General features: G+C 57.3%; 62 protein-coding genes and 1 pseudogene. 31 read left to right on the top strand and 32 right to left on the bottom strand.

Going from position 1 to position 54,296, the window contains the following annotated elements:
• Positions 1 to 7: 7 nt before the first annotated feature.
• The 4 genes from JQC81_RS01760 to JQC81_RS01745 form a co-directional block, all read right to left on the bottom strand.
• Positions 8 to 544, bottom strand: a complete 537-nt coding sequence (locus JQC81_RS01760; protein ID WP_203269986.1) for a DUF421 domain-containing protein — start codon at positions 542 to 544, stop codon at positions 8 to 10.
• An 88-nt stretch (positions 545 to 632) separates the two neighbouring features.
• A complete protein-coding gene (locus JQC81_RS01755) occupies positions 633 to 1,649 on the bottom strand; it encodes a sensor histidine kinase (protein ID WP_203269985.1) in 1,017 nt (338 codons plus the stop codon).
• Positions 1,650 to 1,837: 188 nt separating this feature from the next.
• The gene (locus JQC81_RS01750; RefSeq protein ID WP_203269984.1) at positions 1,838 to 2,125 is read right to left on the bottom strand and encodes a hypothetical protein; all 288 of its coding nucleotides are present in this window, start codon (positions 2,123 to 2,125) and stop codon (positions 1,838 to 1,840) included.
• A gap of 121 nt (positions 2,126 to 2,246) precedes the next feature.
• A complete protein-coding gene (locus tag JQC81_RS01745; RefSeq protein ID WP_203270085.1) occupies positions 2,247 to 3,005 on the bottom strand; it encodes a Crp/Fnr family transcriptional regulator in 759 nt (252 codons plus the stop codon).
• Between the two features lie 163 nt (positions 3,006 to 3,168).
• Here JQC81_RS01745 and JQC81_RS01740 point away from each other — a divergent pair, with 163 nt between their 5' ends.
• Complete coding sequence (locus tag JQC81_RS01740) at positions 3,169 to 3,405, top strand: hypothetical protein (RefSeq protein WP_203269983.1); 237 nt, start codon at positions 3,169 to 3,171, stop codon at positions 3,403 to 3,405.
• Between the two features lie 32 nt (positions 3,406 to 3,437).
• Here JQC81_RS01740 and JQC81_RS01735 read toward each other — a convergent pair whose 3' ends face one another.
• On the bottom strand, positions 3,438 to 3,653 hold the full coding sequence (locus JQC81_RS01735; protein WP_203269982.1) for a DUF6894 family protein: 216 nt from the start codon (positions 3,651 to 3,653) through the stop codon (positions 3,438 to 3,440).
• 422 nt (positions 3,654 to 4,075) lie between these two features.
• Here JQC81_RS01735 and JQC81_RS01730 point away from each other — a divergent pair, with 422 nt between their 5' ends.
• The 4 genes from JQC81_RS01730 to JQC81_RS01715 all read left to right on the top strand — a co-directional run bounded on the left by JQC81_RS01730 (position 4,076) and on the right by JQC81_RS01715 (position 5,801).
• Positions 4,076 to 4,588, top strand: a complete 513-nt coding sequence (locus JQC81_RS01730; protein WP_246520140.1) for a response regulator — start codon at positions 4,076 to 4,078, stop codon at positions 4,586 to 4,588.
• A 39-nt stretch (positions 4,589 to 4,627) separates the two neighbouring features.
• Positions 4,628 to 4,789, top strand: coding sequence for a hypothetical protein (locus JQC81_RS01725; RefSeq protein ID WP_203269981.1), 162 nt, complete (start codon positions 4,628 to 4,630; stop codon positions 4,787 to 4,789).
• 79 nt (positions 4,790 to 4,868) lie between these two features.
• Positions 4,869 to 5,435, top strand: a complete 567-nt coding sequence (locus JQC81_RS01720) for a sigma-70 family RNA polymerase sigma factor (protein WP_203269980.1) — start codon at positions 4,869 to 4,871, stop codon at positions 5,433 to 5,435.
• Positions 5,436 to 5,507: 72 nt separating this feature from the next.
• Positions 5,508 to 5,801, top strand: a complete 294-nt coding sequence (locus JQC81_RS01715; protein WP_203269979.1) for an EAL domain-containing protein — start codon at positions 5,508 to 5,510, stop codon at positions 5,799 to 5,801.
• Between the two features lie 59 nt (positions 5,802 to 5,860).
• On the opposite strand, the gene JQC81_RS01710 is transcribed toward JQC81_RS01715, so the two are convergent.
• The gene (locus JQC81_RS01710; RefSeq protein ID WP_203269978.1) at positions 5,861 to 6,208 is read right to left on the bottom strand and encodes a hypothetical protein; all 348 of its coding nucleotides are present in this window, start codon (positions 6,206 to 6,208) and stop codon (positions 5,861 to 5,863) included.
• 272 nt (positions 6,209 to 6,480) lie between these two features.
• Here JQC81_RS01710 and JQC81_RS01705 point away from each other — a divergent pair, with 272 nt between their 5' ends.
• Together JQC81_RS01705 and JQC81_RS01700 are read left to right on the top strand one after the other, a co-directional pair.
• Positions 6,481 to 6,891, top strand: a complete 411-nt coding sequence (locus JQC81_RS01705) for a hypothetical protein (protein WP_203269977.1) — start codon at positions 6,481 to 6,483, stop codon at positions 6,889 to 6,891.
• Positions 6,892 to 7,007: 116 nt separating this feature from the next.
• The gene (locus tag JQC81_RS01700; RefSeq protein WP_203269976.1) at positions 7,008 to 7,475 is read left to right on the top strand and encodes a cupin domain-containing protein; all 468 of its coding nucleotides are present in this window, start codon (positions 7,008 to 7,010) and stop codon (positions 7,473 to 7,475) included.
• Between the two features lie 6 nt (positions 7,476 to 7,481).
• Here JQC81_RS01700 and JQC81_RS01695 read toward each other — a convergent pair whose 3' ends face one another.
• Both JQC81_RS01695 and hfq read right to left on the bottom strand, forming a co-directional pair.
• On the bottom strand, positions 7,482 to 7,709 hold the full coding sequence (locus JQC81_RS01695; RefSeq protein ID WP_203269975.1) for a hypothetical protein: 228 nt from the start codon (positions 7,707 to 7,709) through the stop codon (positions 7,482 to 7,484).
• 162 nt (positions 7,710 to 7,871) lie between these two features.
• Entirely contained in the window at positions 7,872 to 8,087 is a 216-nt protein-coding gene (gene hfq, locus JQC81_RS01690; protein WP_203269974.1) for an RNA chaperone Hfq, read from the bottom strand.
• Between the two features lie 569 nt (positions 8,088 to 8,656).
• Here hfq and JQC81_RS01685 point away from each other — a divergent pair.
• The 3 genes from JQC81_RS01685 (at position 8,657) to JQC81_RS01675 (ending at position 12,491) form a co-directional block, all read left to right on the top strand.
• Positions 8,657 to 9,406 (top strand): NYN domain-containing protein, encoded by a 750-nt coding sequence (locus JQC81_RS01685; protein ID WP_203269973.1) that lies wholly within the window; start codon positions 8,657 to 8,659, stop codon positions 9,404 to 9,406.
• 271 nt (positions 9,407 to 9,677) lie between these two features.
• Entirely contained in the window at positions 9,678 to 10,001 is a 324-nt protein-coding gene (gene ihfB / locus JQC81_RS01680; RefSeq protein WP_203270083.1) for an integration host factor subunit beta, read from the top strand.
• A 1,533-nt stretch (positions 10,002 to 11,534) separates the two neighbouring features.
• Positions 11,535 to 12,491: a site-specific integrase gene (locus tag JQC81_RS01675; RefSeq protein WP_203269972.1), complete on the top strand. Its 957-nt coding sequence runs from the start codon at positions 11,535 to 11,537 to the stop codon at positions 12,489 to 12,491.
• A 518-nt stretch (positions 12,492 to 13,009) separates the two neighbouring features.
• Here the strand turns inward: JQC81_RS01675 and JQC81_RS01670 are convergent.
• Both JQC81_RS01670 and JQC81_RS01665 read right to left on the bottom strand, forming a co-directional pair.
• On the bottom strand, positions 13,010 to 13,333 hold the full coding sequence (locus tag JQC81_RS01670; protein ID WP_203269971.1) for a hypothetical protein: 324 nt from the start codon (positions 13,331 to 13,333) through the stop codon (positions 13,010 to 13,012).
• A 285-nt stretch (positions 13,334 to 13,618) separates the two neighbouring features.
• The gene (locus JQC81_RS01665; RefSeq protein ID WP_203269970.1) at positions 13,619 to 14,122 is read right to left on the bottom strand and encodes a hypothetical protein; all 504 of its coding nucleotides are present in this window, start codon (positions 14,120 to 14,122) and stop codon (positions 13,619 to 13,621) included.
• 44 nt (positions 14,123 to 14,166) lie between these two features.
• Between JQC81_RS01665 and JQC81_RS01660 the strand changes: the two genes are divergently transcribed.
• The gene (locus tag JQC81_RS01660) at positions 14,167 to 14,520 is read left to right on the top strand and encodes a hypothetical protein (protein ID WP_203269969.1); all 354 of its coding nucleotides are present in this window, start codon (positions 14,167 to 14,169) and stop codon (positions 14,518 to 14,520) included.
• A 495-nt stretch (positions 14,521 to 15,015) separates the two neighbouring features.
• On the opposite strand, the gene JQC81_RS01655 is transcribed toward JQC81_RS01660, so the two are convergent.
• Both JQC81_RS01655 and JQC81_RS01650 read right to left on the bottom strand, forming a co-directional pair.
• Positions 15,016 to 15,675, bottom strand: a complete 660-nt coding sequence (locus tag JQC81_RS01655; protein WP_203269968.1) for a hypothetical protein — start codon at positions 15,673 to 15,675, stop codon at positions 15,016 to 15,018.
• Entirely contained in the window at positions 15,672 to 17,204 is a 1,533-nt protein-coding gene (locus tag JQC81_RS01650; RefSeq protein ID WP_203269967.1) for an SH3 domain-containing protein, read from the bottom strand. The genes JQC81_RS01655 and JQC81_RS01650 overlap by 4 nt, the downstream gene beginning before the upstream one ends.
• A gap of 1,167 nt (positions 17,205 to 18,371) precedes the next feature.
• Between JQC81_RS01650 and JQC81_RS01645 the strand changes: the two genes are divergently transcribed.
• Positions 18,372 to 18,536, top strand: coding sequence for a hypothetical protein (locus tag JQC81_RS01645; RefSeq protein WP_203269966.1), 165 nt, complete (start codon positions 18,372 to 18,374; stop codon positions 18,534 to 18,536).
• Between the two features lie 1,102 nt (positions 18,537 to 19,638).
• Here JQC81_RS01645 and JQC81_RS01640 read toward each other — a convergent pair.
• The 3 genes from JQC81_RS01640 to JQC81_RS01630 all read right to left on the bottom strand — a co-directional run bounded on the left by JQC81_RS01640 (position 19,639) and on the right by JQC81_RS01630 (position 22,427).
• The gene (locus tag JQC81_RS01640) at positions 19,639 to 20,133 is read right to left on the bottom strand and encodes a hypothetical protein (RefSeq protein WP_203269965.1); all 495 of its coding nucleotides are present in this window, start codon (positions 20,131 to 20,133) and stop codon (positions 19,639 to 19,641) included.
• Complete coding sequence (locus JQC81_RS32870; RefSeq protein WP_246520138.1) at positions 20,126 to 20,884, bottom strand: LuxR C-terminal-related transcriptional regulator; 759 nt, start codon at positions 20,882 to 20,884, stop codon at positions 20,126 to 20,128. Before JQC81_RS32870 ends, JQC81_RS01640 begins: the two co-directional genes overlap by 8 nt.
• 400 nt (positions 20,885 to 21,284) lie before the next feature.
• Entirely contained in the window at positions 21,285 to 22,427 is a 1,143-nt protein-coding gene (locus JQC81_RS01630) for a helix-turn-helix transcriptional regulator (RefSeq protein WP_203269964.1), read from the bottom strand.
• Between the two features lie 1,044 nt (positions 22,428 to 23,471).
• Here JQC81_RS01630 and JQC81_RS01625 point away from each other — a divergent pair.
• Together JQC81_RS01625 and JQC81_RS01620 are read left to right on the top strand one after the other, a co-directional pair.
• Positions 23,472 to 23,669 carry a hypothetical protein gene (locus tag JQC81_RS01625; protein ID WP_203269963.1) on the top strand — a complete coding sequence of 66 codons (198 nt, stop codon included), beginning with the start codon at positions 23,472 to 23,474 and terminating at the stop codon, positions 23,667 to 23,669.
• A gap of 139 nt (positions 23,670 to 23,808) precedes the next feature.
• Entirely contained in the window at positions 23,809 to 24,537 is a 729-nt protein-coding gene (locus tag JQC81_RS01620; RefSeq protein ID WP_203269962.1) for a Crp/Fnr family transcriptional regulator, read from the top strand.
• Between the two features lie 88 nt (positions 24,538 to 24,625).
• Here JQC81_RS01620 and JQC81_RS01615 read toward each other — a convergent pair whose 3' ends face one another.
• The gene (locus JQC81_RS01615) at positions 24,626 to 26,944 is read right to left on the bottom strand and encodes an MHYT domain-containing protein (protein ID WP_203269961.1); all 2,319 of its coding nucleotides are present in this window, start codon (positions 26,942 to 26,944) and stop codon (positions 24,626 to 24,628) included.
• A gap of 265 nt (positions 26,945 to 27,209) precedes the next feature.
• Between JQC81_RS01615 and JQC81_RS01610 the strand changes: the two genes are divergently transcribed.
• On the top strand, positions 27,210 to 27,422 hold the full coding sequence (locus JQC81_RS01610; RefSeq protein WP_203269960.1) for a hypothetical protein: 213 nt from the start codon (positions 27,210 to 27,212) through the stop codon (positions 27,420 to 27,422).
• 616 nt (positions 27,423 to 28,038) lie between these two features.
• On the opposite strand, the gene JQC81_RS01605 is transcribed toward JQC81_RS01610, so the two are convergent.
• Positions 28,039 to 28,305 carry a hypothetical protein gene (locus JQC81_RS01605; protein WP_203269959.1) on the bottom strand — a complete coding sequence of 89 codons (267 nt, stop codon included), beginning with the start codon at positions 28,303 to 28,305 and terminating at the stop codon, positions 28,039 to 28,041.
• 617 nt (positions 28,306 to 28,922) lie between these two features.
• On the opposite strand from JQC81_RS01605, the gene JQC81_RS01600 reads away from it, so the two are divergent.
• The gene (locus tag JQC81_RS01600) at positions 28,923 to 29,207 is read left to right on the top strand and encodes a hypothetical protein (RefSeq protein WP_203269958.1); all 285 of its coding nucleotides are present in this window, start codon (positions 28,923 to 28,925) and stop codon (positions 29,205 to 29,207) included.
• Between the two features lie 606 nt (positions 29,208 to 29,813).
• Here the strand turns inward: JQC81_RS01600 and JQC81_RS01595 are convergent.
• The 3 genes from JQC81_RS01595 to JQC81_RS01585 form a co-directional block, all read right to left on the bottom strand.
• Positions 29,814 to 30,095, bottom strand: coding sequence for a DUF6894 family protein (locus tag JQC81_RS01595; protein WP_203269957.1), 282 nt, complete (start codon positions 30,093 to 30,095; stop codon positions 29,814 to 29,816).
• A gap of 252 nt (positions 30,096 to 30,347) precedes the next feature.
• The gene (locus tag JQC81_RS01590) at positions 30,348 to 30,731 is read right to left on the bottom strand and encodes a hypothetical protein (RefSeq protein WP_203269956.1); all 384 of its coding nucleotides are present in this window, start codon (positions 30,729 to 30,731) and stop codon (positions 30,348 to 30,350) included.
• Between the two features lie 31 nt (positions 30,732 to 30,762).
• A complete protein-coding gene (locus JQC81_RS01585; RefSeq protein ID WP_203269955.1) occupies positions 30,763 to 31,110 on the bottom strand; it encodes a hypothetical protein in 348 nt (115 codons plus the stop codon).
• 487 nt (positions 31,111 to 31,597) lie between these two features.
• On the opposite strand from JQC81_RS01585, the gene JQC81_RS01580 reads away from it, so the two are divergent.
• Positions 31,598 to 31,804 carry a hypothetical protein gene (locus tag JQC81_RS01580; RefSeq protein ID WP_203269954.1) on the top strand — a complete coding sequence of 69 codons (207 nt, stop codon included), beginning with the start codon at positions 31,598 to 31,600 and terminating at the stop codon, positions 31,802 to 31,804.
• 738 nt (positions 31,805 to 32,542) lie between these two features.
• Here JQC81_RS01580 and JQC81_RS01575 read toward each other — a convergent pair.
• Positions 32,543 to 33,199, bottom strand: coding sequence for a DUF4286 family protein (locus tag JQC81_RS01575; protein ID WP_203269953.1), 657 nt, complete (start codon positions 33,197 to 33,199; stop codon positions 32,543 to 32,545).
• 494 nt (positions 33,200 to 33,693) lie between these two features.
• Here JQC81_RS01575 and JQC81_RS01570 point away from each other — a divergent pair, with 494 nt between their 5' ends.
• The 3 genes from JQC81_RS01570 (at position 33,694) to JQC81_RS01560 (ending at position 37,474) form a co-directional block, all read left to right on the top strand.
• A complete protein-coding gene (locus JQC81_RS01570) occupies positions 33,694 to 35,016 on the top strand; it encodes an adenylate/guanylate cyclase domain-containing protein (RefSeq protein WP_203269952.1) in 1,323 nt (440 codons plus the stop codon).
• Positions 35,017 to 36,138: 1,122 nt separating this feature from the next.
• A complete protein-coding gene (locus JQC81_RS01565; RefSeq protein WP_203269951.1) occupies positions 36,139 to 36,579 on the top strand; it encodes a c-type cytochrome in 441 nt (146 codons plus the stop codon).
• A 52-nt stretch (positions 36,580 to 36,631) separates the two neighbouring features.
• Positions 36,632 to 37,474: a DUF1194 domain-containing protein gene (locus JQC81_RS01560; protein WP_203269950.1), complete on the top strand. Its 843-nt coding sequence runs from the start codon at positions 36,632 to 36,634 to the stop codon at positions 37,472 to 37,474.
• A 12-nt stretch (positions 37,475 to 37,486) separates the two neighbouring features.
• On the opposite strand, the gene JQC81_RS01555 is transcribed toward JQC81_RS01560, so the two are convergent.
• From JQC81_RS01555 to JQC81_RS01545, 3 genes and pseudogenes are all read right to left on the bottom strand, one after another.
• On the bottom strand, positions 37,487 to 37,756 hold the full coding sequence (locus JQC81_RS01555; protein WP_203269949.1) for a hypothetical protein: 270 nt from the start codon (positions 37,754 to 37,756) through the stop codon (positions 37,487 to 37,489).
• 240 nt (positions 37,757 to 37,996) lie between these two features.
• Positions 37,997 to 38,353, bottom strand: coding sequence for a VOC family protein (locus JQC81_RS01550; protein WP_203269948.1), 357 nt, complete (start codon positions 38,351 to 38,353; stop codon positions 37,997 to 37,999).
• Positions 38,354 to 38,391: 38 nt separating this feature from the next.
• Positions 38,392 to 38,783, bottom strand: a pseudogene (locus tag JQC81_RS01545) (RidA family protein).
• A gap of 160 nt (positions 38,784 to 38,943) precedes the next feature.
• Between JQC81_RS01545 and JQC81_RS01540 the strand changes: the two are divergent.
• From JQC81_RS01540 to JQC81_RS01525, 4 genes are all read left to right on the top strand, one after another.
• Positions 38,944 to 39,234 carry a DUF1330 domain-containing protein gene (locus JQC81_RS01540; protein WP_203269947.1) on the top strand — a complete coding sequence of 97 codons (291 nt, stop codon included), beginning with the start codon at positions 38,944 to 38,946 and terminating at the stop codon, positions 39,232 to 39,234.
• A gap of 213 nt (positions 39,235 to 39,447) precedes the next feature.
• On the top strand, positions 39,448 to 39,648 hold the full coding sequence (locus tag JQC81_RS01535) for a hypothetical protein (RefSeq protein WP_203269946.1): 201 nt from the start codon (positions 39,448 to 39,450) through the stop codon (positions 39,646 to 39,648).
• Between the two features lie 40 nt (positions 39,649 to 39,688).
• Entirely contained in the window at positions 39,689 to 41,215 is a 1,527-nt protein-coding gene (locus tag JQC81_RS01530) for an adenylate/guanylate cyclase domain-containing protein (RefSeq protein ID WP_312887460.1), read from the top strand.
• Positions 41,199 to 41,522, top strand: coding sequence for a Sir2 family NAD-dependent protein deacetylase (locus JQC81_RS01525; RefSeq protein WP_203270081.1), 324 nt, complete (start codon positions 41,199 to 41,201; stop codon positions 41,520 to 41,522). Before JQC81_RS01530 ends, JQC81_RS01525 begins: the two co-directional genes overlap by 17 nt.
• Before the next feature lie 163 nt (positions 41,523 to 41,685).
• On the opposite strand, the gene JQC81_RS01520 is transcribed toward JQC81_RS01525, so the two are convergent.
• Positions 41,686 to 42,711 (bottom strand): ABC transporter substrate-binding protein, encoded by a 1,026-nt coding sequence (locus JQC81_RS01520; protein WP_203269944.1) that lies wholly within the window; start codon positions 42,709 to 42,711, stop codon positions 41,686 to 41,688.
• Positions 42,712 to 43,085: 374 nt separating this feature from the next.
• Between JQC81_RS01520 and JQC81_RS01515 the strand changes: the two genes are divergently transcribed.
• The gene (locus JQC81_RS01515) at positions 43,086 to 43,703 is read left to right on the top strand and encodes a recombinase family protein (RefSeq protein ID WP_203269943.1); all 618 of its coding nucleotides are present in this window, start codon (positions 43,086 to 43,088) and stop codon (positions 43,701 to 43,703) included.
• A 50-nt stretch (positions 43,704 to 43,753) separates the two neighbouring features.
• Here the strand turns inward: JQC81_RS01515 and JQC81_RS01510 are convergent, their stop codons facing one another.
• Positions 43,754 to 44,089, bottom strand: a complete 336-nt coding sequence (locus tag JQC81_RS01510) for a hypothetical protein (RefSeq protein WP_203269942.1) — start codon at positions 44,087 to 44,089, stop codon at positions 43,754 to 43,756.
• Positions 44,090 to 44,295: 206 nt separating this feature from the next.
• On the opposite strand from JQC81_RS01510, the gene JQC81_RS01505 reads away from it, so the two are divergent.
• The 3 genes from JQC81_RS01505 (at position 44,296) to ihfB (JQC81_RS01495) (ending at position 46,222) form a co-directional block, all read left to right on the top strand.
• Positions 44,296 to 44,727: a hypothetical protein gene (locus tag JQC81_RS01505; RefSeq protein WP_203269941.1), complete on the top strand. Its 432-nt coding sequence runs from the start codon at positions 44,296 to 44,298 to the stop codon at positions 44,725 to 44,727.
• Between the two features lie 205 nt (positions 44,728 to 44,932).
• Positions 44,933 to 45,745 (top strand): PGN_0703 family putative restriction endonuclease, encoded by an 813-nt coding sequence (locus tag JQC81_RS01500; protein WP_203269940.1) that lies wholly within the window; start codon positions 44,933 to 44,935, stop codon positions 45,743 to 45,745.
• A 108-nt stretch (positions 45,746 to 45,853) separates the two neighbouring features.
• Positions 45,854 to 46,222, top strand: coding sequence for an integration host factor subunit beta (gene ihfB, locus JQC81_RS01495; protein ID WP_465263076.1), 369 nt, complete (start codon positions 45,854 to 45,856; stop codon positions 46,220 to 46,222).
• On the opposite strand, the gene JQC81_RS01490 is transcribed toward ihfB (JQC81_RS01495), so the two are convergent.
• The gene (locus tag JQC81_RS01490; protein WP_203269938.1) at positions 46,200 to 47,000 is read right to left on the bottom strand and encodes a hypothetical protein; all 801 of its coding nucleotides are present in this window, start codon (positions 46,998 to 47,000) and stop codon (positions 46,200 to 46,202) included. The genes ihfB (JQC81_RS01495) and JQC81_RS01490 overlap by 23 nt on opposite strands.
• Positions 47,001 to 47,204: 204 nt before the next feature.
• Entirely contained in the window at positions 47,205 to 48,356 is a 1,152-nt protein-coding gene (locus tag JQC81_RS01485) for a hypothetical protein (RefSeq protein WP_203269937.1), read from the bottom strand.
• Between the two features lie 230 nt (positions 48,357 to 48,586).
• Between JQC81_RS01485 and JQC81_RS01480 the strand changes: the two genes are divergently transcribed.
• Entirely contained in the window at positions 48,587 to 48,862 is a 276-nt protein-coding gene (locus JQC81_RS01480) for a hypothetical protein (RefSeq protein WP_203269936.1), read from the top strand.
• A 57-nt stretch (positions 48,863 to 48,919) separates the two neighbouring features.
• Positions 48,920 to 50,341 (top strand): ApeA N-terminal domain 1-containing protein, encoded by a 1,422-nt coding sequence (locus JQC81_RS01475; protein ID WP_203269935.1) that lies wholly within the window; start codon positions 48,920 to 48,922, stop codon positions 50,339 to 50,341.
• Between the two features lie 296 nt (positions 50,342 to 50,637).
• On the opposite strand, the gene JQC81_RS01470 is transcribed toward JQC81_RS01475, so the two are convergent.
• A complete protein-coding gene (locus JQC81_RS01470) occupies positions 50,638 to 50,799 on the bottom strand; it encodes a hypothetical protein (protein WP_203269934.1) in 162 nt (53 codons plus the stop codon).
• A gap of 597 nt (positions 50,800 to 51,396) precedes the next feature.
• Here JQC81_RS01470 and JQC81_RS01465 point away from each other — a divergent pair.
• Complete coding sequence (locus tag JQC81_RS01465; RefSeq protein WP_203270080.1) at positions 51,397 to 51,894, top strand: Ros/MucR family transcriptional regulator; 498 nt, start codon at positions 51,397 to 51,399, stop codon at positions 51,892 to 51,894.
• 100 nt (positions 51,895 to 51,994) lie between these two features.
• On the opposite strand, the gene JQC81_RS01460 is transcribed toward JQC81_RS01465, so the two are convergent.
• From JQC81_RS01460 to JQC81_RS01450, 3 genes are all read right to left on the bottom strand, one after another.
• A complete protein-coding gene (locus JQC81_RS01460; RefSeq protein WP_203269933.1) occupies positions 51,995 to 52,321 on the bottom strand; it encodes a hypothetical protein in 327 nt (108 codons plus the stop codon).
• Positions 52,322 to 53,036: 715 nt separating this feature from the next.
• Positions 53,037 to 53,261 (bottom strand): hypothetical protein, encoded by a 225-nt coding sequence (locus JQC81_RS32730; protein WP_210347045.1) that lies wholly within the window; start codon positions 53,259 to 53,261, stop codon positions 53,037 to 53,039.
• 217 nt (positions 53,262 to 53,478) lie between these two features.
• Entirely contained in the window at positions 53,479 to 54,153 is a 675-nt protein-coding gene (locus JQC81_RS01450; protein ID WP_203269931.1) for a hypothetical protein, read from the bottom strand.
• Positions 54,154 to 54,296: the final 143 nt, after the last annotated feature.

Below are 54,296 nucleotides of genomic sequence, written 5' to 3'. Positions count from 1 at the left end.
TCAGAAGCTACAGCGGCATCTTCCTACCATTCCCGTTTCCGGTCTCGCCGTTGTCTTGGCGGATGATGCTGATCCGGCCATCCCCCTCGATGAAGGCTTCCTTAACCTCCGAGCAGTTCTGCACCCCCTGCTGACGAAGCTGACTGTTCAACTCCTCGGCGGTGATCATTTCCTTCTGCATGTTGCGGAAGATCATGTCGCCGTTCTCGATGAGCTTCAGCGGGGGCGGACGGGTAAAGCGCCGAAGCGGCTTGAAGCGAAAGCCTAACCAGTCGATGAAGTAGTTCCAGAACACGATTGTAAGGACGAGGAGAGCGCCCTCGGTGATCGAACTGTACTCGTGCGCCATGGCGTTCTGCGCGGCGTCGGCGATGAGGACGACAACAAGCAGGTCCGCGATCCCGATCACGCCTGACTGACGCTTCAGCAGGAAGCGCAGGATCACGAAAAGCATGATGTAGGTCAGCGACCCTCGTACAAATATCCCCAACAGCGGGTTCTGTGGCACGAACATCTCATGCCAATTGACACCGAAGAAATCCATCTCCGTCTCCTTTTCGGGAGCCAGTGCATTCGGGACGCCCAGGAATACACCCCGCAGATTTTTAAGCGTCTCTTCGTTGGGGCCGATCCTATCCTGGAGACACTGGGAAGCAGACCTGAGCGTGGGTTCCAGGGGAACCCATCTTGATCTCGTGCCGACCACCAAGCTGGGCCACAAACGATCTGATCAGGCGCTGGCCCAGACCTGTCGATGATGACGAGGAGGCGCTCTCACGAGTGGCGGACGGACCCACGCCATTATCGCTGACAGCAAGGCAGTATTCCTGGCCTGCGCGTGTGAACGTCACACTGACGTGCCCTTCACGGTCATCGGGAAAGGCATACTTGAGCGCATTGACGAGTAGCTCGTTGGTAATGAGCCCGACCGAAACGGCCTGATTGAGCGGAATCGGGTGACTTTCAGCCTCAATATCGAGGCGAATGGGCCGAAGGCCGATCAGAGCCGACTCTAAGTCGCGACAGAGTTCTTCAATAAACGAGCGGCTGTCCGCCAACACGGCTCCCTCGAACCGCACCAAACGCCGCTGCACCTTGGCCATGACGCTCACCCGCTCTGCGGCGGTCATGAAATCCTCGCGCGTGGGTTCCTTGGCGCTGCGGGCCTGGAGATGGAGCAGCGAGATCACCGTATGCAGGTTGTTCATGATCCTGTGATTGGATTCGACCAGAAGCTCGGCCTTGTCGGCCTCGGAGGCGCGTGTGGCCTCATGTGCTCGCTTTAGTTGTTGGTATGCCGCATGCTCGGCCTCAATGATGAGCGTGATGGCAATCCCGATCACCACAAACAAGCACCAGCCGAGAAACTGGCCCGCGTCCCTGATGGCGAAGCTGCCGACTGGCTCCAGGAAGAAATACGCTGACAAGACGGCGCTCAATACCGTCGCAACAAGGCCGCTGCCTCGGTTGAAAAGGACAGCCGATAGTATGAGGGCAGGAAAGAAAAGAAGAAAAGGAAAATCCCGCAGAACATCGGAGAAGGTTTGTCTAAGAGCGAATGACAATATCACGAGGATAGCTGTCAGCCCGTAGCGAACAACCCACGGTAGTTGCCGAATAGACCGCGTTTTCTCGTATAATTCCCTCATCGCAGGGAGGCTAATCGCCTGAGTATAGCTATGGTTCCCTGAGTTGTTACTTAGGAACAATCTCTCTGCTGGATCGAAATCTTAGTGTCTCATGGAAGGTGCTCATCGAGCACTGTGCACAGCCCGACCCTGTGGCAATAAACAAGCCTCGTGCAGCTTCGGCGCAGACTGTGGAGCACTGGTCCTTGTCAGGTCTCGCGCTCGGCCTTCAACCCGTCTTGAAGTGCCATCAGGTGCCGAACATAAGGTTCGCGCCTTTCGCGGTGTTGCTCCCGTAGCTTTTCCAGAAGGTGATATTGGTAAGTGGCACCCAAGCGGCTGTTGTTGAGTTCCTGGCACTTGCGCTCATAGGCGAGATCAATGTCGATCAGCGCATCAATCACGGCTTGCGGTGTGAGTGGACGACCCAAAGTGTCTGGCTCACCCTGTAGCTCCTCTCTCGTCGCACCAGCACAACGCACTGCCGAATTGGTCATCCTCGCCCCCGTGACCTATTACGTCGAATAATCTCCTGTTAGAGGAGATGCTGGTCTACGTCTGTCAGGTACCCGACTGTAGGGAAGGGCTCATCCTGAACGGGATCGATCTCTCGTTAAGTCACGGATCAGTTCTAACTCTCCCATCATTCTGCCTCGCCGCATCACGACGTTGCGTCAGGTGTAGATAGTTGTCCTTAAAATCCGAAAAGCTTTTGAGCCGCTCCACATCCGGGATGGTAATGCTGTGTCCTTTCAGGGTGATCAGACCCTGCAATCGAAGCTGTCGCACGATGCGGTTGAGATGGACTCCGGTCATGGCAAGCGTGTCGGCCAGTTGCCGCTGTGTCAGTGGCAGGACGAAGCTATTCTCTGTGGCCAGACCCACCGCCTGAAGGCGCACCAGCAATTCACACAGGAGGTGTGCCAACCGCTTATCGGCAGGTCTACGGCTCATGTTGATCAGCCATTCGCGCACAGTGCCCTGATCGGCGAGCGTAGACCACCACAAAGCACGGGTGATGTTCCGGGATTGGGCCGTCAGGTCTTCGATGACGGTGTGAGGAAGAAGGGCGACTTTGCAGGATGTGAGGGTGCCGATAGTGTGGTCTATCCTGCTTAGGATCGGAACGTGCAGGTCACAGCAGTCCCCTGGAACGAGGTAAGCCATGATCTGGCGGGTACCATCCGGCAGCCGCTTGTAGCGGCAGGCGAAGCCCTCCAGGATCACATGGACGTTCTCAGGGCTGTCATTTTCCAGGATCAGATCGTGTCGCGCCTTGAACTGTCGCACGTCGCGGACAGCGTGTTCCAGCACCTGACGATCCTGATCGGACAGCCCAGCGCCAAACTCAAGCTTGCGAACGAACGGGGTGGGCATGGCCACCGTCCCTCACCAGAAGGTGATCTTAGCAGACGCACCCCCAGTGTGGCTATGCGCTACGGGTGGGCCTAAGATGCCGCGCTCAGCAGGATTGTATCAATATTACTGCGGACGGATGGACAACGTTAGGCGCTCAGTCCTATCAATGCCAAGAGATCATATGAAGCTTGGCTTCCAACCAGTGACCGTGGAGACGAATGCACCCGACGAAGAGGGCTGTCTCGTGTTCGCCGACAACCGGCTTGTGGCGGTGCTGGTGCGCTTGTCGGAGGAGCACGGCAGGAAAGCGGGACGCTGGTACCTGGAGCATGGGTTCGGCAAGTTGGACGGACCGGTTCACCCCATTTTCAACGATCTGGATGAGGCACAGGACTGGGTGGCTCAGCGCGTTGGCTGATTGGAGACATTGCCGTCGAAGTTGCTTCTACATCAGAGCGATACAGTGTGGATGATCTCGCCGCTTTCATCAGTGACTGCGACGGTCCAGCAGGAGTCATGTGGCACCTGATGGAGCAGTCCACCTCGGAGTTCTGCTGCCGTCTTGTCAGCCGCTCCCTGGGCCGTCAGAGGGTCAGGCAAATCAACCCCCTCATCGTCCCAGACGAAGTTATCATCAGACCGAAGGTGGAAGAAGTAACGAGCCATCTCAGCCTCCGGTAAGCCACTCCGTCAGAGTCGCGGTAGGCTCATCCCTGTCATGTTCCCCGAACGTACCACTGCCTAAAAGAAGCAGGAGACCGCGAACGATCTCCTGCCAGGGGGAGGAAGATGATAACGAAGCCTCAGGAACTATCCTGCCATCCATCGGCAAGCAATCAATAGCTCAAATGAGCAAGCCGTTCCCGCGCGATCGTATAATTGCGCTAACTTTCTTTAGGATTTTCAATCTGAGTTTATGTTAATCAGATGAACATCAACGCAGATCAACCTTTCACAGCAAAGAGAGGCATAGGTTAACTTTTTACTTTGACGGAAGCGCAAAAGTTTCGAATGCTTCGAGGGATCAAGGCTGTGGTGATCTGAATGATGGTGGGGTGCTTGCCTGTACTTCACCTATGACGGGCTTCTTGAAGGGGTCGCACGTCAACTCATCTGACAGAATACCAACGCCTACCGAGACAAGGGAGGCCAGCAGGATGGTACAAGATGCTGAATGTACCCGCGTTGCGTTGGTCGTTGAGAACAATAAGGACCTCAGGGCTCTGGCTGTGGCGCTGCTGGAGGAAACGGACCTCCGGGTGGTGGAGGCATCCAGTGCCGAGCAGGCGGTGCAGTACCTGTGCTACAATGCAGGCGATGTCGCCTTCCTTTTCTCTGACGTGAAGTTGCCCTGCGTCATGGATGGCGTGGACCTCGCACGGACGGTCAGGCTTAAGTGGCCGTGGATCAGAACCGTCCTGACATCCGATGCTCCTCCCGCGAACGATCTCGACAAGGCTCTAAGGCATGTACGTTTCATGCAGAAACCTTGGTTGCCGCTTTCGGTGTTGATGGAGGCCGAGAGGGCGGTGCAAGCATACCGCTGCGAGGGCGCCATGCTTCCGGGCCATACCGACACATTTGCGACAGCAAGGCTGTAACTTCATGAAGGAGTCGTAGCCGCAAGGGAGGATAACTCCATGGCCACATCACGCCAGCCGAACATTCGCTCCATCACGACGCCGACCGCCAACACCACTGGTGTCACGCGCGTCGGGTCGAAGCTGCAATCCTGTTATGAGGACATGCTGTACAAGCCAGCATCGCCGCAGATCGAGAACATTGTGCGCCAAGTCTCTTGAGGCAGCACCCATTGCAGCGTGTGTTCTGCGGAAACTGTATTGACGGGTTTCACTGTAGAGCCGAACCGGAGCTACCAAGATGCCTGCTCCCTCCATCACTGCCAACGAGCTTCGTGCCGCCGTCCCGTCCCTTCGTGCCTTTGCCATGTCATTGTGCGGAAACCGGGATTATGCGGATGATCTGGTTCAGGACACGCTGATGAAAGCGTGGGGAAAGATGGACCGGTTCCAGGCTGGTACGAACCTCCATGCGTGGCTCTTCACTATCCTGCGGCATGCTTTCTTTTCTGACCGTCGCAAGAGGCGGCGTGAGGTCGAGGATGCAGACGGCTCATATGCAAGCCGTCTCACCACCATCCCTGACCAGGAGGCGCATCTTGACATGGAGGACTTCCGAAAGGCGCTGATGAAGTTGTCGGCGGATCAACGTGAAGCCCTGCTTCTGGTTGGGGCCGAGGGACTCTCATACGAAGAGGCCGCAGAAATTTGTGGCTGTGTCCTTGGCACTATGAAGAGTCGGGTCAATCGTGCTCGCACTCGGCTGGCTGTTCTTCTCTCTGTCGAGAGCGAGAGTGATCTCAGCACCGACAAGATCATCCTGGCCGCTCTGCCGATGGCGACAGAACCTACCCTGCAAGTTGGATGATAGCGCATCCATGCCGGTTGAGATCGAGCCCAAGTTCGTGGTGGCGGGGGATAGCGGAGTCTCGCTTACAAAGTGGAAGAGTCAAGGCGGCTTCCCCATCTGAAGCGGTTCCCCGTCGATCACATCAAGATCGATTGGAGTTTTGTGCGAGACCTTGAGCACGACCCTGATGACGAGGCCATTATCACGGCAGTGATCGGTCTCGGCAGGAGCCTGAACCTTCAGATCACGGCAGAAGGAGTAGAGACGACGGGCCAAGCGCAGCGGTTGCGGGAGATGGGCTGCCAGTATGCGCAAGGCTACTACTTTGCGCAGCCAGTGACCGGATTCAACGTGCCGGAACTGATCTCAAGGCGGCAGAAGTAGGGATGCTCCTATAGTATCCATGGACCCACGAGGCCCGTACACTGTAGGAGGTCCGCCGTTCAGTGATGGTCTTCGTCAGACGGCTGATCAGCCAGCCTCTTGATCTCGAAAATTGCAGCAGTGACGAAGGCAGAGACGACGAGGAAGGTCACAACAGTCGTGAAGGTCCCGTCCTGAACTCCTGGGTTCATCCCGACCAGCGGGATCAGCAGCAAAGCCGGAATGCCAAGGGTGATCCCCGCAAGGATGCCAATAGGGTTAGCTGCTTCGTCAGGCCGGTGAGTCCTCTGCGCCCGTCGCGCCGTGACCTCCTGGCTCCAGACCTTCACCCGACCTGAGACACTCCTGGCGCGATCTGAAGCAGTCCGGAGATGTGTCGTCCACTCTTCGATGGTCGGCGTCGTCATAATGCAATCCTGTGTTGGCGAACTCTGGAAGTCTGGCAGGCAAGGCCACGCTTCGCAAGCAACTCAGCACTCGTGCCAATTGCCGCATCCCGATAGACACACTATGGGCGGCAAGGAACGACGCACGAGAACCGACAGCTATCCTTAAGGGATATTGACGACGCCGGTTATGATGGGCTGAGTGCCCCAGCCGGTTTGGGGAACCGGGTAAGACAAAAACAAACCTCCGGGGTCCGGTGCGTCGCACCGCAAGTATAAAGGGGGACTTTTCCATGACGGCTTCATCACTCAGCTTCAGGCTGGCGGTTCTGTTTGTCATCATTGGCATTGCCATGGGCATCGGCATGGCCGCATCCCAGAACCATGCCATCATGCCTGCTCACGCTCATCTGAACCTGCTCGGGTGGGTATCGCTGTTCCTGTTCGGCATCTACTACGAGCGCCGCCCGGCTCTGGATACGAGCCGCCTTGCTCTAATCCAGGTTTGGGTCTGGTCTGTCGGAACCGTTCTCCTCACGATCGCCGTTGCCGCCCTACACCTGGGATACGCGGCTTTCGAGCCGATTGCAGCAATCTCCTCGCTGATCGTACTCGCCGCAATGCTGCTGTTTGCCTACTTCGTGTTCCGCCCGGCTACCTCGGTGGCTCCAGGGCCAACCGTGCGGATGACACCCGCTGAGTAACGGAGTGCAGTCGGGGCGGGCAGGTACAGCCTAATCAGCTTAGGGCAGCCAACCGCCCTCCCCGGAACTCCATTGAAAACAGTGAAACCTATCATGCTGCGGATGAGATCATAACCATGGACAAGGAAGTTGCCGATCACCGGAGCCTTTGGTTCCTCAACACCCACGTGGCCATCCGCGTCTCATCTCAGGATGGTTCGGACGGCATATCGGTTCTTGAGCACCGGGCCTCACAGGGAGACTCGCCGCCCCTGCACATCCACCATGACGAGGATGAAATCTTCCACGTGCTTGAGGGCGAGGTTCGTTACCGCGTTGGGGATCAGGAGCGCCGCGCCCGTGCTGGGGAGACGCTGCTGACGCCCAGAGGCATCCCTCACACCTACCGGGTAGAGTCAGCAGAGGCTCGCATGCTGACCGTCACCCGAGGCGAGTTCGAGAACTTCGTCCGCGCCTTTGGCCGTCCTGCTGAACGGCAGGGGCTGCCCGATCCGTCTGGCCCACCCACGCCCGAGCAGGCTGAGGCGCTTGCCCGTGCTTGCCGCCAGTTCGGCATAGAACTCGTTGGTCCGCCGCTTTCATAGAATGGATCACCCATGGGCGGGGTGCTCCTCGACCAGCGTTCCGATCAGGCGCAGCAGTTCCTGCTGCTCTGCACCGTTGCCTCGGCTCAGGAAGGCCGGGAGGTCCTCATGTTCCACGTGCCCTCCGGACGCCGCATTGGCTTCGTGATGGATGAACAAAACCCCTGAAGGATCGCGGATCAGATACCAGCGGTCGCCGCTTGAGCTTTCGTAGAACTTGAGCGCCTTTTTCATGAGAGGCTCCTAACGGATCGCCATGACACACCTACTGTAGCGTATCAGACGGGTGGAAACGTCGTTCGAATGATAGAGTGCTGGTTCAGGACGGTTTGAGCCGTATCCTCAACGGAGTTTGAGAAGGGGCTCCTCCAGGCGAATGCAAATGGAAGCTTTCCGTCAAATTGGCTCTGCTGGGTGAATCGAAGAGATAGCATGCTTGTAGACGACCTGAGACCCACTCCCCCTCACAAGGAGGACTGTGAAGTTGTCGAAGTGTCTAATTTGGCCTTGAAGTTTGATCCCGTTGACGTGAAACATAGTCACGTCGAGTTTGTTCTCGCGGAGATGCCTGAGGAATGCGTCCTGGATCGTAGCTGTAGATGGTGCGGACACGTTCTAACCCTTTGCGAACATCCTCGCAGGAACCGCTCTTTGGAGTGCTCAGCCACACTGACGCAATCTCAGTCAAGGCCGCTGACGTTGGGGGAACACTGAGGTAGGACCTCGGGCGATAACGACTTGGGCAAACCGCTCAACTTCAACAACCCTTGTGCCTTGGGGGATTTCGTGATCCGCAGAGCCGCGTGTTCGGCCTGTCTGATCCTCTAAACGGAGACTAAGCCTCTCGATCTCAGCCTCCGTAATAGGCGTTCCGTGCTCGGCTATCATTTCTGCTAGGTCCTCCGGGAGGGCATCGACTTGCTCCTGGAGGAGGAAAAGGGCTGCACGGATGGTACTCAACTCTCGTTCGTCAACGACAAGGGTGAGTTTCTTCATGGGGGTGTGTCGGCCTCTAAGCTTGTCCTATCAGGCTACGGCAATGTACGGCAGAAAGAAGGCGGATTTTCTGTGCATGAAGGGAATGTCACGGCTTAACCATCCTCTCAAGGAACTTCGTCCTGCACGTTCTCCTCTGTTACGGTTGGGTAAGTTATCTCTGAAACTCGCCGAGTAGCCCAACAATGCCTGAAGCCCGCTCGATCCGTCTTGCCGTGCTGATTGACGCCGACAATGCCTCTCCCCGAATTGCTGATGGCCTGTTTGAGGAGATCGCCAAGATCGGAGAAGCCAGTGTCCGCCGAATCTATGGGGACTTCTCAGGCCAGCGCCTGAAGCCATGGGCCGACATTCTGGCAAAACACGCCATTATCGCACAGCAGCAATTCGCCTATACCACAGGCAAGAACGGGTCAGACATTGCACTCGTGATTGACGCCATGGACCTCCTGCACAGCGGACGGTTCGACGGCTTTTGCCTCGTATCGTCCGACAGCGACTTCACCCGCCTCGCAGGCCGCATCCGAGAACAGGGCGTCGATGTGTTCGGGTTTGGCGAGCAGAAGACGCCTGAAAGCTTCCGGCAGGCCTGCCGCCGGTTCATCTATACGGAGAACTTGCTCCAGGAAGCTCGCGCTCTCGGATCAGACGCAGGGAGGACTCCCAAGCCGCTGCGGCCACCCAGTGCGGCAGTGCCTCTTCTCAAGAAAGTTCTGTCACAGATCGAGAGTGAGGATGGTTGGATCAGCCTTGGAATGCTCGGCCACCGGCTGGCCAGCATAGCTACCGATTTCGACTCTCGTACCTATGGATATGGCAAGCTGAGCGACCTTGTACGCAAGTCTGGTGCCTTCGATATCGATAAGCCAGAAGGAGGAGCCTTACGGGTTCGGCTGAAAGTGCACCAGCCGAAGAAGCGATCCAGTCAGACCTGATGTGACGAAACATGCCGACGTGGTTCGTCCCTCAAACAAGTTCTCTATCCGAAGGCACAGCCTCGTTCGCCTGGAACGTCGGCCTGCAAAACCTAGAACTTCCGGTTCGACGAGGAGGGAGAAGTCCGACTGACCGCATGGATGTGAGACAACCTGCGTTGTTTTCGAGCCCCGTCTTCAGGACAAAGATCAGGCACACGTTCCTTGACCACCTGATATAGCTCTGACAGCATTCTGAAAAATGACAAAAGAACAAAGACCTACGCCACACATGATCAAATCCGAACTGGTTCAGAAGCTCGCTGAGCAGAACCCGCATCTGTATGCGCGTGACATTGAGAAGATTGTAAACGCGATCCTCGGCACCATCGGCGATGCGCTCGCACAAGGGGATCGGGTTGAGCTTCGAGGTTTTGGGACATTTGCGGTGAAGAAGCGCGGTGCTCGCACTGGCCGCAATCCGAAGACCGGTGGTCTCGTTGCAGTGTCCGAGAAAACTGTTCCCGTCTTCAAGACAGGCAAGGAGATGCGCCGCCGACTTAATCCTACGTCACCGAGTCGGACGACAAGGCGTTCCATCGCTGGCGTCTCATGACCATCAGAAAGAAGGACGATATCTCCGGACGCGGCCAGACGAGTGCGGCGCTCGATCTCACGCCTACCCTGATAATCATAGGGCGGCTAAAGTACAGCAGGCTCGTCATGGAATGAGGCTGTCACGATTGGCGGCAGCTTCCCAGCAGCGAGCAGCGAAATTGAGGAAGTTCGGAGCGTGAGACGGAGTAATAACCAACCGGGCTCACGCTCCTGCTGAAGTCGATTCCGAGAAAGCAATGGGCTCAGGAGGCAAACTCAGAATCCGGCCCTCTGAGTGCAGGTATGCGGCTGAGACTTCGAGGGCGGTCAACCGCGATGTTAACATCGGCTCCGAGGTCAAACTCGATGGCCTCCGCATTCACGGAGTTCCTCAAGCTGTGTCACGTATGGTCTACGCCGCTCCCGGTGCTCGGTTCGCAGCTTCTCAATGGCATCTTCCCGTGCTTTGCTGCCCAATAGACGGCACTTAAGTTCGTCACGTGCCAGATTATGCTCAGCATCCAGATCACTCAGGATGCGTACAATCTCCTGAATCTTGTACTGTGCGACATTGGAACACCGACCTGACCAGACGGCCTCTTCGGTTGAAGGGGTCCTGTAGCGGTTCATGGTTTGCATGGCGCTCTCGGCAATTTGCTGTTGGACTTGCGAAAAACAAGAGAAGGTGGATTGGTCACGACGCTCAGGTGGTCAGTCGGTTTAAGCGACAAGAGACCGGCGACACTGCTTCTGCCAGCGTTCGTTGAGACGCTCGACATAGGGCTGTCGCCTCTTGCGATGTTCTAAGATGATGTTGAGCTTTCGGGCTTGCTTGGTTTCATTCGCAAGATTGCTGTCTTCGATTTTTAGCAAGTCAATCTCGTGAGAGAAGTCGATCTTCCATATTACGTTTATGATGCCCCTGATCTCTTCAGTAATAACTCCACAATTCGTAAAATCCTGAGAACTCATCCCTCTGTGCGGCATTTTTCCTTCCCAGCGTTATTGGTTATTATATGATACGCGAACAAACTATACGATAAGCATGCGGGATGTGCGGCAGAAATCAACCTGAACCCACTGGTCTCATCGGAAGTAGCTCTTTAGCTTTAGAGCCGGTTCGGCTGCCCCTGGACGTACCGCCAATAATGCCAGAGTTCACTGTCATCTGACGTGGGAAGCGCTGATCCCCCTGCCTGGAGGTCCAGTCCACTGGCGATTCCCCCCCCTTCACCTACTTCCGAAGACCACTCTAGCTGCCCTCCGAAATCGCCGGATTTCGCCGCATACTGTGATCGGCCCGAAAACACGTAGGCTGGCCCTGGGTGGAAGCAAAACCCTGACCCTCTAGCGCGAGAAGCTGCTCCAGAAACTCCACGAGCGCGGCGGCCCGTTTCCGCTCAAAGACAAGTCGCTGAAAATCAAAGCTATGCTTGTAAGTGGCGAACCTAAATAGCTGTTAGCTACACTCTGGGAGAGCGCCGTGTGAGCAGTAGGTGTCTGGCCAAATTTGTGACTAACGATAATGTGGACTATCGCTAATGAGAAGCCTATGACCGATCTCGCCATCGCAACTAATTGCGCCCTCTCTCCTGAACTTCTGGAACTTGAAAACGACGCAGCCGAGATCGCTTCGCGGGCTCGTTCAGTGAATACTGTCCGAGCTTACAAAGCCGATTGGGATCACTTCTCTTCCTGGTGCAGCGACAAGGGCCTCCTGGCTCTCCCTGCCCTGCCCCAGACCATTGCCCTCTATATGACCGCGCACAAAGATCGGTATTCGATGGCGACTCTCAATCGCCGTCTGTCCTCAATTGCTGCGGCCCATCGCATGGCGGACCATCCATTCGATACGCGTTGCCGCGAGATCGCGCTCGTGATGGATGGTCTGCGTCGCACCAAGACGGTCCGCCAGCGTCAGGTCACAGCATTGACCACTCCGCTGCTCAAGCGCGCCCTCGGCTGCCCATCTGAAACCCTGCTGGATCAGCGAGATCGGGCTCTGATCCTGATTGGAATGGCCGGGGCTCTCCGACGCTCCGAGCTTGTCGCGCTTGAAGTCTCGGACCTGACCCTCTCACCCGAGGGTGTGCGGCTCGTCATCCGCCGCTCGAAAGGCGATCAGTTCGGTGAGGGTCAGGTGATCGCTATTGAGCGCACTAACTCAGAACTCTGCCCAGTTACCAACCTGGAAACCTACCTGAGACAAGCTGGGATCGCTCAGGGTAGCGTGTTCCGAGCCATTGATCGCCATAGCAATCTCAAAGCGGGAATGACGGACCAGAGTGTTGCCCTGATTATCAAGAAGCGAGCCTGTCAGGCAGGTCTCGAAGGAGATTACTCCGGCCATAGCCTGCGCGCAGGCTTTGCGACCCAGGCAGCCAAGAGTGGCGTGGAAGAGCGCAGGATCGCTGCCACGACTCGGCATAAGAATATGGAAGTGCTCAGGAAATACCTTCGCGAAGGCAGTTTGTTCGCAAACGCGGTTACCGCTGATCTCGGGCTGTGACGTGCACTCGGACTTCAAACGTTTTGGGACAGGCCGGTGGGACCTGCTGACCTGCTAAATGGGGCAACATCTGTGCAGCGGTCTGGAGGCATGCTCGGAGTTCCCGGAGAACATTGGTCATGTGGGAATAGCAGGTGCCACTATCTGCTGACTTTGGGGACCACTCCGTAATCCAGTGTCCAGTCAACTGGACCTGCCTTTGCTGATAAATACGGAATGACGCGAACCTGCCGTTCCCAGAACTGATGCGCCCTTATCACCTGCACACCATGTACCCGCAGGTACGTCCGTCGTATCTCCTGGCGCATCCGCAACACGGCGTCCAGCAGCCTGTACGGCATTGAGATAAAAACGTCATTTTGCGACCTCGCTGACTTCTGGTCCTGGCGCATAGAAGCCCGCAACGTATTTGATTACCGTCGCCGCTGCACGAGCGACTGGTGGCAGCGGACGGCCAGGAATATCTCCATTTAGATGAGAAGGATAATCGGAGCCGTTAAACTCCGATCCTGTTGCGTCTACAGTCCACCTTCGTGATTGATGTATTCTGCCCATTGGAGCTTGAACATGGTGGCCGCGCTAGGACACGTGAACATGAATCCGATGGCATCGGCATACTTTGTCTCTATGGCCATGGGTTTGATATTGTTCTCGATCAGCCAGCCAAACACATCGAAAACGACTGGTGGGAAGGCGGCACGAACAGGCGTGAGATCGTCCGACCACGCGTGGCAATCAAGCTGGAACCAAAACGCGTAGATCGTCGGCGGTGTTGTTGTTGTTGTGCCGCGACGACGGCGGCGAAGGTGAACGGTAGACGCTGTAGGCGTTGAAGTATTCATATGATGTAAATTCCTTAACAATGATCAATGATAACATTTCGTGACTGCAATTTGCAATATTTTATTGAGATGTTTGGCTTAGCGGTCGGATTTCAGCACCAATAATCTATGGATTAACTGCCCTATGGCCAAGGATGCCAAATAAATCTTGCCGATTTTATCAGGAACAACACGCGAATGGCCTTCTAGGGCATCCACGACGGCATTTGCTTGTTGGTCAAGTCGTCTAGGTAATACCCATAGGGTTTCGGGGTATTACCTTCATATGAACCAACCACTCAGACCTCACGCGGCATTATCGACCCCCAGGTCCAGTTTCCAGTCGGTAGGCTCTTCAAGGATATCGAGATCATCCCGTGTGAAATCAAATACATGCGCGAACCGAGCAACCCGATTGAGCGGCAGAGCCTGCGCGTCACGAGCGGGGACACGGATTCCAGACGCCCTCAGCTTCCTGATTATCGCGTACGCGGTCTGTGAATCGACACCCGAATTCTGCCGCCCGTAGAGCCTATCAAGCGCGTAGCCACGGTCAAGAACTTGCAACTCGATGATGGCAGGAGAAGGTCGGTATTCGAGGAAGGCAGAGCGTTGAAGAGCGCAGATCATCGCTTTATCCCGCAAGCAATTGCAGAAGCGCCGACTGGCATCCCGGAGCGCGGCAGCACTGCTGAGGTACACAAGGTCCGGATCACCCTCGACTGGCGGCGGCATGCAAAACGTCGTTGCACGTGACAGCCAGCTTTTGACCCACTGTCCGAGACTGGTCTCACTCTTCAGCGTCGCCAAGGAGGCGAGAAGCTGCTCATCGTAGGAATGATCAGCCTGATAATGTGATCAGCATCCACCCTGCTGCACTTAAGAAGGTCCTGACCTGCGCAACAGAATTGCGGGAGATGATGGAACGTGGTGACATGGAAGGTGACCATGCCCTGTCAGAGGCGTTCCGGTTTTTCCTTCACAGTGTGGTGGTGCAAAAGCCTGATGGTTGGCGCAAGGAGCCAACGGTCGAAATTCGCAGTCCGTGGATGGCTTTTAATGCGAATCCGCCGACAGCCACTGCATCCAGTCTGTCGGGGGGATTGATGGTAGCGGAGGTCCGTTTCACCCGCTCCCCATACATACAGAGACCATTGTTTTTCCTGGGCTCTAACGACGATACGGCTCAGCTTGAGGCGGGCACATAGGAGAGATCGGACAGACTGGTAAGGCTCATCGTCCCAGCCGCCCTCCCCGTCTGAATGAACCCAAGTCGCACCGAGATCGTTCTTGTCTTGTTCTAAAGCCCTGTCTTCGCTCCATGATCGACCGGCTGTCTGACTTCCCGTGGGTGATCGTCAGGGCTGATTGCCCCGTCTGCCCTCATCGCAAGGGTCAGTACCGGCGGGCTCGGTTGTCCGACAAGTATGGAGCCGACATCCAACTATGCGACTTGATAGACAAGATTGCTTTCGATTGCCTCTGGAAGAGCCATGCGGGAGAGCGGCCTCCAAACCAGTACGATTCCAAGTGCAAGGCCCGATTCACGGACCTTGAGATGACCAGCCGCCCTCCCCCGGACCTCCCGCCTATGATGCGGAAGCTCACGGTCATCCGGGGTGGAAAGCGGTGACGGTGCATAGGAGAAGTCCGATCCGGCTGACCCATCAGGACTGGAAATCGTTGTTCCCGAATTTTACCGCTTACCAATCCTTCTGTTTGATCCTGCGGATCTCGCTGGGCATGCGCCTGATCCCATCATCGACAGGACCCTGCGTCTGCGTGTCTGTGACTTCCGGCTGCGACGGCTGCTCGCGGCTTGTGAACTCTTCCAAGCCCAGCGCCGCGTCGATGCTCTTCTCGCTGATGCCAACAACGGCCCAGGCCATCTCCTTGGCTTCATCATATCCTTTTTCAAGGACCACCACGCCGCGCAACTGTCCGGAAGCTGATCGCTGAACAACCGTCCTCAGATCACTCGTGAACACACGCTCGTCCACCTTGCTCACCTGGGGAGCGGCACCTTTTTGCCGAAGCTGGGAGGCTTTGTTCATCTCGGTTTCGATCTCAGTGAAGGTATCACTGCTGCTCACCGTCTTTTTCATGAACTGGACGAAGGCAGCTTCGGCCTGCATCTCAGCAACTTTCTGCGCTTTCAGGATGCCGCGACGATCTGGAAATTCCACCGTCCGCTCAACCCTCGCGGAGACCCGGCGCAGCTTGCCATCGGGCTTGTATTCAACGGAAACTCCATCAACGCCCGCTTCCCAAGTGGCGCTGCCGTCAGGATTGACCGCAACCTCAGCCAAGGCCGAACCCATTAGGGCCATAGAAAGACCCAACACACCTATGATCGTCTTCATGACTTCGCTCCATCGAATTTGACAACGAACTTGGGTCTACGGCTGATAGTTTCGGCATCCACTTCTACAATGAGGTAGAAATCGCTACGTGCCGCAACGACGTAACAATTCTGATAGTTCGACGTGACCAGATTCCAGGGGGTCTGATCGGAGCCATCGTGGTGCACAAAATGCTTTGCATTGGAGCTATGGTTCTCTCCGAAGCGATGCTCCTTGATGATCTCGCCTTCCTTGTCCACGAACGACAGCCGAAGGTTCGGGATGTCGGTTCGCATGCCCCCTGCGTTAACCGCCATAATACTCTGGCGCGGCCTCACTTCATCGAACGTATACACGTCAAAGAAGTCATCCCCGCCCTGCCCGCGATTCATCATCTCGGTGTATTTTGATGTGGCCCAGAACTTGTTTCGCAGAATGCCGACAGAGAAGCCGGATCTCTGCCTGTTGTTCACTTGGCATGAGTAGGTCATGTTCCGCGCCCATGGGTGGGCGGCGACTTCCTCTTGGTTGGAGGCGATCTGCCGGTAAGTTTCGACCAGATTCCCAAGAAAGTTCTGCTTGAGCCTCACGGAAACCGGGATGACAATGGTGGCGGTCGTGTTCATCTTTCGCGTTTGCACGTACTGCAACGTGCCCCGGTCGTTCGACAGGCTCGATTCGGTGAACATCTTCGGCTGGCCAACACCGATGTCACTCACCTCGCCTGCGAGGATTGTCGCCTTCCGTTCGTAAACGATCTCCTCCGCATTTTTTTGCTTATCGATATTTTCAACAATGGCGATGGGAAGATCACCACCAAGCTCGCCCTCACCCTGCCCAAGCTTTTTCACATAGGCTTTGAAATCATCAATGCGAATGGAGACCTTGGCATCCACGCGCACGAACTTTCCGTCTTGGGTTACCTTGACCGGCTCGAAGCCTCTGATCGACCCTTGTGAGTATTCGCGCACCTTGGAGTCGATGGAGACGGTCTCCGACCGAATTCCTTCTTGAATTGTCAGTTGAGTGTCGGCATCAATAAAGGTTCCGACCACCTGTTTGAGGGCGTTTTCGGCAGCATTCTTTGATGCACCTTCAACGTCTTCACCAATTCCGCTGGCAAGAACGGTCCTTACGATCCGTTGTGCTTGGCCCGGCTTCTCGTAAACCTGTCCTGTGCTGGCCTTGCTCGAAGATCCCGCTTCAATGTCCGAGAAATCGTCGCCCGGCGTGGCTGCTTTCTGCGATTGCTTCTGCGACAGTTGCGGTTGCTGCGGTTCTACGTGGACGAGGAGCGAATTGGCCACATACCCGGCCTCCCTCCCATGCTGCACCTGACACCAGACCTGACCGGTTTCGTTCGCCTCGCAACCATTGGTCCTGACCGTGGTGCCCGACTTGATCTCGGCTTTCTTGCGGAAGGCGGCGGCAGGCCCCTCACGCAGAGCGGCAAACCCATCACTGAGTGGGGTCTTGATAATGGCCGTGCTGGCACCTGACGCGGCAGCGGGTCGATTCCCGGGGCGCCGTTCTGCTGAACCAAATCGCACACTATCGAATTCATCCGGCGGGGGACGTTGCGGCGCGGGATACGCCTGGGGCTGCCCCTGGGGACTGTATGGATATTGTCCCTGCGGCGGATAAACAGCCGGGCCTTGCGGAGGATACGGGCCTCGCGGGTAGCCGGGACGCTGCTGTTGCGGTATTTGCTGGAGAACCCCGCCCAGAATGGACCCGAAAATATCTGCGGGGTTCTGCGCAGCCGCCGGGGCTACACTACTAAGGATAAGGAGACTGGCTCCAACCAAACCGCAACATCTCATCGTTTTACTTTCGGTTCGCCACCTCGATTTGATTTTCAATGCAATCTTCGCTTTGAGAAAGTGCCATTCGTGAGTAGCAGCGCCTCAAGGTTCGCGCCGCGTCCGTACGGGCCGAGGTTGAACCAAGCCCGTACAGGGGTGTCCTGCACCAGATCATCAGCACGGTTGCGGCTGTTAGTGCACGAGATGGCGAAAGACTGCAGGCTCGGCACAGTGCCAGCCTTTGGTCGCACACCGCAATTTTAGCCGCTATGCTGAGAGTTCTGTCGCTTTCAAGAGACTAAGGTGGTGCCTAGTGACAGACCACAACTATATAGAACAATCAGTAACTTAGCAGATCTGGCAAAGCCTTGTTCTTTCCTGGCAAATACAAGGTTTCTGCTCGTGACGTTCCACAATCAATGGCGTCACCTCCGAGCCGAAATAAGGCCGAGCGAAAGCTTAGACTTGTAGAACTAGGTGAGACCTTCGCGACAGCGTTCTCATTCTGTTTTAATCAATTATTGGGCTGCAATGATCGAGCGGCGTCTGACGTTTCATAGGGAATCGTTCGAGTCGATTGCCCCACTGCCCCCATCGGATGAGCCAGTAACGGCTCGCCCGACTGGCCGAGAAGTTCGGGGCTGACATCCAGCTATGCAATCTGCTCGAAAGGATCGCCCTTGACTGCCCAATGAAGTCCTTGCCGTGGGGACGACCTCCTGGACCGTATGATCCTAAGTGCAAGGCCCGGTTTACTGATCTTGAGAGTATCAGCCGTCCTCCCCCAGACCTTCCGCCTGGAATGCGGAAGCTGATGGTCATTCGGGGTGGGAAGCCGTGACTCGAACATCTGGAACCCCAGCCCCGCAACCTTGTTGGCCGATACACGCCTGCCTCAAGGAGGCCAAGCTGATGATCTGCCAGTTCTGCCACCAGGATGTGAGCGATCCCTGCCACGATCCGCAGGAAATGCGGCAGCGAGCCATGAACCACATTGATCGCTGTGAGAAGGCTCTGAAGGAGGATATGAGCGACGGGATCAATCCCAGCGATGGTCAGAGCGCTGGAAGCATCTGAGCCGAGGTCCTAGAGTTCAGACATGCCATGGTGGCTGCCGACGATCTCAAGGAATGCTGACCAGTGGGACTGAGCCCCCAACTCTTGATCAGTCGCTAACCTAAGCCCTGACTTGTTCGCGTCGTGCGAGCCGCTCCACAAGCTCCGCCAGCCGAGCCGGGAGGGTAGTTTCGACTGGGCCGCAAGACACCCGCAGTCGCTCCCCAAGGTTCTGAAATTCACGCGAGTTCAGCAACTGACTGGACATACTCGTGGGTGGGGGAGGAAACGGGGCTGCCGGGGCTTCAGGTGGAGGCAAGGCTCGCATCAGGACACTCTGGCTGGCGGCATCAATGCACCGCTGAACGCCCCATGTACTCGCCCTGTTTTAGGGTCACTTGCTTACAAGGCACTGGGATTTTGTGGCGAATGTACGGTCAAGGTGTTGAGCATCTTCTGCGGCAGCACCTCTCTGCATCCTCGACCGCAGACTGTCGGAAGCCCACTCGATCCCAGGCTCGCGTTTAGCATCGGGGGGTGGTGCGCCCTTCAGAGGGTTCTCGGTTATGGCCTGGAAAACATAGAAGCCATTGTACCGCACACCGGCACGGGCCGCGCACTCATGGAAGCCACATGGCGCACGATCCTGCTTGCGGAGAACTCCTGCAAACGCCCACGCGTCTGCCTTGATGAAGCAAGGCACCGGGCAGTGTTCAGGCACTGCGCAGAACAGCATAGGCCGCTGCTTGTTGCGGAAGAGGTTGTACGCGCACTCCCGCAGGTCCGAACCGGCTGGTGCCGCTTCATCGATCAATCTCATGGAGCATCCCCCCTACCAGCCGCGTGCGCTCACTTCTTGGGGAGGGCCTCGCAGGCTTGCGCCAGTGCCCTATAGGGCGACGCGCTGTCCGATAAAGAGCTTGATTCGATGTATATGTCTGTCGGGTTCCCAACACACGACAAGATAAAGTGAAGCTTACGCCTCACTGTCGCGACCATTGCTTTAAGCTTAGCCTTTATTAGTAGCTCGAAAGTGGGATAACGCCAGCACCTCTTCAGCAAGTCAGCACTAACAACAGCCGAAACTTTGCCTTTTGTTGTTCCAAAGCCCGGCTTGAGTTCGTCACCGCCCGAACAACGTCGCGATCAGGCCACCCCGCCTGCGGCCATCCCGATGCTCATCCTTGACCTTGAGCGGTTCGGGAGCAGACAACGGCTCAGCCACAGGCTGAAACTCGATCAACTGCTGGCTTGCCGAGACCGGTTCACCTGATTGCTCAGGCTGTGGCTCGCGTAGGATCTCCGTGACCGTGCCGGTCTCCGGCTTCAGCGCAGGCTCCTCAACATTCTCCTCTGTCGCAGACAGCACTTCAATCCGGCCTGGAAAGTCGTTCGGGCATTCGTAGCGCACGTAATCCTGGAAGCCGGGTCTGACGCGATGCTCCTGGTCGAGGATAACCTCATGCGTAACCTCGACCACGAAGAAGCGCCCTTCCGGTGTCGTCACATCAACCCGCCGAACCACACCCTCCAGGAAGCTTGTCAGCGAACCCGGAGGATGGAAGTGGACACGGACCTTATCGCCAACCGCAACCTCGCTCGTCACCCCCTCAGCCATTCGCAGACGCTCCACCTTGCTGCGGCAGGCGCTGAGATGCCCACATGGCAGCCTGGGTGCGGTTTGAGGCCCCGATCTTGCGCAGGATGGCTTTGACGTGGACCTTGATGGTGGCTTCCGTGACATCCAGCTTGCGGGCGATCACCTTGTTAGGCGCTCCCTCTCGCAGGCAGCCCAGGATTTCCGCCTCTCGGGGTGAGAGCTTGTAGGGCTTCAGATCAGGCCGGGCTGGGTCTGCGGTGTTATCCCGGAGCGACTGGTCCCGGTTAGAGAGAGCCCCGTCCACGAAGGCACGAAGCACTTGTGAAGGGACCACCGCCTCTCCGAGCATAACCATCTCAAGGGACTTGATCAGAACGTCAGGGCCGCTTGCGGCTGAACAGAAGCCGTCCACCCTTGCCCTATGCGCCATCGTAACGAAGCCGAGGTCGAACTGATCCGCCAGCGCCACGATCCGTGCTTCCGGGAGGTGCTCTCGCATCTGCCTGATGATCTCAAGCAGACGACTGCTACCCTGATCGGCGTCGATGATGATCAGGGCAGGTGCCGGAGCGCCATGCTGGCGATGTCCTGTTCCGGTAGCAGCCTCGGTGAGGGCGAACGGCGATCCATGCAGGAAGTGCCGAAGCCATGTGCGCAGCCGGGGGCTGTCACAGATCAGAGATGTTGGGATCACTGGTGTGGGGCTGGTGGACGGGAGATCCGTTCCTGACGAGGAATCGTGTGCGAGTGTCAGCGTTTGCGCAGTCATCCGTGCCCCCTGCTCAGCTTTGTCCGTTAAGAGAAAGTAAATGAACGATGAGAGCTTCGTCTGTCGGAAACCAGACCAAAATCAGGTTAGAAGAATACTCCTAACTGTGACACGCAGTCACATTCCTGTGACCAGACCGGCAACTGGCCGGGTTTGACATGAGTTTGCGTTGAACTCTTGTATTTGCTGACCGAGGTTGGCCTTGCGCGACTTCAGCGGCGCGAACGGGCACGGTTCGGCATGGCGGTTGATCCGGGTTGATCCGGGCGGTTAGATGTACAACCAGCATCAGGCGCTTCTCTGCTGCGCTGCATGGGACCATCCGAGCTTAAGCAGCAGGAGATATGACCGCCGTACCCTGTGCAGATCAGACGCTCTGGACCTTATGTATGCGAATGCATCATCGCAGAACCTGTGTCACGAGTCCGACTAGCACCGCCTGTGTTGTTGCTCCGGTTTTCGCAAATATCGCCTTGAGTTGGGAACGTACAGTTCCCACAGAAACGCTACCGGATGCGGCAATCTCCTCCAGCCGATCACCCTGCGACAGGGCCGCAGCCACTCGCGCTTCCGCAGGGGTCAGTCCGAAGACTTGCGTCAAACGTTCAACTGGGAGTTCTCGCCGACACTCTGGGTCAACAATGGACACCAGCACCGTGCCACCTTGACCGGTTGGAACTTGGGCGGAGTACGGAAGGGGCGCGACTGTCAGGGCGTATCCACGCTTCCCAGATGGTCGCGAAACGGCCATGCTACCACCAACTGCCACCCTGCCTGAGTTCAGGCGCAGGGCTGACGCGCACAGGTGCTGAAATCGCGTGTTATCGCCAGAATTAAGCATTCGCAGTCTTGTCGCGTCCAGCACGATTCCGTCGCGCTCTCGCGCCAGTGCCAGCATCGCCGAGTTGACAAAGACTGGCTGGCCCTTGGCATCGAGAGTGGCAATGGCTCTTGGGTTCGCCTCCAGCAATCCGTCCAGAATGCTCTCTAGCTGGACCTTTTGCGTTTCCAAGGTTCCGAGCCGATGCGCCATATCAACGGCTTGTCGGAGGTGATCCATGAAGATGCGAAACAGGTCCAAGCTCTCGCTCGAAAACGGACCTGTCCCCGCCGAGCCTGAAACCGCCAATGCATAGGTTAGGTCCTTGCTTGGCCTGCAATAGCCGGTGGCATGATACTGAATGCCGATCCGGTCTTTCTCCCAACGGCAAAAATCGGGATAGTTCTCAGCATTATAAGTCGGATCGATGCCGTCGAGGTAGATGAGCGCATTCGGGCGGGCACGCTCGAACAATGCCTGCGGATTTCGTGCATGATAATGCGCGGCATATTCCTGAAGAATGCTGTCGAATGGGAGGTCGCGGTATCCCGCCATGGCCGATGTGAGGACCTCGTTCCGGTTTGTCCGGTGGAGGACCAATGTTGTTCCGTAAGCTCCTAGTTGCTCGGCAATAGAACTTGCCACTGTAATCCATGGCGTCTTTTGAAAAGCAGCATCGTAGGCGCTCATAATGATGCGGTGAACCCGCTCATCAAAAGACATAGCAATAGCTCCCGCAAGCTCAGGCAATAGCCCACAATACTATAAGCAAATCGATCATCTTCGTTCAAGATGAACTACTCTATAGGATGGTACCGCACTGTGACTGTCGCAGTGAAGCACGCCTGATGCCTGTCCGTTGTCTACTGAGGGGTTCCCTTTGGTTGGCGTGCCGACGCTACAGGGAAGCATCAACAGCCAGTTCGCCTGAGCCCTTCGGGATCGGCACAGGCAGCCGCTACAAGCAGCGAGCAGCTATCGTCTAATCCCTATTCACACCGGCATGAAGATCTCTTGTGCTGGTCGGGTTCTTCGCAAGGGCCTCGTTCGCCCTCTGATACCCTGTGCTCCACTTCTACCCTGTGCTCCACTTCAGGTTGCCATCTTGCGCGAGGTCGCGACCTTCAATGGCATCCGGACGCTAGATCCGGAAGAGACACGGCACCGTCGCTTGTCATCTCCCAAATGGGAGAAGAACTAGGCTGGGAACAGCGACATCCTGATGCTCTGATTTGCTCGGGGCTCTCCATTGTCGTGTAACTTTCTGATTGTGCCATTGCCCCCTGCGGAAGTGATTGCAGGAGATGAAATTTGGGTGCGACTTCCCTGAACCTACTGAACGGACAAATCATCGACTGTTTCGGCTTTCTGGCCTCTGGTGCCACTTTATACACCTTTGCTCAGAAGCGCATGTTGCCGATGAGAGTGGCCGCGATCACTGCCAATGTGTTTTTTATCGCGTATGGGGCTCTCGGAGCGATTTATCCCGTCCTGATACTCCACGCGATCCTACTCCCTCTCAACGTCAGGCGCTTGCGCGAGCAGCAGACAGATCAAGCGCAGGCTCCTCCGGAGACAGCGCTCCAAAGGCGCAACGTGACGCTCATGGAGCAGTGGCGTCGAGATAATCGGAGATCATCTCCTGCCATGGCGAACCACAAGCCGGGATCTGCGGCGAATAGGAGCAGTCGGCTTAGCCGCAGTTATCGGGCAGCCAGTTAGGCTCGGACGCGCGGGAATGTCTCAATGATCACGCCAGAGAGACCTATGGCACAGGAAGGCCGAAAGTTGGATGAGCCACCCACCTGCACCCGAACCATCATTGCATCGCTGTACTTTATTGGGCTTGCGGCGGGCGGTGTGGTCCTGAATGACTGGATCGAAGGCCGACTTGTGCCCTCAGAAGGGGCAATGCTCATCCTGGTCTTTGCCTGCATTGCAGGCACAATCCGTTTGATCCGTTAACGCCGTGACTCTGTGTGAACAGGACAACAGCGCGGTTTCGCTTGCTCCTGTTACCCTCTTGGCATCTGGCTCCACTGGACGAGGATCAAAGGCTCCCCTCGCAATGTTGTCTTACAGGCAAAGAGCACAAAGCCCTGCTATGGCACCGACTTCGAAGGCTCATCACCGCAAGAACTGGCTTCTGGCTGCCCTGGAGCCTGAGGATCTGGCGCACCTTGAGCCGCACTTGGAGACCGTGATCCTGCCGAAAGGCACTGTGCTGTACGAACCTCATGATCCGATCCGCTACACCTACTTCCCACACGACGCGATTGTGGGCCTGATCAACGTCATGGAGGAAGGCCAGTTCGTCGAGGTGGCGTCCTTCGGGCGGGAAGGCTTGTTTGGGCTGATCAGCGCTATCGTCTCGCGGGAGGCTTTCGGGCGCTACAAAGTGCAGGTTCCCGGCACCGCCTCCCGGATTGCTATTGATCGCATGCAGGAGGCGATGCAGGCTCGCCCCAAGCTGCGGCGGCTGATCCTTGGCTACTCGGAGGCGCTGCTCGCCCAGACCTTTCAGACCGTCTCCTGCAATGCCATCCACACGGTGGAAGCTCGCTGCGGCAACTGGCTATTGAGCACCCGTGACCGCATCGATGAAGATATCTTGCCCCTGACCCATGCCGATCTGGCCGAACTGCTCGGGGTGCAGCGCTCCACCGTCAGCACGACCCTGCGCACGTTTCAAACACAGGGCCTGATCACGCAGCAGCGCGGCGGCATCAAGATCGCGGACCGGACTGGTCTCGAAGAGATCGCCTGCGAGTGCTACGGTAAGATCCGACAGACCTTCGCACGCTTGCTGCCCATACCATCTTCGCCGTTCTGACCCTGCACCGTAGCGGACGCCGATGATCAGGGGAACGAGTTAGGCAACCATCCCAGCGGCCACTGCTCCCCGCGATAGCTTAACCTCGTCAGATCTCGTGCTTCGCCTGATCCTCAGCCTGCTTGGAGCGGAACGGGACCACCTTGCTGTTCGCCGCTGCCATCCCCTCAGCCACGGCTCGTGCGAGGCCATCCTGCCGAAACGGCTTGCTCAGCCTGACGATATCGGGGCTTAGGCGGAACGGCAGGTCGGCGTAACCAGATGCCAGGATGATGGGCAGATGCGGCCATTGCCGCCTGATCGCCTCGATAAGCTGCACTCCGGTCATGCCGGGCATGGCTTGGTCCGTGATCACCAACTCCACCGTGTGGGCGCGACCAAGATAGTCCAATGCCTCACGCCCGGAGGCGGCTTCCAGCACCCGATGGCCGAGGTCTTCCAGCATGGCTACTGTGTTCTGAAGCACCAGCGGATCGTCATCGACAACAAGAACCATGAGCCCTTTGCTGCCTGCGCTCAAGGAGGACACATGACCCTGAGACGCCGGTACGGCTGGCGCGACGGCCTGTGCATAGATGGCAGGCAGCCATATCTCAGCGGTCGTGCCCTCGCCCTTGCGGCTGCTGACCACCAAGCGTCCGCCTGACTGTGCGGCCATGCCATGGACCATCGAGAGCCCCAGACCCGTCCCCTTGCCAACTCCCTTCGTGGTGAAGAACGGCTCCATGGCTCGCGCCAGGGTGGCCTCATCCATGCCCTCGCCCGTGTCGGTCACCGACAGGCAGACGTAGCGGCCCAGGGCAAGGCCGATGCCGTGATCCTGATCGATAGTCTGCTCCTGCGCCGCAATGGTGATGACGCCGCCCTCCGGCATGGCATCCCGCGCATTCACCACAAGGTTCAGCAAGGCCAGTTCAAGCTGGTTGGCATCCACCCGTGCACGGGGCAGACCGAGCGGGAAGCGGGTCTCGATCCGCACCAACGAGCCAGTGGACTGCTGAAGCAGATCGGCCATGTCCTTCACGAGATCGGGCAGATCAACCGGCTCGGGCTTGAGGTCCTGGCGGCGGGCAAACGCCAGCATGCGCTGGGTCAGGGCGGCTCCGCGTTGCGCTCCCTGGATGGCGCTGTCGAGCAAGCGCGTGATCTTCGGATCATCGGGCACGCGCTTGCGCAGGAGTTCGAGATTGCCGAGCACCACCGCCAGCAGGTTGTTGAAGTCGTGTGCGACCCCGCCCGTTAGCTGGCCTACCGCTTCCAACTTCTGGGCATGCCGCAGCGCTTCCTCCGCCTTCTTGCGGGCCGTGACATCCACCACCCCACCAAGAACATGCAGGAACCGACCGTCCCCATCCCGTTCGACCCGGCCTGAGAAGAGCACATCCAGGACCGCCCCACTTTTGGTGATGAGGCGGTACTCGGCGTCTTTGAACACCCCATCACGCAGCAGCTTTGGCCAGAGTTCGCTTCGACGTTGGATCGCGTCTTCGGTCATGAAGTCGGTGATCGGTCGCCCCACCACTTCCTCGCGCCGGTAGCCCAGGAGATCGAGCCACGCCTCGCTGACATGCTCGATGATCCCGGCCTCATTGACGGAATGGAGCGGTAGCGGGGTCTTCTTGTACAGGGTGCGGTACTGTTCCTCGCTCGCCCGCAGGGCGGCGGCTTCGCGCTCGGCCAGCAGGGCGAAGCGGCGGTCGAACATCGCGGCAATCAGCGCCAGGAAAAGGATCAGGAAGGTTGCCGCAGCAATCGCAAGGGCGAGGGTTGTCTGTTCCAGGCTGGCCTCCCCGTGGGCCTGATCGATGCCGGGATACGCGGTGAAGACTGCCGCATGCATGGCGGCATAATGCATGCCCGATACGGCAATTCCCATTGCCACGGCAGCAACCACCTTCTGACCCAGACCAGTGTTCCGGAAGGCGAGCCAGAGCGCGACCATCGAGGCTCCGATGGCGATCAGGACGGAGATGGCCACCCACACGCTGTTATAGCTCAGATCGGCGGGCATCCGCATTGCCGCCATGCCGGTGTAGTGCATGCCTGCGATCCCGAGCCCCATGACAAGGCCGCTGAGCGCCAGGGCTTTGAGGCCAGCGTTTGGCCGGATCACCACCAGAAAGCCGGTGCCAGTGACGAGGATTGGCAGGGCGAAGGAGACCGCCGTCAGCCCCAGATCATAGCGCACCGGCATGTCCGGCATGCTGAAGGCCAACATGGCGACGAAGTGCATAGCCCAGATGCCACCACCCATGGCGAAGGCGGCAGCGGCCAGCCATGCGTGCTTGGCCCAGCCCTGGGCCATCCGGATGCGACCCGCCAGATCGAGGGCCGTATAGGAGGCGACAGTCGCGATCAGAGTGGAGAGCACCACCAGGGTGGTGTCGTGACTTCCGGTGACGGTCATTGGGCCTTGGAAGCCTCGCTGGACAGAAAGACTATGTTCTTAATGTAGGGGTGAGACCCACACTGAACAGTGTGGACAGGTTCTGCGGACGCTCACCAAGCAGTACGGACTAAAGGTTAATGCCCGATCCATTGACCTTAAGATGGCCGACTTCTCTCCTCTAACCTTCCGCTCCGCAGCCGGTTCGATATCCTGTCAAGCCTTTATCTCTGATGCGGCTCCTCTAGCTTGAACGTTCACGATTGATTAACGATGGATGGGATGAATGGACGAGTGGCTGCCGATGAAAACTGCGCCAACGAACGAAGATGATGTCCTGCTCTGGGTGGAGCGCGTCGAGATCGGGTACTTCAGCAGCGTCTCAGGCCGGTGGCTGTCGCGGGATGAGCGTCATGTCCATGAGCGCCCGAAGCGCTTGGAACCCGTGGGCTGGATGCCACTTCCCACTGCGCCAGCCGTAAAGGCAGAGGCGGCTTGAGCTTGCAGCCTTATTTGGAATGCGAGATCCAGAGGGCTGCTGACTAAATACGAAAGTTCCGGCCAGAGCATTCGGGCACGTCGCTTAAAGCCTCGCCGTTACGAAGCGTCATGCACTTACCGCAGGTCAGCAGTTACAAAAAAGGGCAGCCATGCTGCCCATTTGATCTCGCCCATTGTTCAGACAAGAACTATATTTTGCAGTGCAATACAGCGATTGACGTCGCCGTGTTGCTGCCCTTCTTGGGCGTTTCCTCCCTAAACTTCGGGCCGCTCTCTAGCGGCCTTTTTTCTTAGGTGGCTTGTTCTAATCAAAGCCACAGGCGAGCCGCAAGTAGACTTCCGGCGTACGCCAGTAGTCCGTTCCCACTCATGCGACGCCGCTTGTTAAGCACAGCACGCCCAGCGTGTCTGTCTGGAAGCCATCAGACTGCAAACTCGATCCTGCCAATTTGGCAAGCGGGTGCTTCATCTTCCTGCTATCCGAAAAGCGCGGCAACCAAGCCTCCGGGTGGGCATGGCTCCACTGTGATGAGAAAGTAGCACTGACGGCATCCAAGGTTGTCTCTGGTTAACAACAACCCGGAGCAGCACTGGCCACGAACAGCAAGGCTGCCTTATCCTGCGTTCGTTTTAGGATGGACGAGCCCCGTCCTTTTCCATTTCAACTGGTACTGGCGGATAAACTCGCGCAGGGCACTGGCTTCATCGTCGAGACCCCCAGTGGCATACGAGGCGACAACATCTGCAAGCTGGCGGACAATCTGCTCCGGCGTTCCGCCTGCATCCTCAAGCGATTTCACATGCGCCCGTGCGGCTGCCTCAAAATCGTTGTCGGAGGAATTCTCTTGAGCGGCGTTCGAGAAAATACGTTCGTGAACCATGATCTGCCTTGATGCACAGCCTTCTGCGGGCTGTCGCACGTCCAGCCTGTTTGAAGGTCAGGCTCGGCACAAGTGGAAGATTTCTGGCAAAACGACGCAGCCAAGAAACCTGTTTCGGCTCCCCACGTTTTCCGCTGTTTAACGTGCAGGCGACACTTCGCCTGCCGGTTTCGGTGTCAGATTTCTGCGTATGAGCGTTTCAAACCCATTCTCTTCGAAAGCTACCGCCCACTGGGGCGAACTTGCCGCCAAAATTGACGAGATCGCCGAGCGGGCCGGTGTCGCCGCTCGTGACAGGCTCACCCTTGAGACAACCCTGGCTTCTCTCCCTTGGCGGGAGCGGCGAAGGCTGGGACTGATCTTGGAGGGCGTCCGCATGCAAGCCGCCAGTGAGGACCTTCGGACTGCGGTGGACAGGATGCTTGGTCTCGCAGGTGAGGTCTGGGCCAGCGGGCCTCCACGAGATGGACCTGAAAGGTCCCGTTAGATTTGTTACGGACTGCTGCCGAAAGGATCGGCAAGGGAGAGGCTCTCGACCGCCTAACTTCCGAAAGCAGGCAAGTGCCCGATACGAATAAATCCGATCTTTTGCCCGTTATCCACAGGCCACCACGAATATGGTTAACGCATTCTCAACGCCCCGCTACTTCTACTGTGGCGGTGATTTGGAGGCGGCGGTGGGAAGCATCAGTGAAGGTGGAAGGCGTGTTTCGCTGATCTCTGATGAGGAGCTTCTGCGGACCATCGGCGAAGACCTCCGCAGTTTCTACATCGACATTATCCGCCAGCCCTTACCACCGAAGATCGAAGCTGCCCTGGCCCGCATTGATGATGCACAACGCCAGAATAGCAACTTGGGCCGACCCGCAGCGCACTGGGCTCAGAACTCACTCGCGGTTTAGACGCTTGCAGCAACCTAACTTGCTCCATGAGCTTCAGACCACCCTGGCAGCTTTGGCCGATGTTGAATGCCGGTAAGAACGGGACCGCGAGCGGTTGGTGCAACGGTTTGGCCCTGGTGCTGTCAAGCAGCGGCTATGGGTTGAGCGGGAACGACGCCTTGAGGCGGAACGGAAGCCTTACCGACGCAAACTGGAACAGCTTCAGCGGCGGATAAGACGAGGCTTGTTCTTTGGGCTGTGAGGAGCGTCAACTCCTCGGAATGACATCCCAACAAGATCTGGAAACGTTTGGTTGAGAGGCTGGCTAAAGCCCAGAGCTAATGGGATGCAGGTACGATCTCATCCTCTGTAACCACACGCTCCGTCCCCTCTGTTGCACTCTTGATGCGATAGAGGGGAGTTCCGTCCATAGCCAAGGGCAACAGGCGGACAATCTGATGGATGCCGTTGCGGGATTTATCCAACAGCAGCACCCTCATGCGAACAAGCTGATGAACATGGAACCTGTGCGCCATCGGATCCCCCATGGGGTGGATGACGCATTATGGCGGGGCCGCTTTGTGCTGCGGGCATTCCATTGCTGGGTATGTTGTCTCCCCTTGAGAGCTATTCACCCTCGTCACCACGCCTGCCGTGGTGTGGTTCGCCTTGCTCCGGTTCCTTGAAGGGTACGGTCAATAGCCGCTCACCAGCCTCATCAACAATCTCCACCCTGAACTCGTCCTTCTGGTCAGGAGGCAGATCTCTCCAGTACGGAACGACTTCCATGAAGACCTTGGCGACCCGTCGTGCAGCATCATGTGCCGCCTCAATGTCAGGCAGGTCAAAGCTCTCGGGATACTTGATACGATTGTGCTGATTACAGACGAAGAGAATGTACTGGGGCATGGTGACAGGAATATTAGCCAGCAGGACGGCACCAGTAATCTGCCCAGAGGGATAGGTTCAGGGATGCCAGCCAGAGGCTTGCAAGTTGTTTATTCCCAGGCAAGCCCCACCAAGACCGCAATCAGTACCCCAAGGACGCTCAGCCCAAGGGCTAGGATCAATGGAAGCACCACAGATTTGAAGCCATGATTGGTCATCGGACTGCCCCCATGGCAACCCTTTGGATAACGCGGAAGAGGTCTAGCGGGTGCCTCAACTCGGTTTGTCTGGCTGGCATGCCGGAAGGGCAAGGTGATTGGTCAAAATGCCGACAATCTTAGCCACGTCACCTCGGGGAAGGGCAAAGGCGACTGGTCCATAGGCCGGGTGGTTGAACGCAAGGAGCGACCCGTCAATCTTCGCCACCTGAACGTACCACATGGGATCGGTGATGGTGGTGACCGTCGTGCCGTCGAGCGGTTCGATCCGCTTCCCTTCCAGCATCTGCATTCGTGCTTGCCCGAAAAGGTTGATCACCTGGGTCAATTGCTCAAGGCTCAGCGCAACTGGTGCGGACGGGCCTTCAACAGGGCCGATCTCGACGGTCACGGATTGCCGGTCATCAGCCACTCGAACGCCAACGCGTGCTTCAGGCATGACACCCCTCCTCGATCAGGGAGTGTGGTGGCTACGTACTTGTGGCGGGAACCCAGCCCAGTTGACCGGCTACATGGCTGTAGAGTTGTGTGTTGAGGAAGCGGTCCTTGACGGCCACAACAAGGTCGCGCCGTCCGGAATACCGCCAGCGGGGGCTATCCGCTCCCACAGCCGACACCAGAACTTCCGTGTCATACGACACCAAACCATGATGCCGGTTGATCTCAAAGTTGATCCGGTATTCGTCAGGGCGCTTCTGCCCGCCGTCCTGCACCTTCACCTGAGCGACCACCAGAATATCGCTGCGCCCGCGCAAGGGTTCGGCTGATAGCTTCAGGGTATCCCACAACACGGATGGCGGCGTTCCAAACTCTGTCATGGCCGCTCTCCACCTTCTCAAGCAACTCCTATGGCAACTGAGAACATAGAAGGATGGCAACACTTGTGGCTGTCATCGCAGTCGCCACAAGTACCCCATCAATAGGGTCGATTACAGCATGAGACCTGTCGCTGAATTTCAGTAGATGCTTGATCAAGGGTCAGCCCACGCAAAAGTTAACATAGGTTAACGCCACCCGCACCAACTGGTTCTGCTAACCGCCGCTGGTAGTTCCTTGAGCGCCCACAGACAAAGAAAGGGATCGGAAGCAGTTAGCTCCAGATCCGTTCAAGTCTGTACATGGGCCTACCCTATGAGCAGGCAGGGCCAAAACTAGTCACCCACAGATTCAATATGTCCATCGTTCGATAGTCGAGCCACCTGCTGAAGATGGTGCCAAACCTGCTGGTTTCCCCGAAGCGCCTCAAGCGAGGCTCATTCCGGTCATGATTGATGGTGAGCCTGAGTGGTCCTGGGAGGGGTGCCCATGACGCACATGGATGATCAGGTTGCCAAGCACATCAAAGCCATGATCCGCAGGATCACGAGGAAAGCTCCCGACAATCCCGAGAAACCCTGGCAGCCTGAGACGCTCCATCGGGCTGTCAGGACACTCAAGGGAGGCCCTGATTACGCCTATGACTTGCTGCCCTTCACACACTCATCCTGGCGCGACGAAGGTCCAAAGTCCTGATGGTACTCGTTCCCTACGCGTTTCTGTTCTTCTACAGCCGGGATTGAGGCTTCTGGTTCTCATAATCCTACTGCTGGGTAGTTGCCCGATTATTGCCAAGGTTTGAAGTCATTGCTCTTTGCATTGCAGAAGTAAGTCATTTCACATCACCAACACCCTGATAGGTGCTGCTGGGCTTGATCAACGGTCACGATGGTGGCCGCTTGGCACCCCAATCATGGCACCAAGCCCGCCATACGAGCGGAGTAACTCCTCAGATGTGTTGATACAATCCGCCTGAGAGACAACAATCTCATAGGTCTTAGGCGGCACATGGATGAAGTAGGGGCGTGCTATGGATAGCCTGTCGATCCTCGTTGTCGCCATTGGCGTTGTGCTTGTGGCTCTTGTGGTGGCTCTCGTCGTGATTGACTACCTCTATCCTGTTTCTGACGTGAAACTAAGCGGGATATACGCGCGTCGGCCCCCCAAGCGTCAAAACTGATACTTCCTGGACTTGAGGATGCCGGACTGAGTCAAGGCAATGGATTGGGCCGGATCTCGGAAGTGCCCTTGCTCCCGTTCAGTGCCAGAAAACCCAGAGCGGATGATAAAGCGACTGCGTGGCGCATGAGCCAGCCTTAATGGTCGCTATCAGGCGACCCAAAGAGCCATGAGATCTGTGTCCAATCATTCGACGCAAGCCTGCTTACGAAGGCACGTATGCGGAGGGGGTGCTCACGGAGTCCACGCGTCGTCTCAGAAACAGATGTGATCGATCCTGTAGAGATCGCGGGTAATGTCTGGGCCAGCACCACTCTGCCGCAACAGTTCGGAGCGGTCTTGCGCCACCACCGCTTCGTCATAGCCTTCGACCAGCAACACCCAGTCGGCCACCGCCTCCTGACCACCCCGAAGGGCTGTTTCGCGGGTTGGTTCTCTGCTTCGATCCTGATCTGCAATCAGAAGAGAGGCGGCACAGAGACCCTGTTGGTGCGCCAGCGACTGCGCCTCGCTTGTCAAGACACCGCGCAGGTGTGCGTCGCGTCCAGGTTGAGGAGAGAACCGGATGGTCTGAAGACAGCGGCCCGCACCCGATCCGCTCGATGCCGCAACGCGACACAGGCTCCGGTTCATGTTCCGCAGCGCAGGCATAACTTGCTGGGTCCAGTCCGTGGGATGGTTCAGGTGCTCCAGGTAGGTTTGCGATGTAAAAACATCGGGGTCTCTGACGGTGTACAAGACCAGAAACTGAGGCCCAGAACCGACAACGGAGTACCGGCGACCCTGGTGGAAGCCAGGGATCGCAAGCCGCTCCCTCAAGTGTTCATGGGAGTGCCAGTCGAGGTACTCGGCCTTTCGACCGTCCTCGACATCGTGCCATGCAATCAGCGCACCTGATCCAGCCCAACCCATTGGCACCTCCCTGGCACGTCATCTCCCGACCGCCGCCCGATCAAGGCGCCATTCTAAACCGTGCCGTGCGAGGGGTGAACCATCCCTGACAAGGCGGCGCTTCTTGGCACCTGAAAATGGTTTCGTCGAAGCGCGAGATCATCGCCCAGGCGAGAACGTCAATGTTCTTGGGTCCGATCAGGTGGCTCCATCAACTCCGGGGGTCGATGGGCGGTTCTACAAGCTGGACGGTACGCGGCTGACGCTGAGCGGAGCCCTAGCCAAGAATAGTTTCCCTCCCTCAATGAGGCGAAGGCTCACGGACATCAGAGCACAAGAACTAAGACCGAGTTCCCCGACCGAACAGGGCCACGGCGTTCTTGACAGCCTCGTTGGGCCGGTAGAGCCTTTTCGAACTGTTCGACGGCAGTTCCAGCAGCCAAGAGTTGGCTTGGAAGCTTTGTTGAGCACCTCTGAGGGATAGCCGCTCACCTCACAGCATCATGAGACAAGCCATGGAAGTGGAGGTCCATTACGCCCGTAGCGGCAATCTCCGGATCGCCTATCAAGTGATCGGCAACGGACCGCTCGATCTGGTGTTCGTGCCCGGCTTCATCTCCAACCTCGACCACTATTGGGATGAGCCCACCCTGGCCCACTTTCTCTCACGCCTCAGTTCCTTCAGCCGTCTCATCCTCTTTGACAAGCGGGGAACCGGGCTCTCCGACCGTCTCGGGAGCTTACCGACTTTGGAAGAACGCATGGACGACGTGCGGGCCGTTATGGACGCGGTGGAGAGCAAGCGGGCGGCTCTCTTCGGCATTTCCGAGGGCGGCGCAATGAGCACGCTATTCGCCGCCACTTATCCTGAGCGCACCCAGGCACTCGTGCTCTATGGAGCCTATGGTCATTTCCCATCCTGGGTCCTGCCACCCGACAAACTCCCGGCGTTTCTTGAGATGATCGAGCAGGACTGGGGAACTGGCACAAGCCTGAAAGCCTTTGCACCCAGCAAGGTGTCCGACCAGCGTTTCAAACGATGGTGGGCACGGTTCGAACGGCTCGGGGCCAGCCCCTCTGCCGTCATTGCGCTGATGCAGATGAACAGCGAGATCGACATCCGCCACATCCTTCCGGCCATCCGCGTGCCAACGCTCGTTCTGCACCGAACAGGTGATCCAAGGGTCAGCGTTGAGGCAGGCCGGTATCTTGGGGCAGCTATCTCTGGTGCGAAGTACGTTGAACTACCCGGCTCCGATCATGTGGCCTGGGTCGGCGATGTGGACCGTCTGACAGACGAGATCGAGGAGTTCCTGACGGGAGCACGGGCCGTCCATGAACCGGACCGGGTTCTGGCGACGGTGCTGTTCACTGATATCGTCGAGTCCACCAAGAAGGCGGCGGAGCTTGGCGACCGGCGCTGGCAGAGCCTCCTGGAGCAGCACGATCAGGCAATTCGAGAGGAACTGGCTCGTTACTGGGGGCGGGAGATCAAGACCCTCGGCGATGGTTTTCTTGCGACGTTCGATGGTCCTGCGCGGGCAGTGCGATGCGCGAGTGCCATTACCGAAACCGCAGCATCTTTGGGCTTGGAGGTCCGCTGTGGGGTGCACACGGGAGAGATCGAGATCAAAGGCGAAGACATTAGCGGGATCGCCGTCCATATAGCGGCGCGGATCGCGGCACTCGCAGGGGGCGGTAAGGTGTTGGTATCCCGGACGGTCCGGGATCTCGTGGCAGGATCTGGTCTGTCACTGGAGGAACGAGGCGAGTTCGCCCTCAAGGGCCTCAACGAGAGCATGCGTCTGTACACCCTCGCGACGGGGCAAGGAGCATAAATCCACACGCAAGACCACCCGCGATCTTTGAGAGCCCCGTTAGCTGGCACTCATACGCGTCAGCCTAACGATATTGGCTCCTTGGGCTTCGATGGCCCGAAGCTTTCGCTCCAGGTCCTCAACCTGTCGGGAGACAGCATTGAGATTGGACCTGACGACAAAGAGATCTGATGCCGTGACCCCGAGAACTGATCCTGAGGCTGGCTCCGTCCCTGGTGCCTTCTCGCCTTCCTTTGGAGCCTGCGGACGGTTGCCGACCATCCAGGCCCATATCCGTTTCACCAGCGTTATGAGCAGGACGAATAGACCGGCTCCAAGTGCTAGAGCAATGCCAAGAACGGCCACGGCGGTTAGCTGATCCTCACCAACACTCATTGTAAAACCATTCCACTCCCAGTCCGTGGCTGGTCGCACGCCGCCGACTGTTATTCCGATGAAGTATGGTGAGCGTACTACATCTGGCGAACGAAATAACCCTTCCGAGACGGATCGAAGCGGGGTTATTTCCAGCATGATTAATGGCAGAGCTTGTGGAGCCCTCCGATGCCTGCCAATGACAATGCCCCAATTTCCCGAACAATCCTCGTTGCTCGGCCCATCCCCGCCGCTCGGTCTAAGGCGAGAACCTCTTAACAGAAGCAGCGGGAGACTGGCTCGGTGAAGATCCGTCTCCCTAGCAAACACTCCTCGCCCACAGCCTGCCGCCCGAGCACCTCCGTCGCACGTCCCGTTCAGTTAAGAGCCGTGCCGCTTCGGTGTACCCGCTGGACTCGAACACCGCCATGCCAACCGCCGGTAAGCCGGTCGCTTGACACGATGGTGCGCAAGTCATCAAGCCGCCAGCGGAACCCGTTGATATGGCTCCAGACTTTGCGCCACTGTTCCTTCTCGGTTGCCGCACGTCCTAGCGTGAACGCCGCATAAGTGCCGAAGGTGATTAGGTTGTCGGCAAAGAGCGGACGGGAGCCTGCAAAATCCTGTCCCTGAACTTCAAGTCTGGAGACGGTACCATTTCGCGCCATTGGTTACTTGAGCCGAATGGTTCGTTCTAACACTCATGCCCCTCTGGCCCTATCAGCCAGGGAGAGTCATCCTCCGGGCGAGCCAGAAGGAAACGCGACGATGCGTAAAACCACCGTAGTTTCAGCCAGTGTGTTGATGCTCAGCGGGCTCGGAGTGCTGGCCCAGCAGAGTGATCCAATTCGTCAGCGCCAGAATCTGATGAAGAACAACCAGGAGCAGATGCGAGCATTGACCGGCATGGCCCGAGGACAGGCTCCTTTCAATGCAGCGACAGCCCAAGCCGCCCTCCAGCGGATCGAGCAGAACGCCCGACAGGTCCCTGCCCTGTTCCCGACAGGCTCGCAGCAAGGCAAGACCGATGCTCTGCCGGTGATCTGGGAGCGCAAAGCTGATTTCGATGCCCGTGCGGTCAAGCTCGAACAGGATGCCAAGACGGCTCAGACCGGGATCACGGATCAGGCCAGCTTGCAGGCGGCGGTCCAGCGGGTCGGCCAGAACTGCGGCGGCTGTCACGAGACCTATCGTAGAAAAGAAAGCTGAGAAAGCAGCCAGGGGCAGAGAGAACAAAACCTTCTTTGGGAGGGGGGGTACAATGCGTTACCCCAAGGCTCCGTGGTTCCTGCCTGCTCTGGTAACAGGGCTCCTGGTGGTTGCTCCAGCATGGCATCGCCCTCCGACTGAGGTTGATCTGGCCCTTGTCCTGGCGGTTGATGTCTCCACCTCCATGGACCGGGATGAGCAGGTCCTCCAGAGGCAAGGGTATGTCGAGGCATTCCGCTCGCCCCTGATCCATCAGGCGATCCGCAGCGGCATGCTGGGGCGGATCGCAGTCACTTACGTCGAGTGGGCTGGAGCGCACCCGCGCTTCCAGAGTATTGTTGTCCCTTGGACGGTGGTGGAAACGCCCACGGACGGCATCGCCTTCGCAGACCGGCTGGCCCGCGCTCCCGTCAGCCGTGCAGCGAGTACTTCCATCGCTGAAGCCATCGAGTTCAGCATGGCTCTCTTCCCGTCCGGTCACTTCCTGGCCGCGCGGCGGGTGATCGATATCTCTGGTGATGGCTCGAACAATCAGGGTCGCTTGGTCACAGAGGCGCGGGATCAGGCGGTTGCGCGGGGGATCACGATCAATGGTCTCCCAATCATGCTCAAAGCCCCGGATCGGCGGGAGAATGCGACACTGGATGCATACTACCGCGATTGTGTGATCGGCGGTGCGAATGCCTTCATGATCCCAGTCCGAGAGCGCCAGCAGTTCCTGACCGAGACCAGGGCTAAGATCGTCCGCGAGATCACAGGTGGGGGTGGACTGAGCACGCTGGCTCAACCTGTCGGAGGGCGACCATTGACCGATTGTGACACCAGTGAGAGCCTGTGGGACGAACTCGCACCGGAACCTCATGCCCCGAGGCTCGGGGCAGGACAGGAACTGTAGGAGGTCTGCCGTTCAGTGATGGTTCTCTTCAGACTGCTGATCAGCCAACCTTTTGATCTCGAACACCGCTGCCGTGACAAAGGCAGAAACGACGAGGAAGGTCACAACAGTCGTGAAGGTCCCTTCCTGAACGCCAGGGTTCATCCCGACCAGCGGGATCAGCAGCAAAGCCGGGATGCCGAGCGTGATCCCTGCAAGGATGCCGATAGGGTTAGTGGTCTCGTCTGATGTATGAGGCCGTTGCACCCGTCGCGCCGCAATTTCCTGGGTCCAGACCTTCACCCGACCTGAGACACTCCTGGCGCGATCCGAAGCAGTCCGGAGATGGGTGGTCCACTCTTCGATGGTCGGCGGCTTCATGGTGCATTCCTGTGGTTGGCGAATTCTGGAAGTCTGGCAGGCAAGGCCACGCTTCGCAAGCAACTCAGCACTCGTGCCAATTGCCGCATGAACTCGTTGGTCCACCCTTATCGTAAAAGCAGGAACAGTCGGTTCTCGACCCTGCCCTCTTGGGTGCAGCCTTCAAGGCCCGGTGATCTCAACCGTGATGCCGTTCGGGTCCTTCAGGAAGCACTGGCGCGTCTTACCGTCCGGAAGAGGCCGCAGGCCATAGTAATGAACCCCCATAGCATCCAGCCGGGTCAGAATGCTGTCCATGTCTTCGGTGTAGAAGGCGACATGATCAAAGGCGTTTGAGGCTGTAGATGGGGTTTCAATCGCCTCGTTTAGATGAACCGCTGGCTTGTCTCGGTCGTAGAGCCCCGCTCCTGGAAAGCCGAAATCGGGCCTGGGACCATGAACAAGCCCCAGCACATCACTATAGAAGGCAATCGAAGCGTCCAGGTGCTTGGTCCGGATGTTCACATGATGGATGTGCATGCCGCCTCCTGCCGGAAGTTGGGACGCTACCAGAGAGCCTATGCCACGGCGACGCACTCAATCTCGATGTCGAACTCCATGGGCCAGGACGCCACCGGCACAAAGGTCCGCGAGGGCGGGTTCTCGGGAAAGAAACGGGCATAGACGCGGTTGATAGCGGAGTAGAACCCAGCATTGGCCGCATAGACCCGGACCATCACTACCTTGTCGAGCGAGGTACCTGCACTTTCCAGGCAGCGTTGAACTGCTCTGAGCGAGGCTTCGGTCTGAGTCTCGATATCCCCACGAACGAACTTGCCGGTTTCCAGGTCGAAAGGCGGCGTCCCAGACACAAAGACAAGACCATTGGCCCTTGTCACGAGGGAGAGCGGCACCCCACCTCCCGAACGGCCTGTGAGAGAACCGGGACCTCGATGATCTCTTTCGGCATGACAGACACCCTTTGCCTTCGCTCCAGCTACCAGCCCCTACCAATCTGCTCGACAAGTTCACCCGGCTATAGAACTCTTGGGTATAGGATCATTACAAACTTATCGACCCGAACGGCACCTGGGCTGAGAATGGCAGCACCAGAGGTGAGGGATTGCGTCATGCCTGCTGCCTACATGATAGTGCTGATCAAGATCACTCGCGAGGACGGCTGGCCTGAGTATCGCAAGCAGGTTTCGGAACTCTTCGCCCAGCACGGTGGCCGCTATCTCGTCCGGGGCGGTCCGGTAGAAGTCCTGGAAGGCTCCTATGATGGACGGCGGCTGATTGTGTTCGAGTTCCCCTCGATGGAGGTCATCCGCTTGGTCTGGAACTCACCGCAGTATGCTGAGGTGAAGAAACTGCGGGAGGGTGCGGGGGAACTGGATGTCTGGGCCGTCCCTGGGGTCTGACCGTTGGGTTACCGGCTCGGATAAAGCTCAGGTCTGCCTGATGGTGAAAGGCCCTTTCCCGGATCTGCCTCGCCCGATTCGGAAATTGACGATGATCGAAGACGCGTAAGATGAGAGTAACTGTGCAGGCGGAACCTAGCTCACCCGTGATCAAGGCTGGACACCCGACCTAACCCACAGCAAAATTGGATCTGAAGTAGCACTGAGGCTCCCATGGATCGGCAGGAGCACAGGGTTGAAAGGCGGCTGGCAGCCATCTTCGCGGCTGATGTGGCGGGTTACTCGCGCCTGATGGAGCAGGATGAGACCGAGACGCTCCGAAGTCTGGTTTCTCATCGGGGGATCATGGATCGGTTGATCGTCGAGTACGGCGGAAGAATCGCCAATACTGCTGGGGGACAGTGTTCTGGCTGAATTCCCCAGTGCCGTTGATGCGGTTCGATGCGCCGCCCAAGTGCAGGATGAGCTTGCGTCCAGAAATCAGGACGAGTCCGAGAAGGAGCGCCTCCAGTTCAGAATCGGGATACATGTTGGTGATGTTATGGTTTCCGGTGGTGACCTGCTCGGGGATGGCGTGAATATCGCTGCAAGACTGGAAGGCATGGCTGATCCGGGCGGCATCTGCGTTTCGGAGACTGCCTACGGGTACGTGCGAAAGGCCCTGCCTCTCCCCTTCGTGGATCTGGGACCACAGAAGGTCAAGAACATCGCTGAGCCAATCCGAGTCTATTCGCTCAAGGTACCTGCGCTCACCCCAGTCCAGGCCCATCAGACCCAGCCCCTCCCCCTACCTGATAAGCCCTCCATCGCCGTCTTGCCCTTCACGAACATGAGCGCCGATCCGGAGCAGGAGTACTTTGCCGATGGAGTGGTCGAAGACATCATCACCGCTCTCTCCCGCGTGCGCTGGTTCTTTGTGATCGCCCGGAACTCGTCCTTCACCTACAAGGGTCGGTCCGTGGACATCCGGCAGGTCGGTCGAGAACTCGGCGTGCGCTACGTGCTGGAAGGTTCCATCCGAAAGGCTGGGAACCGTGTGAGGATCACAGGGCAGTTGATTGAAGCGGCCAACGGGCGGCACATTTGGGCCGACAGGTTTGACGGCGAGCTTACGGACATCTTCGACTTGCAGGATCGCATCACGGAGAGTGTCGTCGGAGCCATTGAGCCGAGCATCAGCCGGGCGGAGATCGAGCGGTCCTCCGCGAAGCCGACCCATGATCTCGACGCCTACGACCTCTACATGCAGGCCCTGGCCCATTATTATGCGCTCACCAAACCGGCGAATGATGAGGCCCTGCGGCTGCTCGGTCGCGCTCTGGAGTTGGACCCGAACTACTCCTCGGCCAAAGCTTTAGCGGCACTGCTCCATAATGTTCGAGTTATCCAGAACTGGGGGGACCAGACAGAGGTCGAGACGGGCATCCGCTTGGCCCGAGAGGCGTGGGCGGACCATGGCGATGATCCGGCCACGTTGGGCAGGGTGGGGATCGTGCTGGCGTATCTGGCGCGTGACTACGAGGTAGCACTGGCCGCGACTGACCGTGCACTCTTGCTGGACCCGAACTCTGTTGTTGCTTACAGGAATAGCGCCTGGGTACGCATGTGGGCGGGTGACTGGCGCGTGTCGGTCGATCACTTTAAGAAGGCGATCCGCCTGAATCCTCTCGATCCCAGTATGCATGGGATCGAAACTGGACTGTGCTTTGCATTACTGGTTGGTGGTCGCCCCGACGAAGCATTGCCGTGGGCTCAGAAGGCTCTCCAAGAAAAGCCTGCGTATGGAGCGGCCCTGCGGGGTCTCATCATGGCTTTTGTAGAGCTTGGCCGGGTGGAGGAGGCGCGAGTGGTGGGGCAGAGGCTGCTTGCCCAGGACCCGAAGCAGACGGTCACTCTCGCCGACCGCCAGCACGCGCAACGAGACCCGCAGTTTCGCGAGCGACTCTTTGCGGCTTTGAGAACGGCTGGAATCCCAGAATAGTAGATACCCCCCGACCTGTGGCAGAGCGAGTGTCCTTCGCCCTCACGTCGTCTGGTTCGGCGAGATGCCGCTTCACATGGACCGGATCTACGATGCACTGCTTGAGGCGGATATGTTTGTGGCGATTGGCACCTCGGGCTGCGTCTATCCGGCTGCGGATTTCGTATCCGAGGCGCGAGGGCACGGCATCCGCACCTACGAGATCAACCTGGAACCGTCCGACAATGCTCAGAAGTTTGATGAGGGGCGCTACGGACCGGCGAGCGAAGTGGTGCCTGCGTGGATCGAGGATGTGCTCACGTCGTGATAGTGCGCCATCATAGCTGGCTCAACTTCGGGCTGGCTTGTGGGTGTGGCTCACATCCCCTTTGGACAGCCGCGGGCTTCCTCCCCCTGGCACTACTCCTTCTCCTGAGACCGGGCCTGACGTGGGGCGAGAAGCTCGCATCTGCTCCATGTGACGCCGTTATCTACTCGATCACGTCGTCGGCACGGGCAAGGATCTCTGGCGGAATCTCGACACCCAAGGCACGGGCTGTCTTCATGTTGATGACGAGATGAAGCTTCGTCATTTGGTTGATGGGCAGGGTGTCGGGTCTTGCGCCCCGCAGGATGGCGTCGATCTGGACTGCCATGGGACGCTGGACCTCGTTCGCGTCTACCCCATAGCTCAGCAAGGCCCCATCCTGGGCAAACTGCGGATGCTCCGCAACCACGCGGATACCGTACTTCAGTGCAAGATCACTGATCAGTTTGCGGTTGCCGAATGTGAATGGGGTCGCGATGAGATAAAGGAGGTTATAGCCGTCTTGCTGCATGGCCTGAAAGAATGGTTCCAGAGCCTCTGGGCGGGATTGGTGGGTATAAACGCGCCAGCGAATGCCGAAGCGATCCACCGCCCGGTTAAGCTGGTCTTCCAGGCGTTTGTAGAATGTCGCGTCGCCGCCCTCCCGGTACAGGACAGCGACATTCCTCCACTCAGGAATGAACTCTCGGACGAGTTCAATGCGTTTGACGGCAAGATCGAGGCTCAGGTCAGCCACCCCGGTGATATTGCCTCCCGGTCTCGCCAGCGACTGAGCATAGCCCTCGCCCACGGGATCGGGGGTGGACATGACAACCGGAAGCGTGGTCTTCGTCGCCATCAGGGCACGGATCGCCGGGCTGCTCTGGGTCACCAGCAACTCGGGCTGACGGGCTACGAGTTCGGCGGCGAGTTTGTCGAGATCCCAGAGCCGTCCGCCTGCGGAGACGCAATCCCATAGGAAGTTTTGTCCTTGTTTCCACCCGCGCTCAGCCAGGGCCTGGGTGAGCATGTCTTTGTCTTCGGCTGAGAAGATGTTGTTGGGTGGGCAGGGATCGATCACCAGGAGCCTGCCGATGCGGTGAGGCTGCTGGGCAGCGACGTGTGCCACAGACATCAGGCCAACAACGAGGTTAGCAAAGATCAGAACGCACGCGCCTCTGATGCGGCGTCCCGAATGGCATCTGCGCATGACCACCTCCGAGAATGAGTACGGCGAGAGTCCGCTGGGTTCGGAGTTCGTTTCCAAGGCACGCGACCCGACCACGATGAACGATGTTGCTCCGGACCCGAGACATCCTCAGCGAACACAAAGCATGGTTTTTCTTGCTTGAAGGGACAAATCGCATCATGGGGTACCCCAATCCACCTCAGCAAATTCACGACAGCGGGATCGACGGTGGCTTATACGCTCATCGGCAACCTCCACCAGCAGGTGTGGTCAACGGTTTAGCTTGGGTATTCCCCTCCTGCACCAACCCGGATGCGGTTCAATTTCCGAAGCTTGACAATTCAAAGTGAACCGGCGATATGTAAACCATCTTAACTAAACCGGCTGAGGTCACTGTGTTCGTGCGAGCATACCTAAGAGCTTCCACCCTCGATCAGGATGCCAGTCGCGCTCGTGAGCAACTGGAAGCCTTCGCCGCTGACCACAGTCTGGCCATTGCCGCGTTTTACGTTGAGAACGAGAGCGGCGCGAAGCTTGCCCGCCCGGAGCTTTTTCGGCTCCTGTCAGATGCTCGCCCTGGCGATATTCTCCTGATCGAACAGGTTGACCGCCTATCTCGTCTCAATGCGGCAGACTGGGAGAAGCTGAAGACTGAGCTTGCGGCTCGCCGTGTTCGGGTCGTTGCATTAGACCTTCCCACCTCCTGGACCATGGTGAGCACAAAGACCGATGATTTCACCGCCCGGATGTTCGATGCTATCAACGGCATGATGCTCGACATGCTCGCCGCCGTGGCTCGCAAGGACTATGAGGATCGTCGCCGTAGGATGGCGCAAGGGCAAGCGAAGGCAAAAGCGGCAGGGCTCTACAAGGGGCGAAAGGAAAACACCCCACGCAACGATGGGATCGCGTCCATGCTCCGGGCAGGTTCATCGTGGTCGCAGATCCAGGCCGCGACAGGATGCAGCCGGGCGACTATCGCCAAGATAGCGAAGCGGGCCGAGGTCGCTTGAAGATACTCCCGCCAAGTGCTTACGACGCAGGGCTGTAGATCGGCTCGGTGTCAGCCGAAGAACAGTCTAAAAGCCGCCGCATCGCTCTCGCGAGAGAATCTGAACTGGCGTCCAATGAGGCGACCATGTTCACGAAGGGGCTCGATCTCATGATCATGAGGGCAACGCTGTACGCACCAGCTTTCACGCTCTCGTAGCTGGGTAATGTACACACTGTACGGCAGATCCTCGTCGTTGAGGCTGGTGCACTCGACGACATACGGTGTGGCTGCGCGACGTGCATCATCGATAAAGCCGCTTTTTATACCAAGGGTCTGCCCTGCTTGCCGGATAGCTGTAAGTGTACGCTGGAGGGCAGAGGTATGGTTGATATCAGAGTAACGCATCAAGGGCCTCGTTGTTGGCTTCCTTCTATTTAGTCAGCGAAGGCCGATGAGCACCCTGGACGCTGCCGACCGATAAATACCGGATGACCAAAAGATGCTGCTCAGCCAACCGATGTGCCCAGATCCAGTGCTCCAAGTGCGCGAAACGATATGCCCGTCGCGTCGCCCGCAATTTCCAGGCCACGAGCAACGGACAGATTTACGCCGTGACCATCGCTGCCGGGCTCAACGATATTGAGGAGTTCGTGCGATGGCGGATCAGTGTCTGGGATGTCATCGCCTATAGGCGGCAAGTCTGCCGTTGGTGGCACGGCGTTTCGCTCCGAATCTGGTTGTGCCGAGATCAAACAATTCGTGGTGTTGTAGCTCTCGGGGCGATCACCGAGACGGAGTTCCAGATGGCGTTTGGGTTGCGGTGGCCCATGATCCTTCGCCGGATCGAGCCGGAGACAGCGGGCGATGTAATAGTCGCCGTCGTGAGGCCCAATATGATCATAGCCGATGATCCCGAACGTGCTCGTTATCAGCCCCGCCAGATGACAGTTCGGCCACGGCGTGCCCGCATGGTACCGAAACCTTCCGTATCCGTTCCTTTGTATAACCCGTTCGACGAGCCAATGCCCGTTCTGATCGAGTAATCGGACCCAGACAGGACACCGAATTCCAAGGAAAACAACACCCTGTTCTGGGCTGGCCACTTGCATAAGGGTTATGCGAATTGCACGATCAACCTTGGCTTGGGAATCGTTTGGGAACAGCGCCTCACATCAGGATGGTCGCTCAAATTAGTCTTTCGAGTTGTACGGCGAAGAATGGGCACATCAGGTTCAGAAGGCGGGCTACATGTCAGAAGCATCTTCCAGCAATGTCATTGACGCACGTGTTCGCCTTGAAGCGGCAATCCTTCCAGGGCTTTCCGTTGATCTCATCTGGGACGCCTATGCGAGGGCTCCCGGTAATGAGATTGAGAGCGGAAAGTTCTTCAGCGAGGAATCCTCTTCGGCGCTTGTAGCCAATGCCTTCGGTCCATTTTTGGATAGGCCCCGAGATCTGCCCGCGCTCCCGCGTACCCAACACTATAGCTGGCCTGCAATAAGTGTGCGCCCGGAGGCTATCGTACGCTTTCCGTGGAGCGGCGGTCGGCACCCATGCCTCGATCTTTTGGTTGAGACCGGCAACGCGGTGATCGGCGTGGAGTCGAAACGATTTGAACCATATCGTTCGAAGAGCCGTGCCACTTTGTCGAGGGTGTATTGGCATCGAGTGTGGGGCGATGCCATGAAGGGCTACGAATCTGTCCGGAACGGCCTGGACGACGATCCACTAACTTTCCGTCGTCTGGACGCGGCGCAACTCCTGAAGCATGCCTTCGGGCTCCGCACCGCTGTGCACCGCAATCCAGCATATGCGGGCAAGAAGCCTGTGTTGCTGTATCTCTTCGCCGAACCTGAGATGTGGCCGGATAAGCGTCCCCTTTCACACACGGACATCGCCACACACCGAGATGAGATCCGCCGTTTCGCCGACCTCGTAGCAGGTGATGAAGTCGCATTTATATGGTGCACCTACTCCGAAGTACTGGACAGTTGGGCGAGGACCGGAGACGAGTGGCTCGTCTCTCACGCAGCAGCCGTTGCGAAAAAGTTCAGGCTATAAGCTTACAACGCGCTGAGTTGATTTGGCCGGACATATAGCGTTGGCCGATGGCCGCATCTGATTGCTTGACGACCTCGGAACGCTCTGGCAGCTTCTGAAAAAACAAGGCTGCAACAACGACATACACCATCCATGATCAAGTCCGAACTGGTCCAGAAGCTTGCTGAGCAGAACCCGCACCTTTACCAGCGCGATGTCGAGAACGTCGTGAACGCGATCCTCCGCACCATCAGCGATGCGCTTGCACGAGGAGACCGGGTTGAGCTTCGGGGCTTTGGTATCTTCTCCGTGAAGAAGCGCGGTGCTCGGACGGGCCGCAATCCCAAGACAGGGGATCTCGTTGCAGTGTCGGAGAAAGTTGTTCCTGTGTTCAAGACGGGCAAGGAGATGCGCCAACGCCTCAATCCCGCATCGCCCAAAAAGCGGAAGAGAGCGACAGCCGGTGCGACTGCCATCAGCCGTCTCGTAGAAGCATAATCTGCGCGAACACCGCCTCCACTTCCTTGAAACGATTTTCTGCCTCTGCCCGGTCTCGCTTCGGGTGGACATCGGGATGGAACTGTTTGCGGTATGCCATGCGGGCAGCCTTCAGGAGGAAGTCCGGACAATTCTCATCAAGCCCGACATTTCGGTACAGTGAGTTCGGCTTTTCGGGCGAACGGCTCTTGGTAGCAATATGGGCTCGTATGCGGGTCCGTTCTTGCACCAGGGTAGAGATCAGTGAGATCGCTTGATCTCGCTCGTCCTTCATGCGGTTCAAAGCGGTGAAGAGAATGCCCACCACATCGTTAGCCGTATGGTGATCCTCTACGAGAAACTCGTCATAGCTGGATTTGTCGGCAGCCAAAGTCCACGCCGCAATAGCTTTATCTACCTCCTGGAAGTCTTCCGCGACGTTCTCCTCGGGTGCGCGAGAGTCCGTGCGCTTCTGTTGCTTTGCCCGCGCGTCCTGTTGGCGCTGAAACTGCTTCCGATGTCGCCTCTGCCGGAGGACTTCCTCACGGCGGGCTTGATATGACAACCTGCGAGCGTCGCCCGCCTGTTGCCGATCCACATCCTTCTGAGGCGATGAAAATCTTGGAGGTCGCCAGCCCGGCTTCCAGGGATTCCACCATGGAAATCGTTTTAGAACCTGCCGCTCGGCATCCTTGCGCCTGGGCCGGGGCTCGGCCCTGAGAAGAAACGCAAGAAGTTCCTCTGGGTCTGTGATGTTTGATCCCGTTGGTCGAGACGGGGCATTCGGATGGATGCTCATGAGGACGGGCCTCACGGTCGGAAGATTAGGCTTGGGAGGACATTGCCCTTCGCGAGCAGGCGTCCGGCTGCATTGCGGGTCTCATTGAGCTTCTTATCATAGTACCCGAGCCACCGACCGCTCGCGTCCCGAGCATCAATCCTACTTGAGACGCCGTTGCTCTCGTACCACCCCAACACCTTTCCGGCCCGGTCTCGAACGATTTCACGCGGCATCACCAATCTCCGCGATATCGCGTTCAAGTTCGTCGAATTCCTCCTCAATCCCGTCGAACCCCAGATTACGTCCCACCCCGCCCCAGGCTCCGAGCAGGGTCAGGACCCCGCTGGCGTTCGGGTAAAACTCGCCCGGAGAGAGTGCCAGGACGCCAAGGCTCTCCAGCTTGCGGCGGAAGACGCCTGCTTCCGCAGGATCAACACGCCCGTTGTCCCTCGCGTAGATCTGCGTGAGGACCCAGCCGCCATTAGTCAGGCGGTGGCACTGTGCCACCAGTCCAGGCGGGCGCTTCCATTCGAGCAAGGCTTCAGCACCTTGTGCGATGTAGACAATGCGAGTCGTCGAACAGTTGCGAAAGCGCCGCCCGAGCGATGCCATTGCCTCGCCGGAGGTCATCACGGCCACATCGGGATCGTCCTTCGGGATCGGCGGACATGCTGGAGGATTGTCCATCTTCTGAAGCCAACGATTGAAAAATTCAGCGAGATCGGTCTTCTCGCCGAGGTTCTCGATGGATTGCCGGATCACGTCGTCGGTCGCAAACGAGACCGTTCCCCGGACCAGCGCGAGGGCGGCATTGGCGCTCTCCGCCTGAGAGATGGAGTAAATGTGCCTGAGAATATTGCCGTGGACCAGGACCGGTTCGAGGTGATGAACGATCTCAATCTGCGTCGCGGTGATAGAGCCGCTGCGCCGACGCAGGACATCCCGGCGCATCCGATGCTGCGGATCGGCAAAGGTTTCAAATAGGCGGAAGTAGAGATCAGGTTCGCAAAGCGGTTCAGCGCCGATGCGGCTGAGCATGCCCAGCAATCCATCAGGAGCCTCCCCGTATACGGCACGGACGATCTCCCGCGCCCGTGAGGTGGTCAGCAATGCGCGGGCAATCTCCTCGTGCGGGTTCTGATCGGAATGACAGTCGGTGGGAGCAAGAGAGCGAAGGCGGGCGGCGAGGCTCTCAGGCCCTTCTCGGGTCAGCGCAGCCAAAGCGGAGAAGATCGCCTGACGCTTCAGGGACGACGCGAGAAAGATGAAGGTCAGGAAGGAGGGAGTGGCATTATCCAGTTCGATGGCAGGGCTCAGCGCCCAGCCGGAGAAGGATTTGGGGCGGAGGGCATTGCTCGCAGGAAGTGCACTCAATGGCAGGCTCCATGTTACCTCGAATCATTCGAGACTCTCATGGATTTTCAATCTGTCTACCAATTTTGCCGCTCTCTAAAGGGTGAGTACGATCAAAAAGCATGACTAGACTTATGGAGCGCCGTTCTTCTCGCCCACCGGATCTCATGATCAGAAACCCTGTTGCTTGCGTAAGCTTAAGCTGGTCGCTACTGTTCGCTTGGGTATGGGGTGGCTTCGTCTGATACAGGATGAGCGCGAGCGTTAACTTTGGGTTCTTGAGTGTCTACGACGCCGACCTCGCCAATCTTGCTGCCCTTGCCGAGCGCTACTTCCCGGACGATCCGCCCACTAGCCTCGTCAAGCTGAGGCAGTTTGCTGAACTCCTCGCAAAATTGATCGCCGCTCATCATGGGGCATACTCAGGTGAGCGCGAGAACTTCGAAGAGATCATCCATCGTCTCTCCTACGAGCACGTTCTGCCCCAAGAGGTCGCCGACCTTTCACCACATCCGCAAGTTCGGTGATACAATCTGGACTAGAATTACTATTCTAACTGGGCGGGACGCCTGACAGGACTTACGATGCGAAAGTGGCAAGTAAAGAGTTTAACAGGAGAGTGGTGGCGCCTCGGCCAATCAGAGCAGAAATTTCGTGGCGTACTTGAGTTGGATGATCAAGATCATGGTACGCTGACGCTGGAAGGGTCATGGAACGATCTTTCAAGAATGCCACATCCCTTTATCGGAACCCTCCACGGAGTAATTCTTGAAGAGTCGCGACATAGTGAGGTCACTGCGTTCGATGTAATTACAAGTCAGGGGCCAACAAGTTCGTATCCACAAAGCGGATCAACAAGTCACGCAACATTATTTACAAATACAATCGTCATTGGGAGCCATCTGGAGTCCAAGGACGATCCTCTGATCATGGGTGCTGTGTTTGAACTGACGGGCCTCGAACATTGGTCGGCGAACACTGGGTTTTCACAGGAGGTCGAACGTGGGGAAAACGACGGTATCGCTGCGTTTACGTTTCGCTACCGTGGTCAAGAGACAGCGGAGTATTCCGTTTCCCCCGACATTAAGATCAGGTTCCGGACAGGATTTACATCTGCAACTAGCCACAGGAAGGCGACCCTAGAAGAGCATCATACCCTCGGCGTTAGTTTCGGAAGGGCTGCATCCATCAACGAAGTACAGAATGAGCGGTATATTTGGCAGTCGCTGCTCACATTTGCACTACGCGAACCATCTCTGTGCCGCAGCATTCAACTAAGTTTCGAAAGCGGTGCTCCAAAAGTCGAGCACCCAGGTAGACTGATCATTCCAGGCCCGAAAGATGGTTCTCGTGAGAGATCCTTCCATTTTGGCAAGTCACTATTCAATGGCGATAAACTGGGAGCGCGAACAGAGGAAATTCTGGTCAAGTGGAGAAATCTTCACCAAGAGATTGAGATGGCTATAAGCTTGATGTTCGGGGTTGCGCACAACGATGAGACGTACATTCACACTCAGCTTCTGAACTACTTGCAGGCCATCGAGATTCTGCATCGCGAACTATATAAACTGAGCCGATTCTCACAGCCCGAGGACAGAAGAGCAACCTTAACTGCTCTCAGAGATGCGGTGCCCAAGCACCTTGACCCCTCTTTGCGACGGTACATTCACGATCAGATAGGGTTCATCGGAAGCCTAACCCTTTTAGATCGTTTGAAAGACCTGTCCCGCCGCTATCCATCGAGTGTAGGCCCCTTATTTCCCTTGGGGGATGAGGACATGGTGCGTCTCAAAGACGTTCGAAACTTCCTTACCCACTACGGCGATCACCCACACTTCGACCGGAAGTTCCTTTGGTCGAGAGAAATTCTCGTCCTTCTGGGCAAAACGCGTCACTTCCTAGAAGTTTGTATTCTCGGTGCATTGGGAATGACTGACGCTGAGATCAGGAGTTTGCTCGATAATGTAGAAGAATACGTGATGTGGAAGCGTGAACCGTCGCCCTAGAGAGTCCGCATTGGGAGGCAAACTTTGACGCTGCTCTTGTATTGCTCTGATTAAACCTCTCGCCTCATCGAGATGATAATCCGTGGGGAGCTAGTTCAATTTCGTTTTACACTCTGAGTAATGCGCTCCATCAGTCACCCTGCACGATCTGGAGATCCATCTCGTCGATCATCGCGGCTCGACGCGCCTCATATGCCCGGATCTTCCCTGCGATTTCGTCTGAAGTGCTTTTACTTGCCCCAGAAAACCCGATCCCAGCCAGGGTGGCGGCAATCCCGTCGATAAGAATGATTGGATTAGGCCGGATCAGCCCCAAAAAGGGACGCCATAAACAACGGAACACAAGCCACAGTCGCCACCCTCGCCACGACCATGCCCTTCCGGCACTGCTCAGCGGCTTCGAACAACCCGTCGATTTCAGTTACGAGGTCGGCAATCTGCTCGCGGAGATTGGTCATCCGAGTGGGGCTTCTAACAAATTGAATGCTGCACCTGTACTGGCGACCTTTGGAAGCGCAAGTTGATTTCTGATCCTACCGCCCCGCAACCGCCCTTCCCACCATTCGTCCTACTAGTTCGCCGAGCGTCTTGGCTCTGATCCATTTCGAACTGTTTGGATGCTGGTTCGTGAGATCCTGTAGTGTCTGTTCTGTTGGCCGTCCAGATCCTTGCGCACCTCCGCTCCATTCTGTTCTAACGTGCCGATCACTGGCTCAGATCGGCTTAATCAATTTGACAGAACCCATGACCACCCTTGGGATTAGCTAACTCTTGTTCCAAAAACCCTCCCTAGTCTGGGCGTCTAAAAACGTTGCTTCCCGGTCGTACCGCTGTCTCCACATCCATTGCGCTTACCTGAATGCCCGACCCTATACTCTCCCCGGAAGTCGAACATATAAAAAATTTATACCATATTGATGCCAGAAGCTCGTAATTCAGAACTGATACTTGAAATAAACAGGCTCAGCGTGTAGCTGCTACCCATTGTTCAGCAACAATCGTTGTACCAATACATGGGGTATCTGCTCTCGCAAGTACCTCCAGAAGGTTTTCAAATGTCCAATGAGACGACAACACCCGACTACCTTGAGCTTGCGGCTAACATCGTATCAGCCTTCGTCAGCAAGAATTCCGTACCGGTTGCTGAACTCCCCAGCCTGATCAAGAATGTCCACGCTGCACTTCAGAACGTCGGCCAGCCCGCTGCACCGCAGGAAGAGGCAAAGCCTACTCCTGCCGTTCCCGTGAAGAAGTCGCTCACCCCGGAGTATCTGATCAGTCTGGAAGACGGAAAGCAGTACAAGTCGCTCAAGCGGCACCTTGGGAAGCTGGGTCTGACACCCGAAGCTTACCGGGAGAAGTGGGGCTTGCCTCGCGATTATCCGATGGTGGCCCCGAGCTATGCCGCGAAACGGTCAGAGTTGGCCAAGAGCCTGGGCCTGGGCCAGATCCGCTCCAAGGCATCCCAGGCCAAAGCCGCCGTCAATGATGCACTGAAGACCGCTCCTGCGAAAGCACCTGCCAAGCGCGGACGGAAGAAAGTTGCTGCCTGAGGGTACAGTCGTGGAAACTTTGAGAGGCCGCTCGTGCAGAGCGGCCTTTTTGCTGCTCCAAGGCTATCACTTAGCCTTTCGAACGATTTTCATTGCCCGGTCAGCGTTCCTGCACTGGCTGGAGATCCATTCCGTCGATTATCTCTGCGCGACGGGTCTCACGTTCCCTGATCTTCCCGGTAATCTGCTCCAGGGAGCCTCGGCTGGATCCCAAGAAGCCGATCCCCGCCAGCGTCGCAGCAATCCCTATCACCAGGACAAGGGCATCGGTCCGGACAAGCCCGGAGAGGGACGCTCCGACCAGTAGAACACCGGCTATGATCGCCACCCGTGCCACGATCATGCTCTTTCGGCAACGCTCGGCGGCATCTGAAAGATCATCGATCTCAGATTCGAGGTCTGCAATCTGTTGGTGGAGGTCAGTCATCAGAGAGGGTTTATAACGATTTGAATGCTGGGAACCTGTACTGGCGACCTTGGTGAGCGCAAGTCGGTTTTCGATCCTCGCTCCGACGACTGTCTCTCGAACGTCTGGGACGGTACATCAAGCGTGCTGGCGGTGGCGCATTTGCGCAGAAACAGTTCGGCCTGGGCTCATCCCAGGCCGAACGTCACCGATAGGTTTTCTTTGGTTATTCTTCGTCCTCCGAGTATGGGATAGTCGGATCAATGATCCGCCCCTCTTCGAACAGGTGGCCGTGCCCAAGATCAGTCAGCCGATCACCGAGCAGGTAAAGGTCACTCTTCCGCTGGAAGCATATCGCCATGTCATTGCGGGCATCTTGGAACTTCCACCTCTCCCCTTCTGGGCCGAACCTACCTTGGCTAATAAGTTTTACGTGGTCAGCAAGTGTAGCAGCGACGGATGGGGGGAGATAGGATAGCTCTACTATGAGAGCAAAAGGATGAGGGTCTTCTTCGTTAAGCATAATCGAAAATCCATTTCGTTAGTTAATGTCATCGTTATATGTTATAACCTGAAGTTGGTCAATAATAAATTCGCTAAAGGGCATGAGGCAGGCTATTCCGTGGCTGGGTCATAAAGAGTTCGCCTGTCAGAGCCCCAGTGTCGTTCCAACAGTTTTGTGGTCGCGCAATCCGCTTAAATGATCGGAGCGTGTTTACCCCGACCATTCTGATCATCAGAGTAGTGCCATCTTGAAGAGCATGGCATCACTCACCGTGGCGAAAACCATTGTGATCTCAAGATGGCCATTCTCGCTTACCCGTGTGACCACATCGTAATCGTTGAGATCTTTGTCCGTGACAATGTCGTGGAGATCGCCGACGAGTGCATCCATGGCCATGGAGCAAAGCTCTAGGTGACCGGCCCGCGTGTAGCCTCCCGCGTGGAGAGCCCGTTCCATGTGACACTGCTCCTCAAGCCAGTCGGCACTAGAGATCGTATGGACAACGGTACGATATGGGTAACGCTGAGCAAGCTCCCCGACAGATGGCTTGGAGAGCCGCTTGAGGACCGAAGAATGAAGGTTTGTCATAAGCCAGCCCTCCTGAAAATATCGTGACGATTGGGCTGGTACTGATTGGTCCTATAATCATTCGAATGAGCTTCAACTATCAGCATCAGAACGGAGTCCTGGCGGCGTAACCCGCGAACTGGTCTGTAGCGACAGACGAGGCACTTGAGCCACGGGCAGCCGATTGCGCAGCAGCCTCAGCCTCCATCTTTTGTTCCTGCTTCATCCGTTCGTACATCTTGTTTGGGTCGTAGAAGCCGAAGAACTTCCGACGCTTGCCACCAAGACGCCAGAACTTGTCGTACAGAAAGACATCCGTGCCGAACATCTCACCGTCAGCATAAACGACGCATTCGATGGGACCATTCTTCGTCTTGACCATCAGGACAAACTGTCCGGAATAACGAAGGTTGTTCTCACTCTTTGCGCCGATGTGGCCCATCTTGGCGAATTCGGTGGTGTCCAGGTCGGCATAACCTACGGCAACATTGTAGGCCCGAGCGTAATCCCCGTGGGTCTCTTCGTCCATGCGAGCAGTGGCGAGTTCCTTGTCAGCCCAGTCCAGTACTTTCTTCGGGGCGATCAGCGGCACGGTGCGAGCCCAGTACGGACGGAACAGATCCAGACGGCCACCCGTGTAAATCTCGATCTTGAGGTTGTGCTGGCTCTTGCCCTTGCCAGGGTTTGGGCCGTTGTCGAATAGTTGGAATTGGGCGCACTGGATCACTTCCCGGCTTGGGCAACGGGTGAGAACCGGCTTGGTCTTTTTCTGTGTAATCATTAAGTAAACCTCTAGTTATAAAAACGATGGGCCCGAAATACATGTCCCACTGTTGTGACTTCATTCTACGTTAGCGGGGTATCAATCCGTCAATTTCTTTCTCATTGTCTAATTAAAGAAGAAGGTGATGAAGACAAAGTTGT

The sequence above is a fragment of the Microvirga arabica genome (assembly GCF_016811235.1).
In the GTDB taxonomy this organism is placed as follows: Bacteria; Pseudomonadota; Alphaproteobacteria; order Rhizobiales; family Beijerinckiaceae; genus Microvirga; species Microvirga arabica.
This window is presented reverse-complemented; position numbering and strand designations above follow the sequence as displayed.

Bases quoted from the DNA above. Each gene is read 5' to 3' on its own strand.
- JQC81_RS01750 (WP_203269984.1), bottom strand. From the start codon at position 2,125: ATGACCAATTCGGCAGTGCGTTGTGCTGGTGCGACGAGAGAGGAGCTA.
- JQC81_RS01625 (WP_203269963.1), top strand. From the start codon at position 23,472: ATGGCACAGGAAGGCCGAAAGTTGGATGAGCCACCCACCTGCACCCGA.
- JQC81_RS01580 (WP_203269954.1), top strand. From the start codon at position 31,598: ATGACGCACATGGATGATCAGGTTGCCAAGCACATCAAAGCCATGATC.
- JQC81_RS01670 (WP_203269971.1), bottom strand. From the start codon at position 13,333: ATGAATACTTCAACGCCTACAGCGTCTACCGTTCACCTTCGCCGCCGT.
- JQC81_RS01695 (WP_203269975.1), bottom strand. From the start codon at position 7,709: ATGAAAAAGGCGCTCAAGTTCTACGAAAGCTCAAGCGGCGACCGCTGG.
- JQC81_RS01605 (WP_203269959.1), bottom strand. From the start codon at position 28,305: ATGGTTCACGAACGTATTTTCTCGAACGCCGCTCAAGAGAATTCCTCC.
- JQC81_RS01700 (WP_203269976.1), top strand. From the start codon at position 7,008: ATGGACAAGGAAGTTGCCGATCACCGGAGCCTTTGGTTCCTCAACACC.
- JQC81_RS01585 (WP_203269955.1), bottom strand. From the start codon at position 31,110: ATGACAGAGTTTGGAACGCCGCCATCCGTGTTGTGGGATACCCTGAAG.
- JQC81_RS01600 (WP_203269958.1), top strand. From the start codon at position 28,923: ATGGTTAACGCATTCTCAACGCCCCGCTACTTCTACTGTGGCGGTGAT.
- JQC81_RS01615 (WP_203269961.1), bottom strand. From the start codon at position 26,944: ATGACCGTCACCGGAAGTCACGACACCACCCTGGTGGTGCTCTCCACT.
- JQC81_RS01540 (WP_203269947.1), top strand. From the start codon at position 38,944: ATGCCTGCTGCCTACATGATAGTGCTGATCAAGATCACTCGCGAGGAC.
- JQC81_RS01755 (WP_203269985.1), bottom strand. From the start codon at position 1,649: ATGAGGGAATTATACGAGAAAACGCGGTCTATTCGGCAACTACCGTGG.
- JQC81_RS01595 (WP_203269957.1), bottom strand. From the start codon at position 30,095: ATGCCCCAGTACATTCTCTTCGTCTGTAATCAGCACAATCGTATCAAG.
- JQC81_RS01475 (WP_203269935.1), top strand. From the start codon at position 48,920: ATGCGAAAGTGGCAAGTAAAGAGTTTAACAGGAGAGTGGTGGCGCCTC.
- JQC81_RS01565 (WP_203269951.1), top strand. From the start codon at position 36,139: ATGCGTAAAACCACCGTAGTTTCAGCCAGTGTGTTGATGCTCAGCGGG.
- JQC81_RS01725 (WP_203269981.1), top strand. From the start codon at position 4,628: ATGGCCACATCACGCCAGCCGAACATTCGCTCCATCACGACGCCGACC.
- JQC81_RS01550 (WP_203269948.1), bottom strand. From the start codon at position 38,353: ATGCACATCCATCATGTGAACATCCGGACCAAGCACCTGGACGCTTCG.
- JQC81_RS01560 (WP_203269950.1), top strand. From the start codon at position 36,632: ATGCGTTACCCCAAGGCTCCGTGGTTCCTGCCTGCTCTGGTAACAGGG.
- JQC81_RS01675 (WP_203269972.1), top strand. From the start codon at position 11,535: ATGACCGATCTCGCCATCGCAACTAATTGCGCCCTCTCTCCTGAACTT.
- JQC81_RS01535 (WP_203269946.1), top strand. From the start codon at position 39,448: ATGGATCGGCAGGAGCACAGGGTTGAAAGGCGGCTGGCAGCCATCTTC.
- JQC81_RS01640 (WP_203269965.1), bottom strand. From the start codon at position 20,133: ATGGCTGAGGGGGTGACGAGCGAGGTTGCGGTTGGCGATAAGGTCCGT.
- JQC81_RS01745 (WP_203270085.1), bottom strand. From the start codon at position 3,005: ATGCCCACCCCGTTCGTTCGCAAGCTTGAGTTTGGCGCTGGGCTGTCC.
- JQC81_RS01480 (WP_203269936.1), top strand. From the start codon at position 48,587: ATGAGCGCGAGCGTTAACTTTGGGTTCTTGAGTGTCTACGACGCCGAC.
- JQC81_RS01460 (WP_203269933.1), bottom strand. From the start codon at position 52,321: ATGACTGACCTCCACCAACAGATTGCAGACCTCGAATCTGAGATCGAT.
- JQC81_RS01740 (WP_203269983.1), top strand. From the start codon at position 3,169: ATGAAGCTTGGCTTCCAACCAGTGACCGTGGAGACGAATGCACCCGAC.
- JQC81_RS32870 (WP_246520138.1), bottom strand. From the start codon at position 20,884: ATGACTGCGCAAACGCTGACACTCGCACACGATTCCTCGTCAGGAACG.
- JQC81_RS01500 (WP_203269940.1), top strand. From the start codon at position 44,933: ATGTCAGAAGCATCTTCCAGCAATGTCATTGACGCACGTGTTCGCCTT.
- JQC81_RS01655 (WP_203269968.1), bottom strand. From the start codon at position 15,675: ATGAAGACGATCATAGGTGTGTTGGGTCTTTCTATGGCCCTAATGGGT.
- JQC81_RS01575 (WP_203269953.1), bottom strand. From the start codon at position 33,199: ATGGGTTGGGCTGGATCAGGTGCGCTGATTGCATGGCACGATGTCGAG.
- JQC81_RS01720 (WP_203269980.1), top strand. From the start codon at position 4,869: ATGCCTGCTCCCTCCATCACTGCCAACGAGCTTCGTGCCGCCGTCCCG.
- JQC81_RS01610 (WP_203269960.1), top strand. From the start codon at position 27,210: ATGGACGAGTGGCTGCCGATGAAAACTGCGCCAACGAACGAAGATGAT.
- JQC81_RS01470 (WP_203269934.1), bottom strand. From the start codon at position 50,799: ATGACCAATCTCCGCGAGCAGATTGCCGACCTCGTAACTGAAATCGAC.
- ihfB (WP_203270083.1), top strand. From the start codon at position 9,678: ATGATCAAATCCGAACTGGTTCAGAAGCTCGCTGAGCAGAACCCGCAT.
- JQC81_RS01735 (WP_203269982.1), bottom strand. From the start codon at position 3,653: ATGGCTCGTTACTTCTTCCACCTTCGGTCTGATGATAACTTCGTCTGG.
- JQC81_RS01710 (WP_203269978.1), bottom strand. From the start codon at position 6,208: ATGACGACGCCGACCATCGAAGAGTGGACGACACATCTCCGGACTGCT.
- JQC81_RS01685 (WP_203269973.1), top strand. From the start codon at position 8,657: ATGCCTGAAGCCCGCTCGATCCGTCTTGCCGTGCTGATTGACGCCGAC.
- JQC81_RS01450 (WP_203269931.1), bottom strand. From the start codon at position 54,153: ATGATTACACAGAAAAAGACCAAGCCGGTTCTCACCCGTTGCCCAAGC.
- JQC81_RS01520 (WP_203269944.1), bottom strand. From the start codon at position 42,711: ATGCGCAGATGCCATTCGGGACGCCGCATCAGAGGCGCGTGCGTTCTG.
- JQC81_RS01705 (WP_203269977.1), top strand. From the start codon at position 6,481: ATGACGGCTTCATCACTCAGCTTCAGGCTGGCGGTTCTGTTTGTCATC.
- JQC81_RS32730 (WP_210347045.1), bottom strand. From the start codon at position 53,261: ATGGAACGGGCTCTCCACGCGGGAGGCTACACGCGGGCCGGTCACCTA.
- JQC81_RS01465 (WP_203270080.1), top strand. From the start codon at position 51,397: ATGTCCAATGAGACGACAACACCCGACTACCTTGAGCTTGCGGCTAAC.
- JQC81_RS01630 (WP_203269964.1), bottom strand. From the start codon at position 22,427: ATGTCTTTTGATGAGCGGGTTCACCGCATCATTATGAGCGCCTACGAT.
- JQC81_RS01760 (WP_203269986.1), bottom strand. From the start codon at position 544: ATGGATTTCTTCGGTGTCAATTGGCATGAGATGTTCGTGCCACAGAAC.
- JQC81_RS01490 (WP_203269938.1), bottom strand. From the start codon at position 47,000: ATGAGCATCCATCCGAATGCCCCGTCTCGACCAACGGGATCAAACATC.
- JQC81_RS01645 (WP_203269966.1), top strand. From the start codon at position 18,372: ATGATCTGCCAGTTCTGCCACCAGGATGTGAGCGATCCCTGCCACGAT.
- JQC81_RS01510 (WP_203269942.1), bottom strand. From the start codon at position 44,089: ATGCGTTACTCTGATATCAACCATACCTCTGCCCTCCAGCGTACACTT.
- JQC81_RS01590 (WP_203269956.1), bottom strand. From the start codon at position 30,731: ATGCCTGAAGCACGCGTTGGCGTTCGAGTGGCTGATGACCGGCAATCC.
- JQC81_RS01620 (WP_203269962.1), top strand. From the start codon at position 23,809: ATGGCACCGACTTCGAAGGCTCATCACCGCAAGAACTGGCTTCTGGCT.
- JQC81_RS01570 (WP_203269952.1), top strand. From the start codon at position 33,694: ATGGAAGTGGAGGTCCATTACGCCCGTAGCGGCAATCTCCGGATCGCC.